The following is a 51,273-nucleotide window of genomic DNA, read 5'->3' as shown; positions in this document are numbered from 1 at the left end:
CACGCTGTCCGCCCTTCGGGGTGCAGCGTTGTGGCTCGGCGCACCCACGGTGCGCAACCCACGGTAGTCCCGGAGACGGGCCGCCTCAACGGCTCAAGCCATTCTGTCTAGGCTCACACCGCGCCGATGCCCGCCACCAGGTGATCGACCGGCTGGCCGCCGCGCAGTGCGGCCGTGAAGGCCAGCATGCGGTCGATCGGCACCCTTGCCCGCCGTCCCAATGCCGGATCGACATGCACCTCGCCGGCTCCGGTCTCCAGCACCTGGGCCAGGCCGGCGAGGCCGTTCATCGCCATCCATGGGCAGTGGGCGCAGCTCTTGCACGTGGCCGAGTTGCCGGCCGTGGGCGCTTCGATGAAAGTCTTGCCCGGGTTCAGGGTGCGCAGCTTGTGCAGCATGCCGCTGTCGGTGGCGACGATGAACTCGCTGGCCTCCATGCGCTGCGCCGCGCTCAGGATGGCCGAGGTCGAACCCACCGCGTCCGCCAGCGCGATCACATCGGCCGGTGCCTCCGGATGCACCAGCACGCGGGCCCCGGGGTGCGCCTGCTTGAGCAGCTCGAGTTCGAGCGCCTTGAATTCGTCGTGCACGATGCAGGCGCCGCCCCAGCTCACCATGTCGGCGCCGGTCTCGCGGCGGATGTAGTCGCCCAGGTGCCGGTCGGGCGCCCACAGGATCTTCTGCCCCTGGGCCGTCAGCGCGCGCACCACGTCGAGCGCGCAACTCGAGGTCACGAGCCAGTCGGCGCGCGCCTTCACGGCGGCGCTGGTGTTGGCATAGACCACGACCGTGCGGTCGGGATGCAGCGCGCAGAAGCGGGCGAAGTCTTCTTCCGGGCAGCCGAGGTCGAGCGAACAGGTCGCGTCCAGGTCGGGCATCAGGATCCGCTTCTCGGGCGACAGGATCTTGGCGGTCTCGCCCATGAAGCGCACGCCCGAGACCACCAGCGTCCGCGCCGCATGGTCGCGGCCGAAGCGCGCCATCTCGAGCGAATCGCTCACCAGGCCGCCGGTCTCCTCGGCAAGGTCCTGCAGGTCGGGGTGGACGTAGTAGTGCGACACCATCACCGCATCGCGCTCGCGCAGCAGGCGGCGGATGCGTGCCTTCAAGGCCTCGCGCTCGGCCGGCCCGGGCTCAGGCGGCACGCGGGCCCAGGCATGGCGCGTGTCGCATGCCGTGCTGCCGTCGCCGGCGCCCAGCGGCTGCTCGTAGTCGACGTCGATCACCGAAAAGCTCATGGCTCAGGCCTCCTGGAATCGCATCGAGAAATCGACCGCCTTGACGTCCTTGGTCAAGGCACCGATGGAGATCCGGTCGACCCCGGTCTCGGCCAGGGCGCGCAAGCCCTCGAGCGTCACGCCGCCCGAGATCTCGAGCACGGCACGGGCATCGCCGGCAGCATCGTTGCGGCGCACCGCCTCGCGCAAGGTCGGCAGGTCCATGTTGTCCAGCAGCAGCATGCGGGCGCCGTTGGCCAGCGCCTCGTCGAGCTGGGCGAGCGTCTCGACCTCGATCTGCACGAACTTCGCACGGCCCGCGACGCGCGCCGCGGCACGCAGCGCCGCGCTCACGCCGCCCGCCGCGACGATGTGGTTCTCCTTGATCAGCACGGCGTCGTAGAGGCCGATGCGATGGTTGACGCCGCCGCCGGCGCGCACCGCGTACTTCTGCGCCAGCCGAAGGCCGGGCAGCGTCTTGCGGGTGTCGACGATCCGGGCCCGCGTGCCGCGCACGGCATCGACATGCAGCGCGGTCTTGGTTGCGACCGCACTCAGCAGCTGCAGGAAATTGAGCGCGGTGCGCTCGGCCGTGAGCAGCGCCCTGGCAGCGCCCGCGAGTTCGAGCACGACCTGGTCCGGCGCGCAGCGGGCGCCTTCTTCGACATGCCAGGTGATCCGCGCATCGGGGGCCAGATGCCGCACCACCGCCTCGACCCAGGGGATGCCGCACAGCACGGCGGACTCGCGGGCGACGACGCGCGCCACCGCGCGACGATCGGCATCGATCAGCGAGGCCGTGAGATCGCCGCCTCCCACGTCTTCATCGAGGGCCCGCAGTGCATCGGCGCGCACCACGGCGGCCCACTCGGCGGAAGAAAAATCGAGGGTACTGTCCATCTTCATCATCGGAAACGCGAGGCCGCGCACAAGCAGCGAATGGGCGCGATCGTAGCAGCGATGCCGACACCGGCCGGTGCGCGCAAATGCACGCAGGCGTAGCGCAAGAGTCGGTTATGGTTCGCCCCGTTCGACATCCGAAGCAAGAGTGACGACCTGTGATTTTTCATGAATTCGACGTGCTGATCGTCGGCAGCGGCCTGGCCGGACTCAGCACCGCACTGCACCTCGCAGCCACGCATCGCGTGGCCGTCATCACCAAGCGCGCGGTGGACGATGGCGCCAGCCAGTGGGCCCAGGGCGGCATCGCGGCGGTGCTCGCCGATGGCGACAGCGTGCAGTCGCATGTCGACGACACGCTGGTGGCGGGCGCGGGCCTCTGCGACCTGGCCGCCACGCGCTTCGTGGTCGAGCATGCACCCGAGGCCATCGCCTGGCTGCGCGGGCTCGGCGTGCCCTTCTCGCTCGAGGACGGCGCGCTGCACCTCACGCGCGAAGGCGGCCACAGCCAGCGCCGCATCGTCCATGCGGCCGACGCCACCGGCGCCGCGGTGCAGCGCACGCTGATCGAGCAGGTGAGGCGCACGCCCAACATCACGCTGTTCGAGCGGCACACGCTGGTCGACCTGATCACCGGCCGCAAGCTCGGGCTCGCCGACACCGGCTGCCAGGGCCTGCACGTGCTCGACGAGGCCACCGACGAGGTCCTCACCTTTCGCGCACCCCACACCGTGCTGGCCACGGGCGGTGCCGGCAAGGTCTACCTCTACACGAGCAATCCGGACACCGCCACCGGCGACGGCATCGCGGCGGCCTGGCGCGCGGGCTGCCGGGTCGCGAACATGGAGTTCATCCAGTTCCACCCGACCTGCCTGTACCACCCGGATGCCAAGTCCTTCCTGATCAGCGAAGCGGTGCGCGGCGAGGGCGGCCGGCTGCTGCTGCCGGACGGCACCCGCTTCATGCCCGCGCACGACGAACGCGCCGAGCTCGCCCCGCGCGACATCGTGGCGCGCGCCATCGACTTCGAGATGAAGAAGCACGGGCTCGACTGCGTGCACCTCGACATCTCGCACCAGAGCCCGGCCTTCCTGCAGGAGCATTTCCCGAACATCCTGGCGCGCTGCGCAGCGCTCGGCATCGACATCACGCGCTCGCCGATCCCGGTGGTGCCGGCCGCGCACTACACCTGCGGCGGCGTGCTTACCGACCTGGCCGGCCGCACCGACGTGCCCGGCCTCTACGCGATCGGCGAGACCGCCTGCACCGGCCTGCACGGCGCCAACCGGCTGGCCAGCAACTCGCTGGTCGAGTGCATGGTGTTCGCCCGCGCCGCCGCCGCGGCCATCGCCCAGGCACCCCGGCAGCCCCAGGCCGCGCTGCCGGCCTGGGACGACAGCCGCGTCACCGATGCCGACGAGACGGTGGTCATCTCGCACAACTGGGACGAGCTGCGCCGCTTCATGTGGGACTACGTCGGCATCGTGCGCACCAACAAGCGGCTCGAACGCGCGGCGCACCGCATCGCGCTGCTGCAAGGCGAGGTGCAGGAGTTCTACGGCAACTTCCACGTCACGCGCGACCTGCTCGAGCTGCGCAATCTGGTGCAGGTGGCGGACCTGATCGTGCGCTCGGCGCAGGCCCGGCGCGAAAGCCGCGGCCTGCACTTCAGCCGCGACTACCCGGCGCTCGCAGCACCCGCGGCGCCGACCATCCTCGTGCCGCCCGCGCTCTGACGCGGACGCCTTCGCCTTTTCGTCCACAGAGAAAGAGCTTTCGCATCATGTTCCGCACCCTGCTCAAGTCCAAGATCCACCGTGTCGCGGTCACCGACTGCGAACTGCACTACGAAGGCTCCTGCGCCATCGACGAAGACCTGCTCGACGCCGCCGGCCTGGCCGAGAACGAGCAGGTCCACATCTGGAACATCAACAACGGAGAACGCTTCGTGACCTATGCGATTCGCGGCCAGCGCGGCAGCGGCATCATCTCCGTCAACGGCTCGGCCGCGCGCCGGGCCTCGGTCGGCGACCTGATCATCATCGCCGCCTTCGGCCTGGTGCCCGAAGACCAGGTGGCCGGCCATCGGCCGAAGCTGGTGTTCGTCGACGGCGCCAACCGCATCAAGGAAGAGCGCGCCCACATCCCCGTGCAGGCCGCCTCCGGCGAGGCCGTCGCGGCCTGAGCGACCCGCAATGGCAAACCCTGCCGCCGCCGACGCGGCCATCCCCTACGGCACCCTGCCCCCGGCCTCGCCGCCGGCCACGCGCAAGCCGCTCAGCCTGCCTCGGCTGGCCGACATGCATGCGCGCGGCGAGAAGATCGTCATGCTGACCGCCTACGACGCCACCTTCGCCGCCGTGGCCGATGCCGCGGGTGTCGAATGCCTTTTGGTCGGCGACTCGCTGGGCATGGTCTGCCAGGGCCTCAACAGCACCGTGGGCGTGTCGCTGGACACCATGCGCTACCACACCGAAAGCGTCGAGCGCGGATTGCGCCGGGTCCAGGGCACGGCCTGGCTGATCGCCGACCTGCCTTTCGGCAGCTACCACGCGTCGCGCGAACAGGCGCTGCACAGCGCCGCCGTGCTGATGCAGGCCGGCGCCCACATGGTCAAGCTCGAAGGCGGCGGCTGGACCACCGACACCGTGCGCTTCCTGGTCGAGCGCGGCATTCCGGTCTGCGCCCACCTGGGCCTCACGCCGCAGACGGTGCATGCGCTCGGCGGCTACCGCGTGCAGGGCCGTGGCGGCGAGGCCGCGGCCCTGCTCAAGCAGCAGGCCCATGCGCTGCAGGATGCGGGCGCCGCGATGCTGGTGCTCGAGATGGTGCCCGCCGCGCTGGCCGCCGAACTCACGGCCGAACTCAAGCACTGCGCCACGATCGGCATCGGCGCCGGCCGCGGCACCGCGGGCCAGGTGCTGGTGATGCACGACATGCTGGGCGTCGGACTCGGCAAGCTGCCGAAGTTCGTGCGCAACTTCATGGCCGGTGCGCCCGGCATCGCCGAGGCCATGCAGGCCTATGTCCGCGCCGTCAAGGACGGCAGCTTTCCCGACGACTCACTCCACGCCTGGTAGGCGCACCGACCATGCACGTCATCCGCACCCTCCCCGAACTGCGCGACCACCTGGGCCGCTTCGAGCGCCCCGCCTTCGTCCCCACCATGGGCAACCTGCACGACGGCCACCTCGACCTCGTGCGGCAGGCCAGGCCGCGGGGCGACGTCACGGTCGCCAGCATCTTCGTGAACCGCCTGCAGTTCCTTCCGCACGAGGATTTCGACACCTACCCGCGCACCTGGGACAGCGACTGCGACAAGCTGCAGGCGGCCGGCTGCGACGTGCTGTTCGCGCCCGACGAGCGTACCCTCTACCCCGAACCCCAGACCTGCAAGGTGCACCCCGACGGCGCCTTGGCCGACATCCTCGAAGGCCATTTCCGCCCGGGCTTCTTCGTCGGCGTCTGCACGGTCGTCATGAAACTCTTCGCCTGCGTGCAGCCGCGCGTGGCCGTGTTCGGCAAGAAGGACTACCAGCAGTTGCTGGTCATCCGCCACATGGTGCGGCAGTTCGCCTTGCCGATCGAGATCGTGGGCAGCGAGACCCGGCGCGCCGACGACGGGCTCGCACTGTCTTCGCGCAACGGCTACCTCGACCAGGCCGCGCGCACCGAAGCCGTGCAGCTGTCGCTCGCGCTGAAGGCCATGGCCGCGGCTGTGCAGGCGGGCGAGCGCGACTTCGCCGCGATCGAGGCGCGCGCGATGCAATCGCTGAGCGCACGGGGCTGGCAGCCCGACTACATGGTGCTGCGCCGGCGCGCCGACCTGCAGGCACCCACCGAAGCCGAGCCACTGGTGGCGCTGGCGGCGGCGCGATTGGGAAGCACCCGGCTGATCGACAACCTGGAGATCCCGCAAGCAGCTTGACCGGAAAGGTCTTCACGACCAAAGGGGAGATTCGCGACAAGTTCAGGAATGGCGTCCGCGCGGTCGAACTGCTTCGGGAGCGCTCGACCGCCGCCGACGCCGACGCCTTCCACGAGGCGGCGCAGGCATGCCGCAAGATGGAGTCGGAGCTGGGGCACGGGGACTTCGTGGCGCGCGTTCGCCGCGCTGCTCGATGTTTCATCGAGCCACGGTGCGGGCGCAATGATCGACCTCAACGCGATCTCGCCGACCTCGAGGTTGGCCGTCAGCCGTTCGCGACCTCAACCAATTGAATCTGCGTTGTTGTATTGCGACATGGCATGGAGCCAGTCATTGCGCGTCGAATGACAGCTTCATTCGCTGCCGACTGCGACTCATTGCATTGGCAATCTGAATATACAGTCCCAGACTCTTCAGGCAATGATCGGGACGCCATGACTGACGAGTGGCGCGACCGATTGCGACATCGCCGGCAATTCGGGCGACGCCAGTGCTGCAGGCACGGCCGCCGGCATCGGCACCGGTGCCGCGAACTTGTAGGCGCGGGCGATCTTGATCTCGCGCTTGAAGGCCGCCACCTCCTCCCCGGCGCACTTCAGGCTGATGTTGCCGCTCGGGTTGCCCAGCTTCAACGCGCTGATGCGGCCATCGTTCAGTTCGATCTGCACCGATTCGAAGCTCAACTTCAGCGACAACGCGAGCTTGACGTCGCACCAGTCGACGCCGGTCACATTGAGCACCAGCCTCGGCTCCATACTGGCTTCGATCTCGTGCTTGAGCAGCGCCACCGTCTGCGCCTTCGGCGGCGGGCCGCGGCTGGCGTCGATCGCCTTGCGCACCTCGCGCACCTGCGCCCAGGCCTTGGCCATCAGCGCGAAGGGGTCGGGAGAAAACGCCTTCTCGATTTCCTTCTCGAGGTCTGCCGTCGCCCAGTCGGCCACTGTCTTTCCGAGGATGGAAGCGCCCTTGGCATCGACGTTGCCCACGCTCAGGGCCGCCAGGCGGCGCACCTCCTTCACGCCTTCGCCGGTGTCGACCACCGCGAGCAACCGGTGCAGGGCCTGATCGCTTTTCAGTTCGACAACGCTCATTTCGATTCTCCAGCCAGTGGTTGCAGGCCTCGCAGGCACACGAGCGGCTCGCCGCCCGCCACGCGCCAGCCCATGCGCGACTCGCGATCGCGCGCGTCGCCATCGACCCCGCCCAGGTGCAGGCTGAGCGCCGGCGCAATGTCGGGCGCGAGCCGCCAATACAGCGTCGGTGCTGGTGGCGGCGGCGGCACCGGGGTCGGCCGCCACCGGAACCACCGGCGGCCGCCCCAGCCCAGCCCGCCGATGCTCGACACCAGCATCGTCAGCAGCGCCGGCGTGGACCACCATGGCGGCTCCGCGAGCACTTCGATCAGCGTGCCTTGGTCGACCGGCTTGTCGAAGCTCGGCTGCGACGTGACCACCGGTTGCCCCAGCGTCACCGGCAGCAGGCTGTCGACCTTGCATCGGAACGCGATGCCCTCGTCGCGCGCCTTCTGCACGGCGCTTTCGCAGGTCTGGCCGACGACGGCCGGCACCACGACCAGCCGCATGGTCGCCAGCGCCACTTCACTGTTCTCGCGCACGAAGGTACCCGCTGCCGGCGTCTGCGAGCGCACTTCGCGCTCCGGGTCGCGATCCTTGTCGCGATCCTCCGGGTCGGGCTTGGGGAGCAGGCCTGCCTGCCGCAGCGTCGCCATGGCCGCGGGCAGCCTCTTCAGCAGCACGTCCGGCACCACGACCTCGACATGGGTGGACAGCGCGACGGCGGTGTCGGCCGCGGCGCGCCCGCCCGCCGGCGGCTGCTGATGGTCGATCTTGCGCGCGTCGGGGCGGTCGGCATGGTCCGGCTTGTCAGTGAGCCCCGCGCCCTGGAGCCGGACCTTCGCATCCGACAGCCACAGCCCGACCACCGCGGGCACCTTCACGAAGCGCAGCGTCGCCAGCTCGACCGCGCTGTGAGGCGGCGCCTCGCTGCCCGCCGCCGGGCGCTGCGTGCGCACGTCGCGATCGCCATCGCTGCCGTCGGGGCGACCCTGCAGCATGGCGCCGTCGAGCGCGGCCAGCGCTTTCCCGAGTCCGAGGCCGACGACGTTCGGGACCTGCACCGCCTTGGCGACCGCCACCTGCACCGGTTGCGGCGAAGCGAGCACGGCGCCGGCCCTCGGCAGCTGCTCGAAGACCTTGTGCAAGGGCTGCGAGGCGCCTGCGAATCGCGGCTCGCAACCGAAGGCATCGAAGCCATGGGCACGCGCGCTGGCACGCGCCGCATCGCAGTCGAGGCCGTCGAGCATCGGCACGGTCAAGGCCAGCGTCAGGCTCACGCTGCTGCCCGGCAGCGCCGCAGCGCCAGCTTGCGGCGACTGGTTCGCCACCTGCCGGCCGATGCTCGCGGCCGGCCCGGACATCGACGCCCTCAGGTTGCGCTGAGCCACTGCAGCCGCGGCCTGGGCCTCGGGCATGCCGACGACGTTCGGCACCAGCACCTGCACCGGTTGCTGCCGCGCCTGCACCGGACGCTGCTCGTTCAAGATGGTGCCGGGCCCCGGCGACTGGCTGTAGATGCGGCCGGAAGGCAGCGTGCCGGGGCCGGCGACCACCTCGCACTGGAACTGCATCAGCCCCGCGTTCATGACCGCCTGGCGCGCGCCGATGCAGTCCTGGCCGGCCAGGTCCGGCACCCGGTAGCGAGGCACCTGCACCGGCGGGTCGGGCGTGCGCGGAGCGGGGCGATCAGGCGCCGGCTGCCGAGGCGGGCTGGCGGGATCCGGCGTCCTTGCGTGCCCGGCGGCGGCAGCGGCGGCAGCAGCGGCAGCGGCCTCCGCCAGGGCCCTGAAGCGGTCCCGGTCCGAAGGACGCTGCGGCGGCGCCTGGGCCGCAGGCGGGGCTGCGTCAGACGTCCCCGGTGTCGATTTCGGTGTCGGTGTCGGCGTCGGTACCCGTGCCCGGGTGGCGCCCTGCGCCGGGACTTGCGTCATCGCTTCGGTCGGCGCTTGCGCCGGCACCCGCTTCTGCAGCAGCTTCGAGCGATCGATCGGCTGCACCGGTGCGTCTTGCGCCCACGATGCGCCCATGCCCAACGCGAGCCACACCAGGGCCTGGGCCAGGGCGTTGGCGGGCGATCGGCCTGACGGGCGTTCGCGCATGGAGCACCTCCTCGACCGCACGCACGGAGTGCATGCAGGAGGATGGTCCCAGCCAGCGCAGTGGCTGTCCATTGGCCATTCGGCGCATCGGGCTCCGCCGGACGGCCATCATCACAACTGAGGGGCTCGACCGGGCTACTGCGCCTTCTCCGCATCGCGGCGCACGATCTCCTCGACCATGGCCCGGAACTGATCCGCGAGCACGTTGCGCACCACCATCTTGCCGATCACCGGCGGGACCGCGAAGTCGGGCACCAGCCGGCCCGAATAGCTCAGCCGCACCGTGCCGGTGGGCATGATCGCCACCGTGTAGCGGCCTTCCATGTCCCTCAGGTTGCCGCCGACCGCATGCGCCACGACCGACTGCGGCGGCACTTCGACCACCGCCAGCCGCGCCTGCACCGGCTGGCTGAACCACAGGAAGCCGAACTCCCCCGTCTGCTCGACGATGACGTGGTCGGCGGCGCGCCACACCACGCGCGAGCTGCGCATGTACGGAATGAACTCGGCGAGATGGTCGTAGTCGGTGATCACGCTCCACACCGTGCGCGGGTCCACCCGCATCTCGGCCGACGCCGTCACGGTGATCGACTCGCCCTGGCCGTTGGTCTCGATCGCGACCTGCTGCGCGCCGGCCGCGGCGAGCATGCACAGCGCCCCGGCGAGCAGCAGCACCCTGGCGGCGGCATGCGGCTTCAAGGCGTCACGATCCCGACTGCGCACGTTGCTGGCTGCGGTACTTCGCGATCTCCGCCTTCAGGTCGGTGTACTCCTCGCACGGAAAGAAGCAGAGCGAATCGAGCACCTTCAACTCCTGCTCGGCCCGGCCGAGGTCGCCCATCTGCAGGTAGGCTTCGCCGAGGTATTCGTGCGCGCCGCGGTGCTTCGGGTTGATCTTCAGCGCCTTGTCGTAGTCGCTCAGCGCCAGGTCCATGTTGCCCAGCTTGCGGTGCGCGTGGCCGAGTTCGTTCCAGGCATCGGCGTCGCCCGGCGCGCGCAGCACGTAGACCGTCATGTGGGCCACGACCTGCTGCCAGTCCTCCTTCTTGACGGCCGTCATGCCGGCCCTGAAGTCGGGATCGGGATTGACTTGCTCGCTGGTTCCCGGTCCACCGCCGCCGCCTCCTCCTCCACCACCACCGCCGCCACCACCGCCGCCTCCACCCCCTCCCCCAGCCGCGAGCGCGGACAGGCTGAAGGCCAGCGAGGCGACGGAAACGAAGACTGTCATTGCGCGTTTCATGGTGAGTTGCTCCTTCATGGCCCAGGCCTCAGCGGATGTCGATGCGCCCGTAGACGCCATGGATTCCTCCGCCGGGGCCCGCGGCGAAGAAAAGCGTGCTCGTCGGCTGGTTGCCGATGCCGTTGCCGAACGCGATCCCGTGCAGTCCGTCGATGGCGATCGGGTTGCCGTCCGCCATCGACATTGTGCCCAGCAGGACACCGGTCGAGGTGTCGAATGCGTTGATCCTTCCGTCGCCCACGTTGGCCACCAGCAAGGCGTTGCCGAAGGTGCCGAAGGCGGCCGGCGCCATGGCCATGCCCCACGGTGCGTCGAGCGCGCCGCCGGGCGACACCAGCCGCTTGACCAGGTTGCCGGCCGTGTCGAAGGCATCGATGGCGCCCTGACCGGCGCCCGTGACAGCAACGCCCGTCTGCGCGCCCTGCCGGGCATAGCTCACATAGACCTGGTCGCCGATCGCCTGGACGCCGTAGGGCGCATAGCCGGCCGGCAAGGCCTGGTCGACGAAGCTGCCCGCGCCGCCGACCTTGTTGAATGCCGCGTCGAACATGTCGACCGTCGCATTCCGGAAATCCGCCGCGTACAGGAAGTCCGACGCGCCCCGGCTGGCGAGCGCCAGCCCCGTGTAGACCGCCCCGGCGTTGCCGCCGTCGAAGGCCGTGATGGCATGGGTCTGATCGACGCCGGGCGACCAGCCCGACAGCGTGCCGCCGAGGCCGGCGAAGATGAAGGCACTGGCGCCGGACATGCCGTTGGCCGTGACCATGAAGTCCGAATGGCCGTTGAAGACGATGCCGGTCGGCCTGGCGCTGCCCGCAGTGCCGGGCGGGATCGACACCACCAGAGACTGCGGCACGCCGGCGCCGTCGTACAGCGTCGAGGTCGAGGTGGACCGGTTCGCCACCCAGACGAAGGCCCGCGGGTTGAAGACCACGCCCCATGCGTCGACCAGGGTCGGATCGGCGTTGGCGTTCGCATACAGCGTGTTCGCGACCGGCAGGTCGGACACCAGGTTGGTCGCGACGAAGCCCTTGTCCATGACGGCCGCGCCGCCGCCGGCAGGGGCAGCGGCAGGCGAGGCGATGACCGACGCCATGCCGCCGGAATAGCCACCGCCGCCACCGCAGGCGGCCACCACGATCGCGCTCGCACAAGCGACTCCGTACAACTTCAGGCGGCAGGTGCTGGTCATGTTGCGTTTCCTTTCGGGCTGGGCTCGGTGTATTCCGCGCGCGAGCCCGAAGGTTCATCGGTCCGCAGTTCAGAAGGCGAACGAGGCGCTCAACACCAGCGTGCTGTTCGCCGCGTGTCCGTAGGCGGTCGGGTAGACGCTGCTGCGGCCGCCGGCGACCCAGTCGATCCGCACCTCCCACGCATCGCGCGAGACCGCGAGCCCGATGCTGCAGTCCAGGTCGGCCCGTCCGTCTTCGGCGGGCACGCCGCCGACCCGCACCAGGGCGCCCGCATGGGCCGTCGCGCGCACCAGGGCCGAGAGGGGAACGCCGACGTTGAACTCGGCATAGGCGGTGCGCATGCCGCGCCCGAAGTAGTCGGGCGCGTAGTGCAGCCGCATGTTCCAGCGCTCGCCGTTCAGCCCGGCGAAGGCTTCGCCGTAGTCGTAGCGCGAATCGACGCTGAAGTGGACGCCGGTCGCGCCCGCCTCCCAGCCCAGGCGCTCCGACAGCCGGCCCGCATAGCCGGCGTAGCCGAGCAGTTGCACCTGGCGCCGGTCGTACGGGCCCAGGGCCACGCCGGTGAGTGAGGCACCGCCGAACCAGCCGCTCGGATGGTCGTAGGTGGCGCTCAGCTGGTAGGTCGGCCGGTCGTCGCTGAGCGAGACGCCCCGCCAGCGATAGTCCGACAGCAGCGCGATACTGCCGCCGGCCTGCGCCAGGGCGACGCCGCAGGCGAGGAAGAGCGAGGGGCCGAACGCGACACGCAGACCGGCGGCCGGCATGTCACTGGCGCAGGTTGGGGGATGTCGTGGAGCGCGTCACGGTGCGGACGCAGGCGCCGCCGCCTGCGACGCGGGCGAGTGTGGCACAGGCGTCGATCCCTCCACCCGGAAGGGACACGACACCGGCCGTCGAGGGCAGCCCGGCGCGTGCCGGCGACGGCTCGCGCATCAGGGCGAACAGGCCCGCCACATGGGCAGCGGCATACGACGAGCCCGACACCAGGTTCCATCGGTCTCCCGGCAGGGTGGTCGGCACGTCCCGCCCCGGCGCCACCAGCACGCCCGGCAAGGCCGGCCCTTCGTTCTCGTCGCTGACCGCCACCACCCCTGCATGGGAAGCCGGGAAGCCGCCATCCGCCCGGCTTCGATCGACCGCGGCGACGACGCTGATGCGGCGCGCCAGCGCCACGTCCAGCAGCCTGTCGAGCAGACGGTCGGACGGCCCGCTGAGGCTCAGGTTGATGACCTCGGCGCCGTGGGTGATGGCGAAGTGCAGCGCCATGGCCAGGCCCAGGCTGGTGCACACGGTGGACTGGCTGCTCTGCTGCCAGCAGGCGCGCAGCGCCAGCAGCCGCGCGTTCGGCGCCACGCCCAGGATGCCCGCGCCGTTGTCCGCGCGCGCCGCGATGATGCCGGCGACCGCGGTGCCGTGGTCCTCGGGCTGGTCGCCATGGCCGTCGACGAAGTCCTCCTCCAGCGCGACCTGGCCTTCGAGGTCCGGATGGTGCCGGTCGATGCGGCTGTCGACCACGGCCACGCGCACGTTGCGGCCGGTGGCGATCTCGTGCAGTTCCTCCAGGTGCCAGGCCTGCACCACCGGCTGCAGTGGGGCCAGCGGGTCGTCGTGGCCGCGGGTTCGAAACTCGTTCATCGGCTGGGCCCAGTCGACGCGCGGATCGCGCGACAAGGCCTGCGCCACGTCCTCGGGCGGGCGGTCATCCGGCACGGTCAGCACGAAGCAATCCACGCGCAGCAGCGGCATGGCCCAGTCAGTGACCAGGGTCAGCCCGTGTTCGCGCGCCAGTTCGGCCGCCACGCGGCGCCGCGCGCCGTGCGCGGCGCCGCCGCCATAGCCGCCCGAATAGCCGCTCTCGGGCCGGTAGTGTTCCGGCGGCAGGCGCAACAGCAGCAGCACCTGGCGGGGAGCGGCGGCCGGCGCTTCGACCAGGTCGGCCGCCGCCGCGCCGGCGAGGGGCTGGAGCGCGGCCAGCGCGAGCAGCCAGGCGACCAGCCAGCGCTTCATGGCGCCGCCCGGCGATCGAGCGATTCGACCAGCAGCACCGCCTTTTCCTGGCGCAGGCGCTGCACCGCGGCCGTTTCGAGACCGGCCGGCACGGCGAGAAGGTAGGCATCGGTGGTGGTCGGCCCGTAGACCAGCCGCGCCCTGCTGTCGCGCAGAACGCGGCGCATCTCCTGCTCGGTGGCGTCGGGCCGGAACCTCACGATCAGCTGGCCGCCGTCGACGCCGGCCGGCACGGCCGCGGGCTCGCCGAGCGCGCGGTAGCGTGGTTCGGGCCACATCGGCAGCACGAGCAAGCCCCCCAGGGCCGCGACCAGCACGCACTGGCCGGCCAGCGCCCAGCGGGTCCAGGGCGGACTCTCGCGCCAGCGATCGCGCAGGCCCGCCAGCAAGCCGCGGCGCACCGGCGGCGCCGCGTCGCCGACGAGGCGCCCGCGCAACGCGGCGAACCCCTGGTCGGCATCGCCGGGGGCGTCGTCGCTGCCGGTGGCCGCATAGGCGGCCTGCAGCGCTCGCTCCAGGGTCAGCTCTGCCCGACAGCGCGGGCAGTCGGCCAAGTGGGCTTCGACCCCCGCGCGCTCCTGCGCCTCGAGCGTGGCGCCGACGTACCAGGGCAGCAACGACTGCACCTTCAGATGCACATCGCTGCCGAGGGGGACCACCTGCCCGCTCACAGCCAATCCTCCAGCTGGCCGGCCAGCAGGTTCTTGAGCCTGCGCCGGGCGTGGAACATGCGCGTCTTCACGGTGTCGACCGGGCAGCCGACGATGTCGCCGATCTCGCGGCAACCGATGCCGTGGAAATAAGCCAGGTGGACGACCGCCCGCTGCTCGACCGAGAGCCGGTCCACCGCCTGCGCCAGCGCCGCGCACATCTGCGAGCGGGCCGCGCGGTGTTCGGGGCCGGCCTCCGGCGGCGCGGGCTGGTCGTCGCCGCCCTCGTCGTCGACCGGCTCGTCGAGGCGGCTGAGCGCCTTGAGCGCCTTGCGGTAGCCGATCGCGAAGATCCAGGTCGAGACCTTGCTGCGGCCGTCGTAGCTGGCGGCACGGTTCCAGACCACCAGCATGGTGTCGTTGAGCACTTCGCCGACCAGGCCGGAGCGCCGCATCACGCGGTCCAGGAAGCGCGAGAGGCGGGGGTGGTAGGCGCGGTACAGCTGCTCGAAGGCCTGCAGGTCGCCGTTGGCGGCGCGGCCGACCAGGCGGGCCTCGGCGCTTTCGGCCAAGGCGGCCCCCTCGGCCGGTGGCCGAACGGCATCGCGGGGCATGCTCGGCATGGGGGACTCGACGCATGGGACGTACGGCGCACTGTACTCCCGGCCGTCGAGGCGGGTCGGGTGGCGGGCGGCCGACTGCGGGGGAATGTCCATGGGGCCTCCAGGCGGGCTGGCTCGATGATCCGGGCGGCGGCTGCCGCCCCCGTTCTGTTCATTCCCGGAAACGCAGGATCGGTTCAATGCTCGCCCGGCCAGACGGCGTCACAGAACTGCGTACTTAAGCGTGCATTAGTTCCTTGGAGCGCCCCGTGAGAGTAGCCACAATGACCTACATGTCACGTCCATCTGCCGACTCCCAACCCCAGAGCTTCAGCAGCTTCGCGTCCTTGAACCGGGCGGACCAGACGCATGCGCCCCGAGCGCCGTCCCGCTCGAAGGAGCGCGTGGTCGGGTTCCTGCTCGCCGGCCTGGTCGCGGTGCTGGCGATCTGCCTGATCATCGGGACCCGGTAGCGGCCGGGCGATCCCAGGGCGGCGTCCCCTTGAAGGCGTCGGCCAGGAAATCGATCATCACGCGCACCTTGGCGCTCAGGTGGCGCCGGCTCGGGTACACCGCGAGGATGTCGATGTCCGCCATGCGGTAGTCCGGCAGCAGCGGCACCAGCCGCCCCGCGCGCAGGTCGTCGCCGACCAGGAAGCTCGGCTGCCAGATCACGCCCACGCCCGCCAGCGCGGCGGCGCGCGCCGTGTCGCCGTTGTTGGCGCGCATGACCGAAGGCACCTTCACCACATGCTCCAGCCCGTGCGCATCGAACAGGTGCCAGTCGTCGCCGGTGGCCGAGAAGGTGTAGCCGATGCAGGCATGGTCGGCCAGGTCGGCGGGCGACTTCGGCCGGCCGTGCTGGCGCAGGTAGCCAGGGGCGGCGCAGACGATGTTGCGCGACGCCGCCAGCTTGCGTGCAATGTGCGTGGTCGACCCGGTGCGCGAGATCCGGATGCCGAGGTCGAAGCCCTCTTCCACCAGATCGACCACCCGGTCGATCAGCGACACCTCCAGCTCCACCTCGGGGTACTTCTTCAAAAACTTGGGCCACAGCGGCGCCAGGTGCAGGATGCCGAAGCTCACCGGCGCATTGACCCGCAGCCGCCCGCGTGGCTGCAGCGTGCTCGAGGCACTCAGCGCCTCGGCCTCGGCCACCTCGTCGAGGATGCTGCGCGCCCGCTCGTACAGCGCCTGCCCGCTATCGGTCAGCGAGAGCTTGCGCGAGTGGCGATTGAGCAGCCGCGTGCCCAGGTGGGCTTCGAGCTCGGCGATATAGCGCGTCACGTTGGCGGGCGAGGTGTCGAGCGCCTCCGCCGCGCGCGCGAAACCCTGCCTGGCGACCACCGCGACGAACACCTCGAAGGCACGCAGCCGGTCCATCAACCTCTCCTTGATTCACAAAAGCTGAATGAATTGTGCGTCTCCAGCCCATTTACCTCAAGGAAGATGAACCCTACAGTTCATCTCACGGCACAACACCGTGCCGCACGACCCACCCCAAACTCAAGGAAGCATCATGAACAGACTCAACGGCAAGCGCGCACTCGTCACTGGCGGCACCAGCGGCATCGGCCTCGAGACGGCGCGGCAGTTCATCGCCGAAGGTGCCCGCGTGGCGGTCACCGGCAGCAACCCCGAGACCATCGAGCGGGCCCGCGCCGAACTCGGCAAGGAAGCGCTCATCTTGCGCGTCGACGCCGGCAGCGTGGCCGACCAGCAGCACCTCGCGCAGGCGCTGAAGGAGTCCTTCGGCCAGATCGATGCGGTCTTCATCAACGCGGGCGTGGCCGATTTCCGGCCGCTCGAACAATGGGACGAAGCCGGCTTCGACCGCTCGATCGCGGTCAACCTCAAGGGCCCGCTGTTCCTGGTGCAGGCGCTGCTGCCGATCCTGGCGAATCCGACGTCGATCGTGCTCAACACCTCGATCAACGCCCGCGTGGGCATGCCCAATTCGAGCGTCTACGCGGCGACCAAGGGCGGCCTGATCACGCTGGCGCGCACGCTGTCGGGCGAGCTGATCGGCCGCGGCATCCGCGTCAACGCGGTCAGCCCGGGCCCGATCTCGACGCCGCTCTACGGCAAGCTGGGCCTGCCCGCGGCCGATCTCGACAAGATGGCCGGCGCCATCCTCGGCCAGATCCCGGCCGGCCGCTTCGGCGAGCCCTCGGAGATCGCCAAGGCGGTGGTCTTCCTCGCCTCGGACGAGTCGAAGTTCACGGTCGGCAGCGAACTGGTAATCGACGGCGGGATGAGCAACCTCTGAGGCAGGGCGCGGCCAGTAGCTGGCTAGACGCCATAGGAGCGGCAGAGATCGAAGAAGGCTTCGAGTTCGGTGGACTTGTCGAAGACGCCATCCGCACCGAGGTCTCGGCACCTTCGACGAATCTCTGGCGTCGGGTAGTTGGTCAGCACGACCATGTGCTGGTGCGGCGATCGGTCTTGCGCGGCCCGCAGAACGCCCAGCCCGGAGCCTTCTTTCAGGAACAGGTCCACGATGGCCAGGTCCCAATCCTGCTTGTGCCGATCCAGTGCGGCGATCGCTCCCGAAGCCGTTTCGGCGATCTCGATCACGAGCGCGTCGGCCATCTCTGCCAACGTCGGTATGAGGTTTTCGCGAATCGTCTCGCTGTCCTCGATGAGGATCGTTCTGAGCGGCATCGTGGTACGCGTGAAAGCGCTGGGTTGTGAATCGCCACGGGGGCCTGCTAGCGCTGTCGATTAGCGCAGAACGTCACCCGCCCACATGTAGGCCAACAGCCTGTAACAGCTACGGATCGCTTCGAGTCAGTGGCGGGGGGCACCCTGGGCCGGCGGACTGCGGTCGGAGCCGCCGCCCGAGCCGTCGCCGGAGCCGTCGCCGCCCTGGGCAACCTGCTCCAGGGTTTCGTTGACCTCGTCAAGCATTTCCGCCGATTTGGTCAGCCGCTTCTCGAGCTCGCCTGCCTGCTCGACCGCGCGGCCGACCACCTCGGCCTGGGCGTCCTGGGAGAGTTCCTCCTTGAGGACCGTGTGCACGACCAGGAGATCATCGGCAGCCTTCTTGACCTCCTCGGTGGCGTTCTTGTTCTTGTCCAGAGCCTCTTCGATCGTCGACGTGGATGCTGGTTCAGCCTGGTTTGGGTTGCCCATTTTTCGCTCCTGATATGGCCGGTGACGGCCGCGGCCGGTCCCCCAGCGGAATCCGACTGTACGGCAGAAGCAGGGCGAGGCGGGGGTTGGCTGAATCAGGTCACTCCCACCGACCCGAAAATTGTTCCAGCAAAAGCCGCTCAAGGTGCATTGAAATAGCACGTGAGGCCATCCTCATCGCCCTTGATGCCGTAGATGTCCCGGTCGTTCTCACCCGGCTCCAGATCGCGCCGCGAACTGAAGATGCGTCCGAAAACGTTCTTCATTCTTTTCGGCATCTTGTCTTGCGCGAAATATCCATGCCCGCCAAAGCCATTGCTGGCGTTGGTGCAGCTGATGTAGCGCACATAGGATTCTCGCAAGCGATCCGGCGTGGGGTCCGTTCCGAGCTTGAGCTGGCTGTTGCTGCCGAGGTCGACGTCGGCCACGCTCGCTCCCGCCAGGACGGAGTCGCCCTTGTTGAAAGTGACGAAGAGCTGGCTCGTCGGCCGGATCTTTCCAAGCCAGTTGCGATGGTCACTGGCGCGCACGCACGCGGCCAGGAGCGCGACATTCCGGGCAGTCGCCAACGACTCGGTCATTCCCGGGATGTCCAGTGAATACTGCAAGAGCTGTGCGCCCAGGCTGTGGGCAGCGACGGTGAACAACTGCCCGTTCGCATCAAGTCGAGCAGCACCCACCATCCGCAGGAAGCGCGCCAGGGCATCGACCGAGTGTTTGCCGTTGAGGCCGGCCCGGTGGTACTTCAAGATCAGCGACTGAATTGGCGAGTCGCGCCGATTGCCAACCTTGATCTGAGCCAGATTGTCCTCGTCGCCGACGTCGTCGTTGTCAGTGACACCAGGTTCCGGGGTGCCGTCGGCGAGAAGGCCCTCCGAAGGCCACGAGAAGCCGACGACCTCGACGTCGTAGGTCGACTCGAGCTTGGCGCAACGCTCGAAGCACTTCGCCGGCGTGTTGTTGAAGCCGTGGATGTAGACCAGAACCGGACGCGCGCCCTGGAAGAGCGGAACCAGTGCCTGCTTGGAGTCGGAGTCGTCGACGTCCAGATCTGGCGATGCGACGGCCCAGCCTTTCTTGCCCTTACGGGTGACGGTCGCCATCCCGAGCCTGTCCGAGCCTTGAACGAATCCGGCGCCGAACGCGGATTCATCCGAACTCTCCCGCAGCGTTCGATTGGTGAAGATCAGCATGATCCCTCCGGTCGTTTGGCGATTGCCATCGTGTTCTTCTTGCTGGGTCAGGCCACGACCCTTCTCGATGTTAGAAGTTCGAACTACAGCGACACACCCATCGGATTGGGGAGACGGCGCCGCATCGTCCGGGTTGGATACGTGAGCGTGCGCAGCATCTTCTCTTCGCTGAATCAGATTCGTCTCATCGACGCCATGGCTTGCGATTCCTAGAGTCGTGATGCCAAGCCGGCCGCGCCCAGCGACCTTCGCCGTCTCTCACCGTCTTGCGCCTGACGCGAACACTTTCGGTCTCATCGCCGCGGGTGATCTCACTCAACTCATCGAACACTCATATGAAAAGCAAGATCCTTCTTTCCCTGTCATTGGTTTCCCTTGCCGCGCTCCACGGTTGCGGTGGTGGTGGCGGAGGCGGTGCTCAAGGTTTTCCGCTGATGGCCGGCGATTCAGGTTCGCCGCCGAAGTCGGAACCTGCTCAGGCCCCCGACGAGCAAGCGCCCTCCGGCACGCCAACGCCAGAGCCGACACCCACGCCCACCCCTGACCGTCCTCCGGCCCCGACGACCGACCCCTTCGCGCCCGTTGCAGGCAGCGAGGCAGCCCCGTCCCTGAGCGCGCCGCAGCCGGGTTCCACCGCGGACGTGGGCTCCGCGTCCGAAGGAATCTACGAAAGCCTCTATGGAATTACCTTTGTCGGCCCCACAGGACAACTCGTGCGCAGGGATCTCCTGAACTGGGTATGGGGGTCCATCGCCGTCAACGGGTCGAACTGGAGCTTCAATTCGGATACGCGCGCAATCCGATCGACTTCCGCTGACCAGACGGTGACCGGCTCCGGCACCTTCACGCCCAAGAAAGCCATGAACGGAACCTATTCGCTGGACGGGCGGCCCGCCACCGATTGGGGGCCGTTGACCTACAGCCTCGCCAACGCGCTGGCGGTGACGCAGGAGAGTCTGGCGGGCAAGTGGGCTACCGCCAATTCGAGCACGTTCAACATGTCGATCGAGGTCGATGCGACCGGCTCGTTCACCGGCACGACCTCGGGCTCGACCATCGGCGTCTGCAGCATCTCGGGCAGCGCAGTCCAGACGCAACCGGGAACCGCCAAGAACTCGTACGCCATGACGCTGTCCGCGATCAATGCGGCCTCGAGCAGCCAGACTGCCTGCGCGCTGGACACCACGCTGCCCTACACAGGGCCCGCGGGGATCGTCCTGACCTCGGCCGGCATCTTCGTCGGGAACGGCTACTTCCGCACCCTGACCTTCCACGCGAAGAGCCCGAACGGCGCGTTGATCACGAGCTATCTGCAGAAGGCTCGATGAAGACGGGAGCCTGGCGAATGCGAGCACTGGGCGATGAGGCGCGGGAGCCGCACGCCAGACAGCTGCGCCGCGACGGAGCACGGCCATGCGCCGTACTCGCCGGATATTGCTCACGCCGCATACAGGCGCGACGCCGCCCCTAGCCGGAGGGCCCATGCAAGCGACCGAGGATCTTTTCTCGATGATCGTCGACCCGCTTCCCCTGGAGGGCGCTTTCGTGAGCGCATGGCGAACCGGGGGCGACTGGTCCTTTGCAGGACCGCGCGAAGCCTGCGCGCTCTTCCACTATGTCGAAGAGGGATCGATGGCGATCGACATCGGACACCCGAACGCCACCACCCCCCTGAACCAGGGCGACCTGGCCATCTTCCCGCACGGCGGCGCCCATCGGATCGGCAGCTCCACACCGGCGCTTTCCGTGGCGCTCGAACAGATTCTCCCCAGCCGGCGCAAAGGAGGATTCGTCAGAGTGGAAATCCCAGGGGCCGATGGACCTGCGTTGTTCCTGTGTGCCGGCCTGCATTGCGGCGGCCATGCGTCGACCCCGCTGTACAAGCTGCTTCCGGAACTCATCGTCATCCGCAAGCACCAGATAGAGCGCGAGCCGGTGCTTCAAGGCACGATCGACGGGCTGCTGCAGGAAGTCGAGCGCTTTCATGTGGGGAGCAGCTTCGCTCTCCTGCGCGGCCTGGAGCTGATCTACGTGCTCGGCCTTCGGGTCGCGCTCGAAGTCGAATCGGCGACCACGTCCATGAGTCGCGCCCTGCGAGATCCTCGCATCGCAAACGCACTGCTTTACATGCACACCGAATTCAAGGAACGCTCGACAGTCGCAGGCATCGCGTCCTCTGCCGGCATGTCGAGGTCGGCCTTCAGCCTCGCATTCCGCCAGGCGACGGGATGCGCGCCCGCTCGGTATCTCTCGAAGGTTCGGGTGTCGAATGCCCAAGCGCTCATGAGAACGACAAGGCTCAGCAGAGAAGAGATTGCACACCGGGTCGGATATGAAAGCACGGTGGGGTTGTATCTTGCGCTTCGTTCGACCCGATCGTCACTCGGCCGTCATCTGGACGATCGCTATCAAGTTCAAGACGCTGGTTAGTTGAGCGTTTTGGGGCGGGTCTCTAGCCTTGGCTCCAGTTCCTACTGGAGTTCACCGTGACGCAAATCCTGGAGTTCAATCAAAGTTCTTTCTACGAGACAACCGCGATCCAAGCATTGGATCCCCTCTTGCTCGACGGCTCGGTTGTCAGTATCCAGCAAGCCAACGCACATGGAGACAAGCGCTTTCTAACGCAGTTGCTTGTCCAGCTGTCGAGTTCGCTCGCCAACCTGGAGCTCGGTTCCGAGGCGGCGGCATTGGCCGCGATGCGGGACGTAGGCATCGTGCTTGGTTCGTTGAAAAGACACGGTCTCGAACCGATTTCGGCGGTGCCTCAAATCGAGCCGCTACTGGCGCAGCTCGGCGAGTTCTGCGCAATGGTCCCACGAGACACGGTCCTTCACTACACCTCGTGGAACCCGGACGGCCCTCGTCGTCGCGCCTACACCGACGACGCGCAGGAGCGCTTGCTCCAGGCCGCCGTCGTCAAGGTATTTCCAAGCCTGAGCGCATCGCTTTGCATCAGCGAATGGCTCCGAGACATCGGCCCGCAAGACGCGCGCTGCGCTCCACTCGTCGACAGTCTTCACGACTTGGCCACCGTCATGGTGGATTCAATCGACGGCGTGGTGAAGGATGTGTCTCCTGTCTTCTTCGCTCGGACCTTGCGCCCCTACTTCGAAGACATCAACATCCGTGGTCGCGCGTATCTCGGACCGGCTGCCGCACAGGCCCCCCTGTGGTTGATAGACCTCTGCATCTGGGCCTCGGACCGGTCCAGCGAAGGCTACCGGGGGTTCCTGGACGCATCGGTTCCCTACTGTCTCCCATCCTGGCGCTCGTACTACGAGCAACTCGGAACGAGGGAATCGCTGGTCTCAAGACTTCGACGCTGCCTGGAGAACCCCGAAGCGGCACAGGACCACAACGTGCTGCGCAGCGCCGCCAGCGTCGCTCGCCTATTGAGGATGCTCAAGACGTTCAGGGGCCGTCACCTTGGTCTCGCTCGCAAGGCCTATGCCCCTGAAGTCCGGCTGTACGACGAAGGAAGCGGCGGGGCTCCCATCGCGCTCCTCCAGGAGATCCTCGACCTCACGCTGCAGATCGAGCGCTTCGTCCTCAACAAACCGTCAAGCGCCCACTCGCCAGCGACTGGCGAAGCAGAAGCCCCGCGATGAACGACCGCATCCTCATCGTCGGAGGCGGGATCGCCGGGCTCACTCTCGCCTTGGCACTCAACGCTCGAGGTTTCAGGTCACTCACGATTCTCGAACGCTCGTCCTCACTGGAACAAACGGGGTCAGGCATCAACCTGCTGCCTCTGGCAACCCGAGAGTTGGCGGATCTCGGACTGCTCGCGGCGCTGGAGCCCCTCAGCGTGCAACTGGCCCGGCTCAACTACACGACGTGGGACGGCCACCTCATCTGGAGCGAGCCGAAAGGTAGAAGTGCCGGCTTCGCGTGGCCCCAGTTGTCCATTTCTCGGTCCCGACTTCACGCCACGCTGCTGCGCACCGTCATCGAGCGCTGCGGCGAGTCGGCGCTCGTGGGCGGGACCTCCGTTGCCGCCATCAGGCGGCTGCCGCAGGATGTTCTGGCCGTCGACACGAACAACCGGGAGTTCGCGGCCGATCTCATCGTCGGAGCCGATGGAATCAGATCCGCAGTGCGACAAGTCTTGTTTCCCGACCTCGCCCCGCTACGCATCGCGCCGTCGACGGTCTATCGAGGATCGTTCTGGGGCGACGGATTTCTCGACAACAAGTCCATGTATATCGCCGGCGACGGCCTTTGCAAGTTCGTCGTCTATCCGATGGCCGTCGATACGTCGACGAGCCGGACGCTCATCAACTGGGCCGCGGCCATGCCAGACCCCTCGCCCTCGCATCATGCGCTCGGGAACTGGAACGTCCGGGTATCAGCCCATGAGCTCGCCGGCCATTTCGCGAACTGGTCGCTGGACGGACTTCGTCCAGAGCAGGTCATCCGCGACAGCGGGACTGTGTATGCCTACCCGATGGTCGACATCGACCCACTCCCGGCATGGTCAAACGGCGAGGACACCGTGCTGATCGGAGACGCGGCACACGGTATGCGTCCCATTGGATCCAACGGGGCCACGCAGTCGATCGTGGATGCGGTGGCCCTGGCCCAAGCCCTGGCAATCCTCCGCAGCAGATCGGCCGCGATCGCCGAATTTGAAAGAGACCGAATGACGGCAGTTCAAGCGATCCAGCGAGCCAATCGCGAGCAGGGGCCGGAAGTCGTTGTCGATATCGCGGCTCAGCGGCGGCGCAGTCGGCGCACGGCGCCGCTCGAAGTCGCCTTTCCGTACGAAGAGCGCCTCGGTATCGCGTCGTCGTACGCACAACTCACGAGCGTGACTCAGTCGATCGTCAACCGTGATTCTCAATACAGATGGAGCAGCACATGATCAGGACCGGCGAGCAGTACCTCGATGAAATCTCCGATGGCCGGATTGTCTGGCTGGGATCGGAAAAGATCATTTCCGTAGCGACCACGCCTGCCTTTCTCCAGGGCGCCAGGGCCTTTGCCGCCCTCTATGACCAGGCAAGCGCCGCAGCCCATCGGCAACTCTTCTATGCCATGCCTGGAGATGGCGGCGAGGCGCACGAACCGGAATTCCGAGCCTTTCTCCCATGCAAGGACAGCCGCGATCTGGCGCTGAAGCACAAACTCCATGCCAGCTGGTCGGAAGCGAGCTTTGGCTTTCTGGGCCGTACGCCCGACTACATCGCGGCCGCGATGTCCGGATTCGTCACCACCCCAGAAGCCTTTCGTGGCGACACCTTCGACGGCCGATCGAACCTGCAGTCCCTCCATCTGAGGGCAAAGACCATGAACCTGTTCGTTGCCTTCACGCTGACGAACATCAAGAGGGACCGATCGAAGCCGCTTTCCGAGCAGGACAAGGTCGAGCCTGACATCGGAATCCACGCGGTTCGAGAGTCCGACGCCGGAATCTTCGTATCCGGCGTCAAGGCGATTGGCACAGCGGCGATCTACTCGGACGAGATCATCGTCGGCAGCATAGAGCCACTGCATCCGAGTGACGTCGCGTATGCACTCACCTTCTGCATACCGCCCGCAGCCCCAGGGGTCAGCCTCATATCACGAGCGTCGTATTCAGCATCGGCCGGTGCCGAAGATGCGCCGCTGTCATCGGCGCTGGACGAGAACGACGCCATCCTCGTCATGAAGGACGTCTTTGTTCCGTGGGACCACGTCCTCACCTACCGCGATACGCGAAGCACGTTCGGAATCTGGTGGAACACCCCGGCTTATGCATCCATGGGTCATCAGGCGTCGATTCGCTTCTACAAGAAGCTCGAATTCCTGACCGGCCTGGCGTATCTCGTCCTGCGGTCCAGCGGTTCGTTGACCATTCCTGAAGTGCGCGGAAGCTTGGGTCGACTGGTCGGATACGCACAACTCGCCAGATCGATCGCCATGGGGGCCGAGCTGGAGTACGAAAGCGATCCAGAGGGAACGGGTCACATCGCTCCGAACCGCCGGGCGACCTACGCGCAGAGATTGTTCGCCTCCGAGGTCTACCCAAAGTTCATCCACGAACTCCGCATGTTCTGCGGCGGCAGCCTCATCTACCTCCCGGCCAATCTATCGGACTTCAATGCGCCGGAGATCGGGGAAATACTGAAATCCTATTTCGGCACGCCCGAAGTCGAGCCGGTCGATCGTGCGCGCCTGCTGAAGCTCGTTTGGGATGTCACCTCCACCGAGTTCGGCTCCCGACACGCGCACTACGAACAGTTCTACCAGGGAGCGCCTCACGTCTATCTGTGGCAGCTGGCGGAACAGGGCCGCCTCGAGGAACTTGGACGAATCGCAACTAACGCCTTGAGCAAAAACTAGACATGTCAACGAACACTGCGCAGAACTTCAAAGGCTTGATGCTTCTCCTGGCAACCACGCAACTTCTGTTGATCGTGGATGCGTCGATCATCAACGTCATCGTTCCGACCATCGCCGGAGAGCTTCGATTCACCGAAACCGGCCAAACCTGGATCGCCAACGCTTATCTGACCGTCTTCGGCGGCGCGCTGCTGGTGTCCGGAAGGGTGGCGGACATGCTTGGCCGAACGCGGATCTTCCAGGCCGGCCTGCTGGTGCTCGCCATCGGTTCCGCCGTCTCCGCGATTGCATCGACGCCCGAACTCCTGATCGCAGGACGTGCGATTCAGGGGCTTGGATCCGCTTTGTCCGCCGCTGCCAGCCTGGCCTTGATCCTGGCTACCTTCGAGGGCGAGCAGCGCTACAAGGCGCTCGGCTTGATGGCAGCGATGGGAGGCCTCGGCGGAGCGCTGGGTACTTTCCTGGGAGGCGCACTGACCGCGTGGTTCGGCTGGCGGTCGACCTTCTGGATCAGCGTTCTGATTCCAGCTCTGCTCTTGCTCTATTCGTTCTCCGTGTTCTCGAAGTTCGACAAGGGCGCGCGTCAGGGGCGCGCCGACGGACTTGGCGCGCTGCTGCTGATCGGAGGCCAGACACTGCTGGCGTGGGGCATCGTGCAGTTCGGCGAGACCTCCAGCGATGCCCGAGCGATCTGGGTCGCATTGATCGTCGGGATGGCCTTGCTTGGTGCATTCCTGCTCCGGCAGAAGGCTATCGCCCACGGCTTGATTCCGCCAGTGACCTGGAGGAATGGCGGGCTGATGGAGGCGTTGCTGTACGCCGGCATCGGGCAGTTGGTGATCTTCCCCATGTTCTTCGTAGGCAACCTCTATCTGCAATCCATCCTGAACTTCAGCCCGCTCGCATCGGGTTCCGCCTTCCTTCCGCTTTGCGGCATAGTGATCTTGACGGCAACGAATGCCGGGCGATGGCTGCGCTATGGGGCCCGTCAATCCCTGGCGGCTGGTTTCGCGCTCGTGACCGTCGGCTTGATGTGGCTATCCCTCGCGGGCATGAACAGCGTGTACTGGCTCGACATCCTCGGGCCAACGTTGCTGGTTGGCGCCGGCCTGCCGGTCATCGCCATCACGACGAGCATCCTTGGCGCGCAAAGCGCAAAGATCGGCGAAGAGGGACTGACCTCGGGGCTGCTTAATACCTTCCAGCAGTTCGGCGCAGTCATCGGCCTGGCCGTCATGGTCTCGACGGCGAACTTCTACGCGGCCCATCTGGCTGGCACTGGGAAGACGCCGGCCGCGACCGAACTTATGAACGGCTACACGATGTCGTTCTTGCTGGGTGGGCTTGTCGCGGTCCTTGCGACTGCGTGCCTGCTGATCAGCATGATCTTGCGACGCGGCGGGGCGGCCCCCGAGCCGATGACCAAAGGTTGATTCACCCTCGGAGACCACCTGTCCGACGGCTTCTGGTCTCCGCCCGCACCCACTCACCTTACGAGCAGGAATCGCCATGCGCAGCCTCTTGATCGACAACTACGACTCCTTCACCTACAACCTCTACCAATACTTGGCCGCATCCAACGGCCGACCTCCCCAGGTCGTTCGCAACGACGAGCTGACTTGGCCGGAAATCGAGGCTCTGGATTTCGACAACATCGTCATTTCACCTGGACCCGGCCGACCGCAGCGCCGGGCTGATCTCGGCGTCGTCGGCGATGTGCTGCTCCGCACGACGGTCCCGATTCTGGGCGTCTGCCTGGGCCACCAGGCCATCGCTCATTTCTGCGGCGCCAAGGTCGACCTGGCCGTGCGGCCGATGCATGGCCAGGTCGACAGTGTTTCCCACACCGAGTTGGACCTGTTCAGAGGCATACCGAATCCCTTCGAGGCAGTTCGATACCACTCGCTGGCGGTGACTGAGCTCCCGGCCGAACTGCAGGCGCTCGCCTGGACCGCCGACGGCACCTTGATGGGGCTGAGGCATATCGCAAAGCCATGGTGGGGCGTGCAGTTTCACCCGGAGTCGATCAGCACGGAATATGGTGCAAGGCTCTTGCGGAACTTTCGAGAGCTCACCGAAGAATGGCAGGACGGCCGCCGCCATCGCGATGCGATCAAGGGCCCGCTCGGCTGGCCACCAAGGCGGCAGGCAAGCTCTCGACTGCTGGTCCACGCGCAATGTCTGGACCATTTCCCTTCGGCCAGCGCTGCCTTCTCCCACTTGTACGCCGACAGCGAGGCTGCCTTCTGGCTCGACAGCAGCCTGGCCGACGCGCAACGCGCACGCTTTTCGTACATGGGGGATTCGTCTGGCCCACTGGGACAGCTCGTGACCTACCGGTCGCGGTCAAGACGCATCGAGATCCGCCAAGGCCCCGATACCCAGACACGAACCCAGAGCATTTTCGATTTCCTCGCTGAGCAGCTACGGGAGAAGCCTCAAACCGGTCCGCCATTGCCTTTCGACTTCACCGGTGGCTATGTGGGCTACTTCGGCTACGAGCTGAAGGGCGAACTCGAAGGCGAGTACGCAAACGCAGCCAGCACGCCGGACGCCGTCTGGATCAAGGCCGGCCGCTTCATCGCCTTCGATCACGCTGAGCAGCAGACCTGGATCGTCTGCATCGACGAAGCGGCCCTGTCGGAAGAGAACCGCGCCTGGATGCAATACATCGCCGGCCAGCTTGCCTCCCCGATGCTCGATGCGCAGCACTCCGCCAGCACCGACAAGCCATCTCGGGAGGCCATGCAATGGCAGATCCCGCTTGCCGACTACCGCGAACGAATCGTCGAGTGCCAGCGCGAGATCGTGCAGGGCGAGACTTACGAGGTCTGCCTCACCAATCAACTCGTCGGTGCGGGCCACATCGACAGCCTCGGCGTGTATCGCGCGCTCCGCGCCCGCAACCCTGCCCCCTACGCGGCCTATCTCAAGACACCCGAACTGGCCGTCCTCTGCGCGTCGCCCGAGCTGTTCCTGAAGGTCACCCCCGAGGGCCTGGTCGACTCGATGCCGATCAAGGGCACTGCCCCCAGGGGCGCGACTGTCGCCGAAGACACCGAGATCGCCAGCTATCTCAAGAACGACGAAAAGTCGCGCTCCGAGAACCTGATGATCGTGGACCTGCTGCGCAACGACCTCAACCGGGTCTGCGAGGTAGGCAGCGTCTATGTCCCGACCTTGTTCGAGGTCGAAACCTACGCCACGGTGCATCAACTCGTCAGCACCATCCGCGGAAACCTGCGCGGCGACCTGTCCGCGATCGACTGCGTGCGCATGGCGTTTCCTGGTGGCTCGATGACGGGTGCCCCCAAGGTCAGGACGATGAAGATCCTGGACAGGCTCGAGCCCTCGGCGCGGGGCGTCTATTCGGGGAGCATCGGCTACCTGTCCTTCAGTGGCGCCGCCACGCTCAACATCGTGATTCGCACCATCGTGGCCGCCGATGGGCTGATCTCTATCGGCTCGGGGGGCGCCATCCTGGCGATGTCCGACCCCGATGAAGAGGTCGACGAGATCGTTCTGAAGGCAAGGGCTCAACTTGCGGCTCTCGACGGCAGCGCTTCGGAAGCAGCGGTGGACGCTGGCGATGCGTAGCCTGTCCCCCAACCAGAGGGGCATTGCCTGCATGGTCGGCGCCATGGCGCTCTACGTGCTGAATGACGCCCTCGTGAAGCTCACGACACGCCAATTCGGCCCAGGCCAGATCCTGGCCGTGCGAGGGTTTTTTGCCACCATGATGGTCGCCGGCATCGCGCACGGCGCAGGTCAGTTGCGCAATTGGCGGCTGTTGCGGCAGCCCATGGCGGGCGCCCGCTCGGGGCTCGAAGTCACGACCGCCGCCAGTTCGGTTGCCGCGTTAGCCCTCGCGCCGCTCGCCACCGTGACAGCCATCATGATGGTTGCACCGCTGCTCATAGTGATGTCCGCCGTTCTCATGGGTTGGGAGCAAGCACGCGCCCACCGCATAGCGCCGGTGCTGCTCGGCTTCGTTGGTGTGCTGCTGGTGATCAGGCCCACTGCTTCATTCGGCGACTTCAACTGGGGGCTTGCCTTTGCACTGGCGTGCGCGGCTTCGCTCGCAGCCAGGGACATCGTGACCCGCGCGATCTCCCCGGAAGTGCCCACGGTGCTCATCGCCTTGGTCACCACTGCGGCCGTATGCGTGGCCGGCGTGGCGCTCGGCTCACGTGAGACCTGGCAGCCGCTGGACCGATTCGAGACCACCCTCCTCGCATTGGCCGCCATCTGCGCGGCCCTGGGGAACTACGCACTGATCGAAGCCTGCAGGGGTGTCGATCTTTCGGTGGTCACGCCCTTTCGCTACACGGTCATCCTGTGGGCACTCCTGCTCGGATACCTGGGCTGGGGAGAAGCACCGGATGCCCGATCGACTATCGGCATCGTGCTGATCAGCGCCGCCGGGCTGTACTCGCTGCTCACTAATCAGCGTCGTTAGTCGCCTGCAGCACCGTACAGGCTCGACACCGGACTCCCCGTCCAGACGATCGCCTGGCCGCCGTCGACCGGCCGGACGCCGTACATGATCCATGCATCGCACACAGCGCCGATGTCCTCGACCACCTCGAAAACGCCTGGATGCTCATCGGCGAGCGCCGAGAACGCAATACCCGCCGCGTAGCGCCCGTCGACCAGCCCCCTGCCCACCTCCGACACCGTCGTCTCGTGCACGATCGTCGACCAGGCCGAGAGGTCCGCATAGGATTGCGTCGCCGGCTGTACCGCCGCGATGTGCGCTACCTCCTTCCTGGGCGCCCTGGCACGCAACAGCGCCATCGGCCGGCTCGGCGAGATGAAGGCATCGACCACGAAAACCTCCTTGCGATAGCCACCGGTGACCGCCGCCGCCTGCGGATGCACCGCGCACTGCAGCATGAAATCTGCCTTGCCCGCCTTGAGGGCGCGGGCGCCTTCATGGAAGTCGTCGATCAGGGAAATTCGGGCCCGGTGGTCAGCCACGCCGTGCGCCGCCAGATAGCGCCGCAGCACGAAATCATGGTTGCTGCCCTCGGGGCCAAGGGTCAGGAAAGTGAGCATGGTGATTTATAGCTCCCCAGGGCCGTGCGCTGGCGACCCGATGATGTCGTCCTCCATGCGACAAGTCTCCTCGATGATTCGCTCATACAGCGCCCGCAGGAATGCCGTGCTGATGCCGTGCTCGATCGCGAAGGCTTCAGCCCGGCTCTGCACGATTCCGATACGGTGGGGCTGCATCATAGGCACCGCATGTCGCTTCTTGTAGAGGCCGATTCGAACGCAGCAGCCCAGGCGCTCGCGCAGGGTCTCCAGCAGGCGCTGGTCGATGGAATCGAGCTCCTCGCGCAAGGTTTCGAGCGTCGGGGTCGGGTCCGCATGCGTGGCTTGTGTGCTCATGGTCTTGTGCTCCTCGTTCATTCAACCTTCAGCCCTTGCTCGTCAATGATCCGGCTCAGCAAGGCGGTGTCGCCCTTCACGCGCAATGCGAGTTCATCGGGTGTGCTGCCCGCGGCCTGGTAGCCGTATCGGAAGAGTTTTTGACTGACCTCCGGCGATCGCGTGATCTCCGCGATCAACGTCGACAGCCTGTCGACGATCGGCCGGGGCAGCGTTGCCGGCGCCGCCGCTGCGGTCCAGATCTCGAGCTGGAAGCCCTTTACCCCGGCGTCGGCCAACGTCGGGTAGTCCGGCACCAGCGGACTCCGGGCGGCCGAGCTGACGCCGATGGCGCGAAGTCTGCCCGCGCGGATCTGCGCTTCGGCCAGCCCCGGAGGCAACAGCGCCAGTTGAAGATGGCCGGCGATGATCGCGTTGATGACCTCCGGGTTGCTCAGGTAGGGCACGTGCACCGGCGCGATGCCGGACTGCGACTTCAGGATCTCCATCCCGAAGTGGCTGATGGTGCCGATGCCCGGCGAGCCGTAGCTCCAGCTCGAGCCCGCGCTGCGCGCCGCTTCGAAAAACATCCGGGCGTCGGTGCCGGGCGCATCGGCCCGTGCCGCCAGCACCAGCGGCGCTGTGCTGATCAGGCTGATGGGTGCCAGATCGGTGTGTGGGTCGTAGGGCGTCGCAGGGTTGAGCAGCTTGGCGATCGTCATGTTGCCGGTGATCAGCACGCCGATGGTGTGCCGATCCGAGGCCCTCGCGACCAAGGCTGCCGCGATACTGCCGCCGGCGCCCGGGTGGTTCTCGACGATCACCGGCTTCCCCAGCGCGCGAGACAGCGGCTCGGCCAGCGTGCGCGCGACATGGTCGGTCGATGAGCCTCCCGCCGAGCCGACGATCAGCCGCACCGGCTTGCTCGGCCAGCCATCGATGGCGGCCTTGGGTGCGGTCTGCGCCGCGACAGCAGCGGTGAATGAAATCAGGCTCAACGCCCACAATGTGCGACACACAAGGGCTGAAAGGATCGATCGGTGCATGGATGAATCTCGCTTGGAAGGAGCCTCATCGTTTCCGTCAGTCCGCCTTCGATCAACGCTTGCGCTGGCTGCAAAGCCCTGAAACCATCGCCTACCCCTTCGGCCAGCGGTACCCGTTGACGCCTTGCGTTTCAGCGCAAAGCCTCGCATGGTGCTGCCAGCGCCAACCTGAAGCGACTCGTCGGCGTCTCGCCCCCGAAAAGGGAAGTTTCGTGCGCGCCTCGCAGAGCAGGCTGCACGCAATCAAACCTAAAGTGTGTGTGGCTCCCAGAGCGAACCCGCCCCCACTCCCTAAGGAATGCATATGAAAAACGCTGGCCAGGACTCCCCGTCGCAACCAGAAGCGCACCTCATGACATTGCCGTTGGCCTTCGGTGCCGTCATGCGACGCTATCGACGTGAGAAGCAGATGTCGTTCATGGAACTGAGCAATCGATCGGGGTTGCATCACAACTACCTCGGCTCGGTGGAACGAGGCGAACGCAACCTGTCGCTGGCCAACATCTGGCGCATCGCAGCCGGCCTCGAAGTCACTGTCGCTCAGCTGCTAGACGGCCTGCCGCCTGCCTGCGCGGCAGCGAAGCCGGAACTCGTGAAGAAGGCGAAGCCAAAGAAGGCGCCGCCCTTGCGGCTGGTCTACGACGCGGACTCGGCCGGCTAGCCTTGCTGCGACACGCTGGCTCATGTCCGGCGACGAAGGGCTGCCGCCTTCAAGTCAGCTATCGCAGCCTAACGATCTGGTCCGACTCCCCTTTTCGGACCTCCACGATGCCATCGAGGCCCTTGACCATCGCCGGAAAGTTGGCGTAGCCGTGATCCGTCGTGTCAAACGTCGAGTCGAGCCGCTTGATCATGTGCCAGATTGACGCCTTGTTCACCCATGGGTCGCCCTTGGTTTCGGCGAGCAGCTTGATGGCGCGCTTCAAGATCTCGGCTGCGGGGTCTACTGCGACTGGCGCGACGACCTCTGTCTCGTCCGTCCGTGGTGCTGCAGGTGGCGGATCGTCAGCCAGGTTCTCATAGTAGCGGAACTCATGGCAGCTCTTTGCCCAATGGCGATTGGTCGACTTGCGCGTGCCCAAGCCAACGAGGGTACGGCCTGCGGCCTTGATCTTCTGCGCCACCGGCATGAAGTCGCTGTCGCCGCCAACGATGATGATCGTGCCCAAGTGGGAAAAGCGGGTCAGATCCTCGGTGGCGTCGAGGCAAAGCTTGATGTCCGCGCCATTCTTCGCTGACGCACCCGGCGGAAACAGCTGTATCAGTTCGACCGCGCTTTGCAGCAAGGCATCTCGATAGCGCCCACAGTACTGCCAGTTGCAGTAAGCGCGGTTGATCGCGATAGGTCCGAACGACGACGCCAGTTCGACGATGGCCTGGATATCCACCAATGGCTCCTGAACCTTGAATCGGGCATCCTGCTTGCCGTAGGTACCTTCCCCGTACTTCTCCTCATAGAGGCTAGCGTGCAAGTTCTCGAAATCCCAATACAACGCAACAGTAGTGCTTTCGTCGCTGTCGTTCTGACGCATGGCTTGGCTTTGGAGTGAACTACGAACCGCATCGTAGCGTGCGGCCGGGAGCCCTCGACTACCGCCGAAACGTGAAGACCACCGACAGGTACGACACCGGCTCCGCCCCCGTGTCCTCGATCCCATGCAGCGCCGTTGCATCGAACAGCAGCGAATCCCCCGCGCCGAGCGTCACGACCTTGCATCCATAGCGGTACATGACGTTGCCCGACAGCAGGTACACGAATTTCAGCCCCGGGTGCTGAAAGGTCACGTAGGGCTCGGCCCCCTGCAGCAGGGTGACCAGGTACGGCTCGGCGAACAGATTGCCCGAGAGCAGATGGCCCAGCAACTCGTAGCGGTAGCCGGCCACAGCGCCGACCCTGTCCACCACGATGCCCTTGCCCGCCTGCACGTGGGAAAAGTCGGAACGCGTCGGTTGGTCAGAGAAGAATCGCGAGATCGGCACGTCGAGCCCGGTCGCGACGCGGGCCAGCGTGGCGACCGAGGGCGAGACCACCCCATGCTCGATCCGTGACAGCAGCGAGCGCGAGATGCCCGAGCGCCGGGCGAGCTCACCGCCGGAGGCGCCACTGGCAATCCGCAGCGCGCGCACCTGCGCGCCGATCAAGGAGGCCGCTTCACTGCGCGCAGGCTTTGCGGGCGCCGGCCGCGCAAGTGCAAGAGCCGGAGGCAGCTTGAATGGCCTTGCGGTGGGAAGCGGAGACGCTGCTTGTCTTGTCTTCATGCTTCGAGCCTCCTCATCGCAACCCCAACCACCCCCGCCCCCACCACCCCCGCCCCCACCATCCCCTCGATCGCCCCAGCCGAATACCCCACCTCCCCCAGAATCTCCCGCGTGTGCTCCCCCAGCAACGGCGCCGGCCGCGAAGCCTCCCGCGCCTGTCCGCCGAACTTCACGGGAAACCCCATGTTCCACACCGGGCCCAGCACCGCATGCTCGGACTCGACGATCAACTCCCGATGCGCCATCTGCGCATGCCCCAGTGCCTGGTCCAAGGTCTGGATCGGCGAACACGCCACGCCGGCGGCTCGAAGTGCGTCGAGCCATGCGTCGACCGTCCGCGTACGCATCCGCTCAGCGACCAGCGCCACGGTCTCACCAAAGTTCGTCACCCGCGCCGCATTCGTCGCGAAGCGCGGATCGTCGCGATATCGCTCCAGCCCTGCCGCAACGCAGAACCTCCCCCACTGCGCATCGTTCCCCACCCCCACCATCAGAAACCCGTCCCCGGCCTCGAAGGCCTGGTAAGGCGCCAGCGCCGGATGCGCCGTGCCCATCCGCTCGGGCAGCTTGCCGCTGCGCCAGTAGGCCTGCGCCATCACCCCCATCTGGCTCATTGCCGTATCGAGGAGCGAGGCTTCGAGGTACACGCCCTTGCCGGTACGCCCGCGCTCGATCAGCGCTGCTAGGATGCCCGCCACCGCATTCATCCCCGTACCCAGATCCACCGGCGAGAAACTTGCCCGGGCAAACGGCCCGCCGCTTTCGCCCATGGTGCCAAGCATTCCGCTGAAGGCCTGCAGCATCACGTCGTAACCCGGCTCGCCGCCCATCGGGCCGCTTCGCCCATAGCCCGATATCTCGCAGTAGATCAACCGCGGGTTGCCGAGCGCCAGCGTGTCGTAGTCGACCCCCAGCCGGGTCGCGGTGCCGCCGCCAAAGCCCTGGATCACGATGTCCGCCTCCATCGCCAGGCGCTGAACGACCTCCCTCCCCCGCGCCGTCTTCAGATCCACGGCCAGGCTGCGCTTGTTGTGGTTGACCGCCAGGAACACGGCTGACTCGCCCTTCTCCTGCGGCGCCCAGGCACGGCTGTCGTCCCCCGTCCCCATCGGCTCGACCTTGATGACCTCGGCGCCCAGCTCGCCAAGGTGCTGGCCGCACAGCGGCCCCGCCAGCACCTTGCCCAGGTCGAGCACGCGAAGCCCGTGCAGCGGGCGCATGCGTTCGGCCGCCATGGCCTATGCCCTCGCCGGCAGGGCCGGGCGCTTGTGGAGCAGGTACTTCTGCACGCCGTCCATCACCAGCACCGAACGCTGGTTGTGCACCGTGCTGGTCATCGTCAACACGCCGGTGCGGGTGTTGGGCGCGAGGGCGCTGACCTCCAAGGCCGCATGCAACGTGTCGCCCGCATGCACCGGCGCCAGGAAGCGGCTGGACTGTTCGAGGAAGGCCTTCAGCGACTCCTCCACCATGTGCGGGAACAGGCCCGCGCCGGCCGCAGTCTGCACCAGCACCTGGAAGCCGTGCGCGATCATGTCGGGCGCACCCTGCCGCCTGCAGTACTCAACGTCGTAGTGCACCGGATGGTTATCGCCGCTCGCCAACTGGAAGGCGGAGAACAGCGCGTGGGTCATCGTTCGCGAAGGCAGCACGAAGCGCTCGCCGAGCTGGAAGTCGTCGAAGTAGCGCTGCAGCGCCATCCGGTGCAGCACCGGATCGAAACCGCTCGAAGAAGCGGAAGATGAAGCAGAAGAAGATGAAGTGTTCATGTCGCCTTCCTCAATCCAGCTGCGCGCCGGAGATGCGTGCCGCCTCGGCCCATCGCACGTCGTCCTTGTCCAGAAAGGTTCGTGCGTCGGCCCCCGTGAGCACCATCAGCTCGGCGCCCTGCGTCGCCAGCTGCGCCTGCATGTCGGACGTGCGCATGGTGCGAGAAATGGCCGAGGCCAGTTGCTCGACGATCGCGCCCGGCGTGCCGGTTGGCACGAAGACGCCATACCAGGGGCTGAGCGTCATCTTCGGATAGCCCAGCTCGGCAAAGGTCGGCAGCTGGGGCGCCAGGCTGGAGCGGGCCTCGCCGCTCATCGCGATCGCTCGCAGCTTGCCCGCCAGGAAGTGCGGCTGGGCCGACTGCAGGGTGTCCATCGCCATCAACACCTGGCCGCCCAGCACGTCGTTGATCGCCGCCGAACTGCCCTTGTACGGGATGTGCCTGACGTCGACGTCCGCCGACAGCTTCAGCATCTCCATGGTCAGGTGGGCGCTCGAACCGTTGCCGAAGGTCGCGTAGTCGTACTTGCCGGGGTTCTTCTTCAGCAGCTCGATCAGGCTTTTGAGATCGGTCGCGGGCACCGATGGGTGCACGAACAGCACCAGCGGCACCCGCCCGACCAGCGCCACCGGCAGCAGGTCGCGGCGCGGCTCGTAGCCGAGCTTCTTGTAGAGGTGCGGCGCGATCGACATCGCGGTGGTGTTGCCCATCAGCAGCGTGTAGCCGTCAGGTGGCGCCTGCGCCACCGCCAAGGGACCCAGGGTGCTGCCGACGCCGGGCTTGTTGTCCATGATGACCGGCTGCCCCAGCAGCGGCCCGATCTTGTTGGCGACCAGGCGGCCGGTGACATCGGTCGCACCGCCAGCCGGATAGCCGACCACCATGCGGATCGGCTTGGTCGGATAGGCGTCCTGCGCGAAGCAGGGCCCGAACAGCAAAAGCAACGTCGATGCCGCGGTCGCGAGGATGAGGAACTTCAGTGACTTGTTCATGTTGACTCCCTGGTGTCGTTGTTGATGATTCATTTCAAAGTCCGCGGGTCCACATGCGGCACCAGCCACATCAACCCGCCCGACAGCAGACAAGGCAGCGCGCCCCAATACAGGGCCGCCTGCACCCAGTCCGCCCCCGTCGACAGCGTGTGCGTGATGCCGATGCCCGCCACGATCGCGCCGAGCTGCCCCAGCGCCCCGATGAACGCGCCCGCGGTCGCGCGGATGCGGCTCGGGAAGCTCTCGCCGATGAGGAACAGCACCGCCGCATACGGCCCCATCAGGAAGAACAGCCCCAGCGAGTACAGCGGCACGATGCGCCAAAAGTCGCCTTCCGGCGCCTGCAACATGGCCCAGAAGGCCAGGCCGCCCACCATCCAGCCCAGCGCCACCGTGTTGCGGCGGCCGATGCGGTCGCCCAGCCAGCCGTGGAAGACGTAGCCGAGAAAGCCCGCCAGGTTCGAGACGATCAGCACCTGCAGCGCGTTCGAGAAGTCCACGCCCTTGCCCGGCGTGCCGCCCGAGCCGCCCAGCACCGAGGTGCCGAGCACCGTGAAGATCACGATCGCGAACCAGTTCAGCATGAAGGCCAGCCCCAGCGACAGCAGCGGCCGCAGCGACTCTCCGCTGAACATCTCGCCCAGCCCCGTGCCCTTGCCCGCCTCGGCCGCGACCCCGTGCGCGGCGGCCAGCTGGCGGGCATCGGCTGAGCGCCCCGCGCTGTGCAGGTCGGCGATGCGCCGCGCCGTGAGGAACTGCGGCGTCTCGACCAGCCGGCGCCCGAGGATCACGATCACCACGGCCGGGAACATCGCGAACAGGAACGACAGCGACCAGCCCCCGCCCGCGCCGAACCAGCTTTCTCCCAGCGGATAGAGGACGGCGACCAGCACGGCCGTCAGCACCGCGCCGATCGGCCAGCCGCCCTGCACCAGCGCGTAGATGAAGCCGCGCCGCCGGGTGGCGGCCGGGTGGGTGTGAACCACGGCGAACAGCTCGGTCAGGTAAGTGGCGTTGATGGTCTGCTCGGCGTAGCCCAGCCCCGCCAGCGATCGCACCAGCACCAGCAGCACGAAGCCCAGCCCGGCCGTTGCGCCGACCACCCAGCCCGCGACAGCGGTCAGCCCCGAGCAGATCGCCGCGCCGCAGACCGCGATGATGATGCCCTTGCGGCGCCCGAGCCGGTCGACGATCGGCCCGATGCCGAAGGCCACCAGCCCGGTGCCCAGCGTGACCCAGGTGTTGAGCCGGGCCTGCTCGGCGGCCGTCCACTGGAAGTGGTCGCCCAACCGCGGCAGCAAGGTGCCGAAGAGGATGAAGTCGTACACCGCCAGGGCCCAGGCGAAGAAGCAGACCCAGGTGGCGTAGGTGACCTGCTTCGGCGTGACCTCGGGCGGCGCCCAGGCGGTGGTGGAGTTGCTGCTGCTGTCGTCGGCGGTGTTTGTTGCTGCCGCTGTTGCAGTGGTGTCGTCAGGCCGGGTGTCGAGCCGGACGGCGTTTGCGGCGTCGCCGCGCGCTGTGGTGGTGGTGGCGTCCATGTGGGTGCATCGCTACTTCGGGTGGTGGTCGTGGCGATCAGGCGCGCGGCTGGCGGCGCAGGAAGTCGTCCGCGACCTGGTCGTAGGTCGCGAAGCGCACGCCCGGAAAGGCCTGGAAGTGCGCGATCAGGCGTTCGAGCATCAGCAGCACCTGCGGGTGGCCCGAGACGTCGGGGTGCAGCGTGATCGGGAACACCGCGTAGTCCATCTCGCGATACACCCAGTCGAACTGGTCGCGCCACATCTGCTCGACGTCGCGCGGGTTCACGTAGCCGTGGCTGTTGGGCGACTTCTTGATGAACATCATCGGCGGCAGGTCGTCGAGGTACCAGCTGGCGGGGATCTCGACCAGGTCGGTCTCGACGCCGCGCTGCAACGGCTTCATCCAGGCATCGGGATGCTGGGTGTAGTCGATGTTGGTCCACTTGTCGCCGACGCGCACGTAGTAGGGATGGAAGTCGTGATGCATCAGGCTGTGGTCGTACTTGATGCCCTTCTTGACCAGCAGCTCGTTGCTGACCGGGCTGAACTCCCACCACGGCGCCACGTAGCCGGTGGGCGGCTTGCCCGTGAGGCGGGTGACGAGCTCGATGCTCTTGTCGAGCACGATCTCTTCCTGCGCGGGCGTCATCTCGATCGGGTTCTCGTGGCTGTAGCCGTGCAGGCCGATCTCGTGCCCGGCATCGGCCACCGCCTGCATCTGCGTGGGAAAGGTCTCGATCGAATGGCCCGGCGTGAACCACGAGGCCTTGATGTCGTGGCGCTCGAAGAGCTTCAGCAGCCGGGGCACGCCGACCTCGCCAGCGAACATGCCGCGAGAGATGTCGTCGGGGGAATCCTGGCCGCCGTAGGAGCCGAGCCAGCCGGATACGGCGTCTACGTCGACGCCGAAGGATATGTAGATTTCTTTGGACTTGGTCATTGAGTTTTCTCCCTGGGTTATGGAACAAGCGGAGCGGGGGCTCCACGGAACTACGTGATGCGGAGCACGCGTGAGTCGCCCCGCTGCGAGTGCGCGGATCGGAAGTCGCGGGCAAGGGCGACGACACACCTGAGACGTCAAGCCGCGAGCGCTGTCGGCAGACGAGCGCGAGCGCGCGAGGCCCAACGGTCGCGATAGAGGTAGAGGATGTGCGGGCGGCGTTGCAAGACGGCCCGTGCCTAGCGGCGGCGCTACGGCAGCGATGAATTCTGTGTGCGGTTCATGTTGTCTCCCTGGGACTTTTGATTCCCTATGTGGCGGTGAAAGCTGGCGCTCCCGCGAGCACGCTCTCACATTATGTGTCGTTTAAGACGTTTCCTCCATAGGCACATTCCTTGAGTCTTAGGCGATGGTGACCGCAACAGCCCCGAAAACTAGAAGTCGACCCAAGAAGACGCCCCGCGTTCCAAACCCCCTGACGATCGCCATGGGGCAAAACCTGCGACGCATCCGAAAGGCATCGGGCAAGACGCAAGTGATGCTCGCCTTCGAAGCCGAGGTGGAGCGTTCCCGCATTTCCAAGCTCGAATGCGGCTACATCAATCCCTCGCTACTCACTCTGGGATCGATCTGCTACTGCCTCGGGACCACGCTTTCGGTCCTGTTTGAAGGCATCACAGAGACGGTTCCGCCATCGTCCAAGGGCGGTCCTCTGCGCAGGTCGAACCAGGCGGTGTTGGAGAAGGCACCGAGCAAAGCCAGAAGCGGACCCTGACGGAATGACATGTCGCGCCATGCGGCGTCAGCGCAGCACTTTCGTTTCCTCATCGGCCGCCTTCTGGAGTCACCCCAGACGCGCGCGAATTGTGCGGTGGCCAGCATGCCACGACATCCCCAGACAATGTTTCGGCAACGACCGACGCCACGCGGGTCCATCGCTGTCGCTCAGCGTACCGAGCCGCTGCGGACTCTGCCGCGCTCGCAGCCTAGGATCACAGTCGACCGAGAGCACCTTTTCGCGCACATCCCTGACCGAGCCAAGTAGCCAACCACTATGAGCAGTTCGACCCTTCGAGACATCGCGGTCCACTTTCGCGTGAACGACATTCCGGGCGCGATGATCCCGTCAACACGCTTGAGCAACATCCTAGAACGCATGCATCTCGGGCTACCGCTCAGCACGCTGTCCTTGAGATACCTGCTGGATCACGACCTGATCGATCTGCACAGGCTCGCCATCGGCGAGGTCCCCTTTGAGGAATACGCCGCGACCGCGATTCGCGCGAAACAGTCCCGCCAGCACGCCGCGGAGCTTGAGCGCGAAGCCAAGGAGGCCGAGAGTCTTGCCAGAGAAGCCGCATGGCGAGATCAATACGCTACGCAACTCAAAAGTGAGGAAGCCGCGCGCAAGGCCCTCGAAAGCGATCCCAAGCACATCGCCAAGATGAAAAGCCAGGCCCTACGGAGGAAGTACGGGATGGACTACATCGATGAGCCCCTGTATCCCCGGATGATGGCCATCATCAAGCGGCTGGACGCTGGTGGCCGCCTGACTGAGGATGATGCTGTCTGGCTCAACACCAGGGCCAATGAGCACTTCACCGATGCGCTCCGCGATGCTTACCACCTCGTTGAGGCGAAGTTCCTCGCCAGCGAGTACCGGCGCACCAAGGACCCGTGGCATGCGATCAACGCCAGCGGCCACTATCGCAAGTGCCGCGAAGCTGCAGCGGCGGTCGAACTTCTCGATACCCTGCCCGGCCACCAGATCCGCGACCCCAAGATTCGATCCGCCGTGTGCACGACGCGGGGCGGCGGAATGCGCGATCTAGGCCGCTTGGATGAGGCCCTGGTTATGGGAGAGCAAGGCCACCAGCAACAACCCAGGGATTTCCGCCCGTGCACGCTGCTTGGCGCCGTGCACATGGAACTCGGAAACTTCGGCGATGCCCGTGACTGGTACGCCAAAGCGGAGGACAGAGGCGCCAGTGAGCGATCCATTGACTCGGATCTGCGAGGGATCCTTCGACGGTTGGACAAGACCAGGCGCGAAGCGATGAGAGCCTTCCTCGTGGCAGAGAACCCTGCTCGATACGGCTGGGCCAACAACGTCAAATAGCGAGGCGCTTGCGGAGTGAAGATGCCACTTGATCCATGTGACCCGGAGCTAGAACCTTCAGCTCGGACATGGGCAGGCGAACTGCAGCAAGGGTAGCAATCTTGGGTGGGCTGTTTTGAGGCTGGTCGACAGATAATCGACCGAATTCAGTTGCATCCTTGATCCAACGTTCGTCCTCGAAGACTATTTCTATAGCAGACATGCCTGACTCCTTAGCTGACCTCTCTCGGCAACTGCAGAAGTTCGCCAACGATCGCGAATGGCAGCAATTCCATTCGCCAAAAAACCTCGCGTCGGCGCTCATCGTGGAGGCCGGCGAGTTGCTTGAACACTTCCAGTGGATGACTGAGGAGCAGAGCCGCGCACTCCCCCAGGAAAAGCTGGAGGCAGTGGCGGCAGAAGTATCGGACGTCCTGCTGTACCTGGTCCAGCTGACAAACGCGCTGGGCATCGATCCGATCGCGGCAGCGCAAGCAAAGCTGAGCCTCAACGAGCTGAAGTACCCGGTCGACCGCGCGCGCGGCAGCAGCAAGAAGTACGACGAGAACTGAAGGCGCCGCGGCGACAACACGCGTGATCATTTACCAATCGACAAAAACCCAGTTCCTGGAACACGCCTGGGGGGATGACATCGAGGCTGTCGTCTCCCGACACTTTCATAGTGCGACAGGCCGAAACGTTGGCGCATCGGAAATCCGATCGTGGAAGAACTCGCTGATCGAGATGGCCAAGGTGCTGAGGGATGAGGAAATCCCCGCGGATGCAGGGGTGGCGATCGAATACCAGCTGCCGCAAACCTCGAAGCGGATCGACTTCGTGATCACCGGCGAAGACGCCGCGGCACGGTCGAAGGTGATCATCGTCGAACTCAAGCAATGGTCCGCCTCTCGGCGCAGCGACAAGGACGCCGTCGTCTGGGCGCGTCGCGGCGGTCGCTCCGGCGAGACCGAGGGTACGCATCCGTCATACCAGGCTTGGTCATACGCCGCCTACCTCCAGGACTTCAACGTTGCCGTGCAGGATGGCGAGATGTCGGTGCAGCCGTGCGCGTACCTCCACAACCATCCGCGAGATGGCGAGATCGATCACCTGCACTACAAGGAACACCTTGCGCGCGCACCGCTGTTCCTTGCGCAGGAAAGAGCGAAGCTTCAAGCATTCATCCGTGAGCACGTTCGCCATGGTGACAGCAAGGGCGCGCTGTACGCGATCGAGAACGGCCGCATCCGACCTTCGAAGATGCTGATCGACAGCGTTGCCGGGCTGCTGCAGGGCAAGCCGGAGTTCGTGCTGATCGATGACCAGAAGGTCGTGCACGAGACCATCATGCAGGTGGATGCCCGGGCCGCGCAGAGCAAACAGGTCGTGATCGTCCAGGGCGGACCGGGAACGGGCAAGTCAGTCATCGCCATCAACCTGCTCGGCGCCCTCCTCGCCCGGAAGCGAAACGCACGCTACGTCTCGAAGAACGCGGCGCCGCGAGCCGTCTACGAGGCGCGCCTGGCAGGCACGCTCACGAAAACGCGCATCAGCAATCTGTTCAGTGGCTCTGGCGCTTTCGTCAACGATGCCGCCGACACGTACGACACCTTGATCGTCGACGAAGCGCATCGGCTCAACGAGAAGAGTGGCCTCTATCGCAACCTCGGCGATAACCAGGTCAAGGAGTTGATCCGTTCCGCGCGCTGTACGGTGTTCTTCGTCGATGACGATCAACGCGTCACGCTTCTCGACATCGGACACACCGAAGAGCTTCGTCACTGGGCGCTCGAACTCGGGGCTGAAGTGACCGAACTGCAGCTCTCTTCGCAGTTCCGCTGCAATGGCTCCGACGGCTACTTGGCATGGCTGGACGATACCCTTGCCATTCGCCCGACCGCGAATCCGGTCCTCGAGACAGATAGCTACGACTTCCGCGTTTTCGACAACCCGGCCGACCTGCACGCGCTGATCGCCCTGAAGAACCAGGCGAACAATCGCTCGCGCGTTGTTGCGGGCTATTGCTGGAAGTGGCCGAGCAAAAAGAATCCCGAAGCCTGGGATATCGAACTGTCAGCCTTCGACTATCGACGTCGCTGGAATCTCGACAAGGATGGCAGTCTTTGGATCGTGACGCCGGGTTCAGTTGCGCAGGTCGGATGCATCCACACCTGCCAGGGGCTCGAGCTCGACTACGTCGGCGTCATCATCGGGCCGGATCTCGTGTATCGCAACGGCGCCATCGTGACCGACGCGACGAAACGAGCGTCCTCGGATCAATCGGTGAGAGGACTGAAGAAGATGATGAAGGCGGATGCCGAGAGCGCACGGGCGCTGGCCGACATCATCGTCAAGAATACCTACCGGACGCTAATGACGCGTGGCATGAAGGGATGCTATGTGTACTGCACCGACGCGCCGCTGGCGGACTATCTTCGAAGCAGGTTGGGTTCCAGGGCCGCAGTCCACGCGATCGAGAGCCTCGGTGCCTCGGTTCAGACGGCTCCTACCGCCGTCTCGAACGTGCATCCTTTGCGCAGGGTCTCCAACGAAGAGCGATTCGCTGGGGTATCCGCTGCCCCTGTCGTGGATCTGCGCTTCGCAGCGGGAGCCTTTTCGGATGTGCAGGTGCTCGAGGACGGCGCACAGGATTGGGTGGCCCTGCCCGACTGGATTCGGCCCCAGCCTGGTCTCTTCGTCGCGCAGGTGCTGGGCGAGTCGATGAACCGTCGGATTCCGAACGGGGCTTGGTGCCTGTTCCGCGGGAATCCGGGTGGCACGCGACAGGGCAAGGTCGTTGTCGTTCAACATCGAAGCATCTCAGACCCCGAAACGGGAGGAAGCTTTACCGTCAAGTTGTATGCGAGCGAGAAAGTTTCCTCTGAGGATGGCAGTTGGCGGCACGAGCGCATCACGTTGCGGCCGGACTCCGACCAGCTTGGCTTCGAGCCGATCGTCGTTCAACTGGGGGACGGTGAAGAGAGCTTTGCGGTAGTGGCAGAGATGCTGACGGTGTTGGAGGCTGCGAACGAAATGACGACAGGAAGCGGGCATTCGCTCTCCGGTGAGGAGCTGTAGCCCGGAACGGTAGTTTCCTACGGCGCGCCGTCGGCGTCGCAAGTAGATGCTGCGATCTGGGCCGGAACGGTCGACATCGGAGGCGTTGGAATGACAAACCCATTGCGGTGCACTGCGGCGTCGCGCTGTGGGCCGCCAGAGCTTCTTTCAACAGCCGAGCGCCCGTCAGGCGTCTCGCAGTCGATCGCGAGCCCGAACTCTTCACGATAGGCTGTGCGCTCTAGTCGCATCGGTCTTGTCTGCCCGCTGCTTTGCGCCCAGTGCGATTTCCTCCGCCTGGAGGGTGCCCACCATGCACTGGCGAATCTCGTCAAATGCCCAAAAACTGCGCCACACGCTTGAGCTCGGACGCTCGTGAACGCCAAGCCACGAAATCCGAACCCCTCAATTTTCGAGTCAGTTCCCGGGGCCACTCACCGGATTGAGACATCACGCAGGCGCCGCCGCAGTCCGGCGGGCTTTGGCGATGCCCAAGCACTGACCTAGGTGGATGTCGATTTCCTCGGTCTTCAGTGCCTCGAAGATGATGCCTCCACTACGCTTGTTGACCTCAAACATGAAGTCAGCTACAGCGGCGTCGTAAGTTGTGAACCACTCGTCGTCAAGCAGGCGAACAATGCCACTGAGAAGCGGCTGGCGAAACGCGGTGTCGGCCCGATCGATCACCTGCAGTCGGATGTTCGCTCTCGCCAGCAGTCGTTTCAGCCCGAATTCAATATCATCAGGGCACGCGAGCGCAGCGATGTGACCGTTCCACCATAGCCGGCCAATCGCATTGTCGTCGCGGCACCCCGTAAAGCCCGGGGCGAAAAAGTGCAGACGAACCTGATCGCCCAGTTTTTCACCTCCACGCAACCAGCGTTTGCGGGCGTACTGCAAACATTCGACATGGCATAGGCGGGCCCAAATCCGCTCGTCCCTAGCCAATGCTGGGGTCATGCCCTCAAGCCCTCTGTAGATCAACAGCGAGTTCTTAATCTCAGCCTCTGGAGCGCCTGCCGGGTCCAGTTCCGCCGCCAAGCTCGAGTCCCAGCGCGCAACGGTCGTTTCAATAGCCCACCCACTCTCCCGTTCAATATCGGAAAAATCGCCCGCGCTGTACCGGTCCAAGTTGGCTTCGCGTTCATTCAAGAGTCGATCGACGGTGGCTGCCGAGAGCAGCTTAAGCGGTTGCGACATCGACAGAGTCCTCCTCGTAAACCAAGGCAGCCAACGAGGCAAAGGGCTGCTCCAAAAGGCGCTGAGCATCCGTCAAGAGGTCAGGCTTCTTCACGTCAACGCGGACAAGTTCGCATCTCGCACGGAAAGGGTGAAGCCATCGGTATTGTTCGAAGGGCTCGTAGCCTTCCGACAGCTGATCGAGAACCTGCATCACAATCGGCACGAACAGGCTGTTCATCACGACGGCACGAGTCGCGTCGTCAGTCAATCTGAGAGACTGAACCAATTGGTAAGTCCTCTCGCCCATGCGCACGATGATGCGATCAGACTGGGTATCGATATCGAACTTGCCCTCAGTGATCTCGTCGGACGAGATGATCTCGAAAACGGACTCGATGGACGGAAGCGGGGGGCGTGTGACCTCGATGACCTGCTCATCGTCTAGTGCAAGGATCTGTCCCGATTCGATTTCGGAGCCTTCACTGAATTCAGCGTGCGCACCTTGAGGCTTGTACCCGGCAATGCGGCTGGTGGACCACACCATCGGCCGCAACTGCACATTGCCCAAGAGCGCACCGGGAGCAAAGTGCTGCACGCCCGACGGAAACCCAAAATGTTGAAGGCGGCGCAGTCCAGTCTCCTGACACCGGATGTAGCAGCCGAACGTTGCGGAGCCTTCTTGAATCAACCTGAGAATGTCAGGTTGATCCATTGCCGCAGCGCAGTGTATCGACACCCGATTCTCATCGCGTTCCTCGCGAAAACTGATCTCGGTTGCAATCGTTGCGCCGGCAATGTCCGTCGACCAAGGTGCGAGCACTGGATGCGGAAAGCTCGTCGTTTCAGAAATCTTCATTTCAAGCCAACTCCTGCGTCTTGACTGCGATGGCGGTCAGTTCGATGGGACCACGGAAGGGCTCCGCAAACGCGACGTCAACGCCGACCCGCTCTCCTTTTCTTACACGGAGGGCAATGCGGCCGTTGGCAGTTCTCCCACTTGAAGACCCTGTCACGACCAACTCCACATCACCGCTAAGCCCCGACGCGGCAACACTGAGTTCCATATCGCCGTCCATGTCCGGCGTGAAAAAGATCGTCCGTCTGGATGCGTCCTTCTGGTCCGGCAGTACTGAACGGAGGTCCCTCAATGGCAGCGCCGGGCGCCCTCCGGCCGAGCGGCGGTCTCCCTTCCCCGTCTTCATCTTCGTAGCCCCCCCCTTCGCTCCCCCTTTGCCCGTGCCCTTGCCGAGCGCACCTGGGGGCTTTGCCCGCCTATTCTTTCGCGCAGAACCATAGAGAAAGCGCTCAGGATCTTCCTCGACGTTCTTGCAGCCGCCATCTCCTCCGTCCGCAAACAGATGGGAAAGTTCGTTGAGCTGACTACGACTGATATCGTCGATTTTCGCGACTGACCTGATGATGTCCCGCATCTGTTTGATCAGCGACTTGATCTGCTTCTTTGCAGCCTCTCGCTGGCTCGTGTCGACGATGCGCTCGGGTTCCAACGAATCATGCGCGGGATTCTCCAACCGCTTGAGCAAGGAACTCGGCTCGCGTCCGCCTGGAGTCTGGGCGGGCTCCAGCACCGCGGTGAACTCGCGGGTCCCAGGGAAGCGCCTCAAGGGCTCGGAGAATCTGGCGAAATTGTCGGTGATGTAGATCCCATTGCGCAGCACGTGTACCTCCCGTGGCATGCCCTCCTTGACAAGGAGGTGGAACATAAAATTTCCAAGGCCCGAGACACTGATCGTGCGCCGAAGTGTGGCTTCGGACCTCATGCACTCCACGAGCCTGCGTGCTCGCTCAAGTTCTTCCAGCTGATCGGCCTCGGCCGCGATCCGCTGCAGCATTTCGCCGGCGAGAACGCTGTCGAGAGATACCCGGTTGATTGGCTTGCCCCCTACCGAGAATTCAATCTCCCCGCGCTCGATCGCAAGAAAGAAATTCGTGACCAAAGAGAGCGTCATCCGATCCTCCCAGTGATCCTGCTCGCGAAAGCCGATCGAGAAAATGGATGCCCCGACTTCGTCACGCGCCATCCAAGTCGGAACCTCCGCACTGCTTTCTATCGCAGTGAAGCCCGCGTTGCCCCAGTAACCTTCAGCAGAGAGCTGCTTATCCCCGTCAGTGTGCGAGACCAAACGCAGACGCCCCTGCGCGGCAAACTTCTTCTCACCGGAATGCGCATCGCGGTAGCAAGTGGAGTAGATAACCGTCTGCAGGTCGGACACAGCGAAGGCGGCGTTCTTTCCGATGCCGAACGAACCAGCCGATGTTGCATCGCGCTTGTTAGTGACGCCATCACCTTTCACCAGCGCCGAGAACACCGACTCCGGGTCCGTGGTTGGGCCCGTCAGGCCGGTGGTGTGCCGATCAGAGATCTCCAGCACCTTGATGACAGGAGCATTGATGGTCTGAAGGGCCCGCGTTAGGTGCTGCAAAGTCTTGACATCGTGAGTCGCCGCCAAACAGCACTCGATCGAATGCTGAAGCTTGTCGGCAAACGGCACATCACTCCGGGCCATGCTACGGAGATCAAAGCTCACGCAGACCGGGTGCCCTCCGGCGGAGGCATCGCGGCTGTTCTGGCCAGTCTCACGCGCGCAACTCGTATAGGGGGATCCGCGGAATGTCTCGAATCCCGCATAGGCGAGTCCTTCGACTTTGCCCGCCTCATTCGTCAGAAACCGAATCTCTGCCATTGATAGTCTTCTCCTACACCTTGGTGATCGACGCTCTCGCCCGCAAAACTACAGCTTGAACTCGCCTCCTCCTGCCTCCCCACCTCGGGAGAACCGTGCCTTGGCCGTGTCCAGCGCCTTTTGAAGAGCCAGGAACATCTTGCGCACGTCCGCGTCCGTGAATTCATAGGCCGAGCGGTTCGACAGATTCCCAATCAGCTGAAGATCCTTGATAGTGCGGCTCACCCGCGCCTCGGCAAGCTCCACGAACTTTTCTCTCTTGTCATTCATACACAGCAAATGTGCAGCCTGCACATCGAATATTTATGAAACATTTTACGAATATTTCTCAAACATTGTGGATTGTCAAGCGATTTGCCGCCGATTCGGGATGCACAGCCCCGGTGTCGCTGACGCGATGCGTCTCCGACTGAGCACTGCGAAGGACCGAACTAGGAGCGCAATCGCGCTCCACCAAGCGCCAACGCCTCAACGCGGTGGCGCCATGGCTGCTCGCCTGTAACCAATCGCTCATGCCGGGCAAGCCTCTAGGTGAGAATCGGACCGATGAAGTCGTCCTTGTCGTCACCCGGACGCGACAGCTGCGAGTCGCCATCCTTTGCCATGCACCGAATCGCAGGTGCCACCTGGTAATATCGGAGAGCGCTTCGCCTCCCTCCTCATTCGCATGTCAATTCCCATCATCGATCTCTTCGCCGGCCCCGGAGGCTTGGGAGAAGGCTTCGCATCGCTCAAGGATGACCGCGGCAATCCGGTTTTCCGCCTTGGCATCTCGATCGAGAAGGAGTCCAGCGCCCACAGCACCCTGCTTCTGCGCGCCGTCTATCGCCTGCTGGATGGCACGGCCGCCGAGCGTCACTACTACGACTACGTGACCGGCGCCATTTCCGGCGACAAGTTCCGGTCCATTCCGGCGGTCGCCCGCGCGTTCCGAGAGGCTGAGACGGAAGCGCGGCAGTTCGAGCTTGGGAAGACCAGCGAAGCCCAGATCGATACGGAGATCCGGAGTGCCTTGAAAGGCAGTACTTCCTGGGTGCTCATCGGCGGGCCGCCCTGTCAGGCTTACTCCCTGGCCGGAAGGGCACGCCGGACAAACGACGTCTCGTTCTCCAGCGACGTGAAGCATTTCCTCTATCAGGAATACCTGCGCATCATCCGGGTCCACCGGCCCGCCATCTTCGTGATGGAGAACGTCAAGGGACTGCTTTCCTCGAGGCACTCGGGGGTCTCGATGTTCGGCCGGATCATCGACGATCTGTCGAGTCCTCACGACGGCGTCGAGTACGAAATACGTTCGTTCGTGTGCAAGGATCAGGGCCTGGGCCTAGCTCCCGAGGACTACCTCATCGAGGCGGAGAAGTACGGAATTCCGCAGGCACGTCACCGGGTGATCCTGCTCGGCGTACGCAAGCCGGGAGCTTCGGTCCCGCATGATCTCCTCAGACCCATGCGTCCCCTCGGCGTGCGCCAAGTCATCTGGGATCTGCCCGCCATCCGCAGCAGGCTGTCGCGCGGCGACGATTCACCAGAGGCGTGGCACAAGGCTGTCGCGAAATCGCACAAACTGGTCAAGGGGTGGCGCGCAGGCGCCGCACCAATGATCGCGGAACGGATGAGAGCCTCGGCGGCATCGTCCGCGTCGCTCTATGGCACCGGCCATGCCTTTGTTGCCGTGTCGCCAGCGAAGGCTTCGGGACGGCTCGGCGCGGAGGAGGCCGCCTACCGCCAATGGGTCCTGAGGCCCAAGGTCGGCGGGGTCCTGCAGCACGAAGCCAGGTCGCACATGGAAGCCGATCTTGCGCGCTATCTCTTCGCGGCCACCTACGCACGGGAATTCAATCTTTCCCCGAAACTGCCGGAATTTCCACCATCGTTGCTGCCGGAGCATCGAAACGCGTCCGGCGATGAAGGCGCCCCGGTTCCGTTCTCGGACCGATTCCGCGTTCAGTGCGGACACGAACCCGCCTCGACCATCGTTTCGCATATCGCCAAGGATGGGCACTACTACATCCACTACGACCCGGTCCAGTGCCGAAGCCTCACGGTGAGGGAGGCGGCTCGTCTGCAGACTTTCCCGGACGACTATTTCTTCGAGGGCACCCGTACGCAGCAATACACCCAGGTCGGCAATGCGGTTCCTCCGCTGTTGGCCAACCGGATCGCGACGATCGTCTGGAAGATGCTGGGGCAATCGGTCTCTCAGGGCAGCTCCAGTCGATTCCGACGCGCCCCAGCGCCGGCCGCGGCCGCCTGATCGATCCAGACCTCCAACCTGGCGAACTGCGACGGCTCGAGACCCGTTCTGCCGATCGCGCATTCCCAGACCACGGCCACCCGCCAGCCGAGTGCTTCCAGCTGCCCGATCGTCGCTGCGTCGCGCGCGACATTCGCCGAGAACTTGGCCGCCCAGAACGAGGCATTGCTTGCGGGCGTGGTTGCCTTCGGGCACCCCTGGTGGCGATGCCAGAAGCACCCATGGACGAACACGACCGCCCGATGCCTGGGCAGAACAATGTCTGGTGACCCTGGCAGGTCACGCCGATGAAGCCTGAATCGGTAGCCTGCCGCGAACAGCTGCTTGCGGAGCGCAAGCTCCGGTCGGCTGTTCTTGCCCCGAATTCCTGACATCATCGAACTTCGAACTGCGGGACTGACGATGTCGGCACACATTCTTTTCCCGATCCGGTCCCGGTGGCCAGGACCCACATTTTTCGACCATTGCATTGTCAAGGTGGCGAAGCGGGTTGGTTGATGTCCGGTGGCATT

The 51,273-nt window shown here is 65.5% G+C and carries 51 protein-coding genes; 21 read left to right on the top strand and 30 right to left on the bottom strand.

The window, feature by feature from the left end:
* Window positions 1-113: 113 nt before the first annotated feature.
* Window positions 114-1,238, bottom strand: coding sequence for a quinolinate synthase NadA (nadA, locus tag QZH52_RS29950; RefSeq protein WP_301814593.1), 1,125 nt, complete (start codon window positions 1,236-1,238; stop codon window positions 114-116).
* A gap of 3 nt (window positions 1,239-1,241) precedes the next feature.
* The gene (gene nadC / locus QZH52_RS29945; RefSeq protein WP_301814592.1) at window positions 1,242-2,117 is read right to left on the bottom strand and encodes a carboxylating nicotinate-nucleotide diphosphorylase; all 876 of its coding nucleotides are present in this window, start codon (window positions 2,115-2,117) and stop codon (window positions 1,242-1,244) included.
* A gap of 158 nt (window positions 2,118-2,275) precedes the next feature.
* Between nadC and nadB the strand changes: the two genes are divergently transcribed.
* From nadB to QZH52_RS29920, 5 genes are read left to right on the top strand one after another with little or no spacing between them, the layout of a single operon-like run.
* Window positions 2,276-3,853, top strand: a complete 1,578-nt coding sequence (nadB, locus tag QZH52_RS29940; protein WP_301814591.1) for an L-aspartate oxidase — start codon at window positions 2,276-2,278, stop codon at window positions 3,851-3,853.
* A 47-nt stretch (window positions 3,854-3,900) separates the two neighbouring features.
* The gene (gene panD / locus QZH52_RS29935; protein ID WP_286525044.1) at window positions 3,901-4,302 is read left to right on the top strand and encodes an aspartate 1-decarboxylase; all 402 of its coding nucleotides are present in this window, start codon (window positions 3,901-3,903) and stop codon (window positions 4,300-4,302) included.
* Between the two features lie 10 nt (window positions 4,303-4,312).
* Window positions 4,313-5,197 (top strand): 3-methyl-2-oxobutanoate hydroxymethyltransferase, encoded by an 885-nt coding sequence (panB, locus tag QZH52_RS29930; protein ID WP_301814590.1) that lies wholly within the window; start codon window positions 4,313-4,315, stop codon window positions 5,195-5,197.
* Between the two features lie 11 nt (window positions 5,198-5,208).
* A complete protein-coding gene (gene panC / locus QZH52_RS29925; protein WP_301814588.1) occupies window positions 5,209-6,045 on the top strand; it encodes a pantoate--beta-alanine ligase in 837 nt (278 codons plus the stop codon).
* A complete protein-coding gene (locus tag QZH52_RS29920; RefSeq protein WP_301814587.1) occupies window positions 6,042-6,338 on the top strand; it encodes a hypothetical protein in 297 nt (98 codons plus the stop codon). Before panC ends, QZH52_RS29920 begins: the two co-directional genes overlap by 4 nt.
* Before the next feature lie 120 nt (window positions 6,339-6,458).
* Here the strand turns inward: QZH52_RS29920 and QZH52_RS29915 are convergent, their stop codons facing one another.
* The 9 genes from QZH52_RS29915 to QZH52_RS29875 all read right to left on the bottom strand — a co-directional run bounded on the left by QZH52_RS29915 (window position 6,459) and on the right by QZH52_RS29875 (window position 15,029).
* Entirely contained in the window at window positions 6,459-7,136 is a 678-nt protein-coding gene (locus tag QZH52_RS29915) for a hypothetical protein (protein ID WP_301814586.1), read from the bottom strand.
* Window positions 7,133-9,220 (bottom strand): PASTA domain-containing protein, encoded by a 2,088-nt coding sequence (locus tag QZH52_RS29910; RefSeq protein ID WP_301814585.1) that lies wholly within the window; start codon window positions 9,218-9,220, stop codon window positions 7,133-7,135. Before QZH52_RS29910 ends, QZH52_RS29915 begins: the two co-directional genes overlap by 4 nt.
* Window positions 9,221-9,355: 135 nt before the next feature.
* On the bottom strand, window positions 9,356-9,919 hold the full coding sequence (locus tag QZH52_RS29905; RefSeq protein WP_301814583.1) for an SRPBCC family protein: 564 nt from the start codon (window positions 9,917-9,919) through the stop codon (window positions 9,356-9,358).
* A gap of 4 nt (window positions 9,920-9,923) precedes the next feature.
* Window positions 9,924-10,463 carry a tetratricopeptide repeat protein gene (locus tag QZH52_RS29900; RefSeq protein ID WP_301814582.1) on the bottom strand — a complete coding sequence of 180 codons (540 nt, stop codon included), beginning with the start codon at window positions 10,461-10,463 and terminating at the stop codon, window positions 9,924-9,926.
* Window positions 10,464-10,491: 28 nt separating this feature from the next.
* On the bottom strand, window positions 10,492-11,655 hold the full coding sequence (locus QZH52_RS29895) for a TIGR03118 family protein (protein ID WP_301814581.1): 1,164 nt from the start codon (window positions 11,653-11,655) through the stop codon (window positions 10,492-10,494).
* Between the two features lie 69 nt (window positions 11,656-11,724).
* Window positions 11,725-12,420, bottom strand: coding sequence for a TorF family putative porin (locus QZH52_RS29890; RefSeq protein ID WP_301814580.1), 696 nt, complete (start codon window positions 12,418-12,420; stop codon window positions 11,725-11,727).
* 1 nt (window position 12,421) lies between these two features.
* Window positions 12,422-13,663, bottom strand: a complete 1,242-nt coding sequence (locus tag QZH52_RS29885; protein WP_301814579.1) for a S8 family peptidase — start codon at window positions 13,661-13,663, stop codon at window positions 12,422-12,424.
* Complete coding sequence (locus QZH52_RS29880; RefSeq protein ID WP_301814577.1) at window positions 13,660-14,334, bottom strand: zf-HC2 domain-containing protein; 675 nt, start codon at window positions 14,332-14,334, stop codon at window positions 13,660-13,662. Before QZH52_RS29880 ends, QZH52_RS29885 begins: the two co-directional genes overlap by 4 nt.
* On the bottom strand, window positions 14,331-15,029 hold the full coding sequence (locus QZH52_RS29875; RefSeq protein ID WP_301814576.1) for an RNA polymerase sigma factor: 699 nt from the start codon (window positions 15,027-15,029) through the stop codon (window positions 14,331-14,333). The genes QZH52_RS29880 and QZH52_RS29875 overlap by 4 nt, the downstream gene beginning before the upstream one ends.
* 179 nt (window positions 15,030-15,208) lie before the next feature.
* On the opposite strand from QZH52_RS29875, the gene QZH52_RS29870 reads away from it, so the two are divergent.
* Window positions 15,209-15,388, top strand: coding sequence for a hypothetical protein (locus QZH52_RS29870; RefSeq protein ID WP_301814575.1), 180 nt, complete (start codon window positions 15,209-15,211; stop codon window positions 15,386-15,388).
* Here the strand turns inward: QZH52_RS29870 and QZH52_RS29865 are convergent.
* Entirely contained in the window at window positions 15,372-16,298 is a 927-nt protein-coding gene (locus tag QZH52_RS29865) for a LysR family transcriptional regulator (protein ID WP_301814574.1), read from the bottom strand. The genes QZH52_RS29870 and QZH52_RS29865 overlap by 17 nt on opposite strands.
* Window positions 16,299-16,434: 136 nt before the next feature.
* On the opposite strand from QZH52_RS29865, the gene QZH52_RS29860 reads away from it, so the two are divergent.
* Window positions 16,435-17,184, top strand: coding sequence for an SDR family oxidoreductase (locus QZH52_RS29860; RefSeq protein WP_301814573.1), 750 nt, complete (start codon window positions 16,435-16,437; stop codon window positions 17,182-17,184).
* Window positions 17,185-17,207: 23 nt separating this feature from the next.
* Here QZH52_RS29860 and QZH52_RS29855 read toward each other — a convergent pair whose 3' ends face one another.
* From QZH52_RS29855 to QZH52_RS29845, 3 genes are all read right to left on the bottom strand, one after another.
* Complete coding sequence (locus QZH52_RS29855) at window positions 17,208-17,579, bottom strand: response regulator (RefSeq protein ID WP_301814571.1); 372 nt, start codon at window positions 17,577-17,579, stop codon at window positions 17,208-17,210.
* 126 nt (window positions 17,580-17,705) lie between these two features.
* A complete protein-coding gene (locus QZH52_RS29850) occupies window positions 17,706-18,050 on the bottom strand; it encodes a hypothetical protein (protein ID WP_301814570.1) in 345 nt (114 codons plus the stop codon).
* A gap of 140 nt (window positions 18,051-18,190) precedes the next feature.
* A complete protein-coding gene (locus QZH52_RS29845) occupies window positions 18,191-19,243 on the bottom strand; it encodes an alpha/beta hydrolase (protein WP_301814569.1) in 1,053 nt (350 codons plus the stop codon).
* A 335-nt stretch (window positions 19,244-19,578) separates the two neighbouring features.
* Between QZH52_RS29845 and QZH52_RS29840 the strand changes: the two genes are divergently transcribed.
* The 8 genes from QZH52_RS29840 (at window position 19,579) to QZH52_RS29805 (ending at window position 30,026) form a co-directional block, all read left to right on the top strand.
* Window positions 19,579-20,571 (top strand): hypothetical protein, encoded by a 993-nt coding sequence (locus QZH52_RS29840; RefSeq protein ID WP_301814568.1) that lies wholly within the window; start codon window positions 19,579-19,581, stop codon window positions 20,569-20,571.
* Between the two features lie 154 nt (window positions 20,572-20,725).
* Entirely contained in the window at window positions 20,726-21,673 is a 948-nt protein-coding gene (locus QZH52_RS29835; RefSeq protein ID WP_301814567.1) for an AraC family transcriptional regulator, read from the top strand.
* Between the two features lie 56 nt (window positions 21,674-21,729).
* Complete coding sequence (locus tag QZH52_RS29830) at window positions 21,730-22,851, top strand: monodechloroaminopyrrolnitrin synthase PrnB family protein (protein WP_301814566.1); 1,122 nt, start codon at window positions 21,730-21,732, stop codon at window positions 22,849-22,851.
* Window positions 22,848-24,107 (top strand): FAD-dependent monooxygenase, encoded by a 1,260-nt coding sequence (locus QZH52_RS29825; RefSeq protein WP_301814563.1) that lies wholly within the window; start codon window positions 22,848-22,850, stop codon window positions 24,105-24,107. The genes QZH52_RS29830 and QZH52_RS29825 overlap by 4 nt, the downstream gene beginning before the upstream one ends.
* Complete coding sequence (locus QZH52_RS29820; RefSeq protein ID WP_301814562.1) at window positions 24,104-25,567, top strand: 4-hydroxyphenylacetate 3-hydroxylase N-terminal domain-containing protein; 1,464 nt, start codon at window positions 24,104-24,106, stop codon at window positions 25,565-25,567. Before QZH52_RS29825 ends, QZH52_RS29820 begins: the two co-directional genes overlap by 4 nt.
* A 2-nt stretch (window positions 25,568-25,569) precedes the next feature.
* Window positions 25,570-27,000: an MFS transporter gene (locus tag QZH52_RS29815; RefSeq protein WP_301814560.1), complete on the top strand. Its 1,431-nt coding sequence runs from the start codon at window positions 25,570-25,572 to the stop codon at window positions 26,998-27,000.
* Between the two features lie 76 nt (window positions 27,001-27,076).
* Window positions 27,077-29,164: an aminodeoxychorismate synthase component I gene (gene pabB / locus QZH52_RS29810; protein ID WP_301814558.1), complete on the top strand. Its 2,088-nt coding sequence runs from the start codon at window positions 27,077-27,079 to the stop codon at window positions 29,162-29,164.
* Window positions 29,165-29,207: 43 nt separating this feature from the next.
* Complete coding sequence (locus QZH52_RS29805) at window positions 29,208-30,026, top strand: DMT family transporter (RefSeq protein WP_301814557.1); 819 nt, start codon at window positions 29,208-29,210, stop codon at window positions 30,024-30,026.
* Here QZH52_RS29805 and QZH52_RS29800 read toward each other — a convergent pair.
* From QZH52_RS29800 to QZH52_RS29790, 3 genes are read right to left on the bottom strand one after another with little or no spacing between them, the layout of a single operon-like run.
* Window positions 30,023-30,625 (bottom strand): hypothetical protein, encoded by a 603-nt coding sequence (locus QZH52_RS29800; protein ID WP_301814556.1) that lies wholly within the window; start codon window positions 30,623-30,625, stop codon window positions 30,023-30,025. The two genes, QZH52_RS29805 and QZH52_RS29800, sit on opposite strands and share 4 nt — an antisense overlap.
* A 6-nt stretch (window positions 30,626-30,631) precedes the next feature.
* Window positions 30,632-30,961 (bottom strand): chorismate mutase family protein, encoded by a 330-nt coding sequence (locus tag QZH52_RS29795; protein ID WP_301814554.1) that lies wholly within the window; start codon window positions 30,959-30,961, stop codon window positions 30,632-30,634.
* 17 nt (window positions 30,962-30,978) lie between these two features.
* The gene (locus QZH52_RS29790) at window positions 30,979-31,986 is read right to left on the bottom strand and encodes a Bug family tripartite tricarboxylate transporter substrate binding protein (RefSeq protein WP_436411646.1); all 1,008 of its coding nucleotides are present in this window, start codon (window positions 31,984-31,986) and stop codon (window positions 30,979-30,981) included.
* Window positions 31,987-32,338: 352 nt separating this feature from the next.
* Between QZH52_RS29790 and QZH52_RS29785 the strand changes: the two genes are divergently transcribed.
* The gene (locus tag QZH52_RS29785; RefSeq protein ID WP_301814552.1) at window positions 32,339-32,647 is read left to right on the top strand and encodes a helix-turn-helix domain-containing protein; all 309 of its coding nucleotides are present in this window, start codon (window positions 32,339-32,341) and stop codon (window positions 32,645-32,647) included.
* Window positions 32,648-32,705: 58 nt separating this feature from the next.
* Here QZH52_RS29785 and QZH52_RS29780 read toward each other — a convergent pair whose 3' ends face one another.
* The 7 genes from QZH52_RS29780 to QZH52_RS29750 all read right to left on the bottom strand — a co-directional run bounded on the left by QZH52_RS29780 (window position 32,706) and on the right by QZH52_RS29750 (window position 39,468).
* Entirely contained in the window at window positions 32,706-33,518 is an 813-nt protein-coding gene (locus QZH52_RS29780; protein ID WP_301814551.1) for an NYN domain-containing protein, read from the bottom strand.
* 58 nt (window positions 33,519-33,576) lie between these two features.
* Window positions 33,577-34,125, bottom strand: coding sequence for a helix-turn-helix domain-containing protein (locus QZH52_RS29775; protein ID WP_301814604.1), 549 nt, complete (start codon window positions 34,123-34,125; stop codon window positions 33,577-33,579).
* 116 nt (window positions 34,126-34,241) lie between these two features.
* Window positions 34,242-35,465 carry a CaiB/BaiF CoA transferase family protein gene (locus QZH52_RS29770; RefSeq protein ID WP_301814603.1) on the bottom strand — a complete coding sequence of 408 codons (1,224 nt, stop codon included), beginning with the start codon at window positions 35,463-35,465 and terminating at the stop codon, window positions 34,242-34,244.
* An 18-nt stretch (window positions 35,466-35,483) separates the two neighbouring features.
* Complete coding sequence (locus QZH52_RS29765; protein WP_301814601.1) at window positions 35,484-35,945, bottom strand: MaoC family dehydratase; 462 nt, start codon at window positions 35,943-35,945, stop codon at window positions 35,484-35,486.
* A 79-nt stretch (window positions 35,946-36,024) separates the two neighbouring features.
* Complete coding sequence (locus QZH52_RS29760) at window positions 36,025-37,008, bottom strand: Bug family tripartite tricarboxylate transporter substrate binding protein (RefSeq protein WP_301814550.1); 984 nt, start codon at window positions 37,006-37,008, stop codon at window positions 36,025-36,027.
* A 29-nt stretch (window positions 37,009-37,037) separates the two neighbouring features.
* Window positions 37,038-38,546, bottom strand: a complete 1,509-nt coding sequence (locus QZH52_RS29755) for an MFS transporter (RefSeq protein WP_301814549.1) — start codon at window positions 38,544-38,546, stop codon at window positions 37,038-37,040.
* Between the two features lie 37 nt (window positions 38,547-38,583).
* Window positions 38,584-39,468: a polysaccharide deacetylase family protein gene (locus tag QZH52_RS29750; RefSeq protein ID WP_301814548.1), complete on the bottom strand. Its 885-nt coding sequence runs from the start codon at window positions 39,466-39,468 to the stop codon at window positions 38,584-38,586.
* A gap of 409 nt (window positions 39,469-39,877) precedes the next feature.
* Here QZH52_RS29750 and QZH52_RS29745 point away from each other — a divergent pair, with 409 nt between their 5' ends.
* The 4 genes from QZH52_RS29745 (at window position 39,878) to QZH52_RS29730 (ending at window position 44,644) form a co-directional block, all read left to right on the top strand.
* Window positions 39,878-40,243: a helix-turn-helix domain-containing protein gene (locus QZH52_RS29745; protein ID WP_366919327.1), complete on the top strand. Its 366-nt coding sequence runs from the start codon at window positions 39,878-39,880 to the stop codon at window positions 40,241-40,243.
* 279 nt (window positions 40,244-40,522) lie between these two features.
* Window positions 40,523-41,587 (top strand): CCDC34 family protein, encoded by a 1,065-nt coding sequence (locus tag QZH52_RS29740; protein ID WP_301814545.1) that lies wholly within the window; start codon window positions 40,523-40,525, stop codon window positions 41,585-41,587.
* Window positions 41,588-41,787: 200 nt separating this feature from the next.
* A complete protein-coding gene (locus QZH52_RS29735) occupies window positions 41,788-42,138 on the top strand; it encodes a nucleotide pyrophosphohydrolase (RefSeq protein WP_301814599.1) in 351 nt (116 codons plus the stop codon).
* Between the two features lie 22 nt (window positions 42,139-42,160).
* Window positions 42,161-44,644 (top strand): DNA/RNA helicase domain-containing protein, encoded by a 2,484-nt coding sequence (locus QZH52_RS29730; protein ID WP_301814544.1) that lies wholly within the window; start codon window positions 42,161-42,163, stop codon window positions 44,642-44,644.
* Between the two features lie 429 nt (window positions 44,645-45,073).
* Here QZH52_RS29730 and QZH52_RS29725 read toward each other — a convergent pair whose 3' ends face one another.
* From QZH52_RS29725 to QZH52_RS29710, 4 genes are read right to left on the bottom strand one after another with little or no spacing between them, the layout of a single operon-like run.
* Entirely contained in the window at window positions 45,074-45,823 is a 750-nt protein-coding gene (locus QZH52_RS29725) for a DUF6339 family protein (protein WP_301814543.1), read from the bottom strand.
* The gene (locus QZH52_RS29720) at window positions 45,807-46,661 is read right to left on the bottom strand and encodes a hypothetical protein (protein WP_301814541.1); all 855 of its coding nucleotides are present in this window, start codon (window positions 46,659-46,661) and stop codon (window positions 45,807-45,809) included. Before QZH52_RS29720 ends, QZH52_RS29725 begins: the two co-directional genes overlap by 17 nt.
* Before the next feature lies 1 nt (window position 46,662).
* Window positions 46,663-48,507, bottom strand: a complete 1,845-nt coding sequence (locus QZH52_RS29715) for a hypothetical protein (RefSeq protein ID WP_301814540.1) — start codon at window positions 48,505-48,507, stop codon at window positions 46,663-46,665.
* Window positions 48,508-48,555: 48 nt separating this feature from the next.
* Window positions 48,556-48,777 carry a hypothetical protein gene (locus tag QZH52_RS29710; protein WP_301814539.1) on the bottom strand — a complete coding sequence of 74 codons (222 nt, stop codon included), beginning with the start codon at window positions 48,775-48,777 and terminating at the stop codon, window positions 48,556-48,558.
* Window positions 48,778-49,174: 397 nt separating this feature from the next.
* On the opposite strand from QZH52_RS29710, the gene QZH52_RS29705 reads away from it, so the two are divergent.
* The gene (locus QZH52_RS29705; protein ID WP_301814538.1) at window positions 49,175-50,761 is read left to right on the top strand and encodes a DNA cytosine methyltransferase; all 1,587 of its coding nucleotides are present in this window, start codon (window positions 49,175-49,177) and stop codon (window positions 50,759-50,761) included.
* Here the strand turns inward: QZH52_RS29705 and QZH52_RS29700 are convergent.
* On the bottom strand, window positions 50,707-51,177 hold the full coding sequence (locus tag QZH52_RS29700) for a very short patch repair endonuclease (protein WP_301814536.1): 471 nt from the start codon (window positions 51,175-51,177) through the stop codon (window positions 50,707-50,709). The genes QZH52_RS29705 and QZH52_RS29700 overlap by 55 nt on opposite strands.
* Between the last annotated feature and the right edge of the window lie 96 nt (window positions 51,178-51,273).

This window comes from Variovorax ginsengisoli (assembly GCF_030486595.1).
GTDB lineage: Bacteria > Pseudomonadota > Gammaproteobacteria > Burkholderiales > Burkholderiaceae_C > Variovorax > Variovorax ginsengisoli_B.
The sequence above is the reverse complement of the archived record's forward strand: the minus strand, read 5'-3'. Positions and strand labels throughout refer to the sequence as shown.

Bases quoted from the DNA above. Each gene is read 5' to 3' on its own strand.
- QZH52_RS29710 (WP_301814539.1), bottom strand. From the start codon at position 48,777: ATGAATGACAAGAGAGAAAAGTTCGTGGAGCTTGCCGAGGCGCGGGTG.
- QZH52_RS29805 (WP_301814557.1), top strand. From the start codon at position 29,208: ATGGCGCTCTACGTGCTGAATGACGCCCTCGTGAAGCTCACGACACGC.
- pabB (WP_301814558.1), top strand. From the start codon at position 27,077: ATGCGCAGCCTCTTGATCGACAACTACGACTCCTTCACCTACAACCTC.
- QZH52_RS29800 (WP_301814556.1), bottom strand. From the start codon at position 30,625: ATGCTCACTTTCCTGACCCTTGGCCCCGAGGGCAGCAACCATGATTTC.
- QZH52_RS29835 (WP_301814567.1), top strand. From the start codon at position 20,726: ATGCAAGCGACCGAGGATCTTTTCTCGATGATCGTCGACCCGCTTCCC.
- QZH52_RS29895 (WP_301814581.1), bottom strand. From the start codon at position 11,655: ATGACCAGCACCTGCCGCCTGAAGTTGTACGGAGTCGCTTGTGCGAGC.
- QZH52_RS29700 (WP_301814536.1), bottom strand. From the start codon at position 51,177: ATGTGTGCCGACATCGTCAGTCCCGCAGTTCGAAGTTCGATGATGTCA.
- QZH52_RS29725 (WP_301814543.1), bottom strand. From the start codon at position 45,823: ATGTCGCAACCGCTTAAGCTGCTCTCGGCAGCCACCGTCGATCGACTC.
- QZH52_RS29865 (WP_301814574.1), bottom strand. From the start codon at position 16,298: ATGGACCGGCTGCGTGCCTTCGAGGTGTTCGTCGCGGTGGTCGCCAGG.
- QZH52_RS29915 (WP_301814586.1), bottom strand. From the start codon at position 7,136: ATGAGCGTTGTCGAACTGAAAAGCGATCAGGCCCTGCACCGGTTGCTC.
- QZH52_RS29745 (WP_366919327.1), top strand. From the start codon at position 39,878: ATGGTGACCGCAACAGCCCCGAAAACTAGAAGTCGACCCAAGAAGACG.
- QZH52_RS29825 (WP_301814563.1), top strand. From the start codon at position 22,848: ATGAACGACCGCATCCTCATCGTCGGAGGCGGGATCGCCGGGCTCACT.
- QZH52_RS29780 (WP_301814551.1), bottom strand. From the start codon at position 33,518: ATGCGTCAGAACGACAGCGACGAAAGCACTACTGTTGCGTTGTATTGG.
- nadA (WP_301814593.1), bottom strand. From the start codon at position 1,238: ATGAGCTTTTCGGTGATCGACGTCGACTACGAGCAGCCGCTGGGCGCC.
- QZH52_RS29840 (WP_301814568.1), top strand. From the start codon at position 19,579: ATGAAAAGCAAGATCCTTCTTTCCCTGTCATTGGTTTCCCTTGCCGCG.
- QZH52_RS29870 (WP_301814575.1), top strand. From the start codon at position 15,209: ATGTCACGTCCATCTGCCGACTCCCAACCCCAGAGCTTCAGCAGCTTC.
- QZH52_RS29715 (WP_301814540.1), bottom strand. From the start codon at position 48,507: ATGGCAGAGATTCGGTTTCTGACGAATGAGGCGGGCAAAGTCGAAGGA.
- QZH52_RS29845 (WP_301814569.1), bottom strand. From the start codon at position 19,243: ATGCTGATCTTCACCAATCGAACGCTGCGGGAGAGTTCGGATGAATCC.
- QZH52_RS29795 (WP_301814554.1), bottom strand. From the start codon at position 30,961: ATGAGCACACAAGCCACGCATGCGGACCCGACCCCGACGCTCGAAACC.
- QZH52_RS29705 (WP_301814538.1), top strand. From the start codon at position 49,175: ATGTCAATTCCCATCATCGATCTCTTCGCCGGCCCCGGAGGCTTGGGA.
- QZH52_RS29790 (WP_436411646.1), bottom strand. From the start codon at position 31,986: ATGCACCGATCGATCCTTTCAGCCCTTGTGTGTCGCACATTGTGGGCG.
- QZH52_RS29735 (WP_301814599.1), top strand. From the start codon at position 41,788: ATGCCTGACTCCTTAGCTGACCTCTCTCGGCAACTGCAGAAGTTCGCC.
- panB (WP_301814590.1), top strand. From the start codon at position 4,313: ATGGCAAACCCTGCCGCCGCCGACGCGGCCATCCCCTACGGCACCCTG.
- panC (WP_301814588.1), top strand. From the start codon at position 5,209: ATGCACGTCATCCGCACCCTCCCCGAACTGCGCGACCACCTGGGCCGC.
- QZH52_RS29750 (WP_301814548.1), bottom strand. From the start codon at position 39,468: ATGACCAAGTCCAAAGAAATCTACATATCCTTCGGCGTCGACGTAGAC.
- QZH52_RS29755 (WP_301814549.1), bottom strand. From the start codon at position 38,546: ATGGACGCCACCACCACCACAGCGCGCGGCGACGCCGCAAACGCCGTC.
- QZH52_RS29740 (WP_301814545.1), top strand. From the start codon at position 40,523: ATGAGCAGTTCGACCCTTCGAGACATCGCGGTCCACTTTCGCGTGAAC.
- QZH52_RS29850 (WP_301814570.1), bottom strand. From the start codon at position 18,050: ATGGGCAACCCAAACCAGGCTGAACCAGCATCCACGTCGACGATCGAA.
- QZH52_RS29720 (WP_301814541.1), bottom strand. From the start codon at position 46,661: ATGAAGATTTCTGAAACGACGAGCTTTCCGCATCCAGTGCTCGCACCT.
- QZH52_RS29760 (WP_301814550.1), bottom strand. From the start codon at position 37,008: ATGAACAAGTCACTGAAGTTCCTCATCCTCGCGACCGCGGCATCGACG.
- QZH52_RS29765 (WP_301814601.1), bottom strand. From the start codon at position 35,945: ATGGCGCTGCAGCGCTACTTCGACGACTTCCAGCTCGGCGAGCGCTTC.
- QZH52_RS29885 (WP_301814579.1), bottom strand. From the start codon at position 13,663: ATGAAGCGCTGGCTGGTCGCCTGGCTGCTCGCGCTGGCCGCGCTCCAG.
- QZH52_RS29815 (WP_301814560.1), top strand. From the start codon at position 25,570: ATGTCAACGAACACTGCGCAGAACTTCAAAGGCTTGATGCTTCTCCTG.
- QZH52_RS29910 (WP_301814585.1), bottom strand. From the start codon at position 9,220: ATGCGCGAACGCCCGTCAGGCCGATCGCCCGCCAACGCCCTGGCCCAG.
- nadC (WP_301814592.1), bottom strand. From the start codon at position 2,117: ATGGACAGTACCCTCGATTTTTCTTCCGCCGAGTGGGCCGCCGTGGTG.
- QZH52_RS29820 (WP_301814562.1), top strand. From the start codon at position 24,104: ATGATCAGGACCGGCGAGCAGTACCTCGATGAAATCTCCGATGGCCGG.
- QZH52_RS29785 (WP_301814552.1), top strand. From the start codon at position 32,339: ATGACATTGCCGTTGGCCTTCGGTGCCGTCATGCGACGCTATCGACGT.
- QZH52_RS29770 (WP_301814603.1), bottom strand. From the start codon at position 35,465: ATGCGCCCGCTGCACGGGCTTCGCGTGCTCGACCTGGGCAAGGTGCTG.
- QZH52_RS29860 (WP_301814573.1), top strand. From the start codon at position 16,435: ATGAACAGACTCAACGGCAAGCGCGCACTCGTCACTGGCGGCACCAGC.
- QZH52_RS29875 (WP_301814576.1), bottom strand. From the start codon at position 15,029: ATGGACATTCCCCCGCAGTCGGCCGCCCGCCACCCGACCCGCCTCGAC.
- panD (WP_286525044.1), top strand. From the start codon at position 3,901: ATGTTCCGCACCCTGCTCAAGTCCAAGATCCACCGTGTCGCGGTCACC.
- QZH52_RS29855 (WP_301814571.1), bottom strand. From the start codon at position 17,579: ATGCCGCTCAGAACGATCCTCATCGAGGACAGCGAGACGATTCGCGAA.
- QZH52_RS29900 (WP_301814582.1), bottom strand. From the start codon at position 10,463: ATGAAACGCGCAATGACAGTCTTCGTTTCCGTCGCCTCGCTGGCCTTC.
- QZH52_RS29890 (WP_301814580.1), bottom strand. From the start codon at position 12,420: ATGCCGGCCGCCGGTCTGCGTGTCGCGTTCGGCCCCTCGCTCTTCCTC.